Below are 57,671 nucleotides of genomic sequence, written 5' to 3' on the forward strand. Positions count from 1 at the left end.
ACAAAAGAAAAAGGCGAGTTCTGCGCCCCAACGCAAACCCGCCGACGATCATCCGTGGAAAACCACGTATGACAACAACATTACTAACCGTAACACAAAACGCAGAGCCTTCCAAGATGATATGTATTCACAGCACAACGGTTTTTCAGAGGCCTCCTGGTAAGGGCGGCCTCCATTTTAGCAAGTGACATTTTCATCGAACAGTTAAAGTGACATTTTCACAGACGATTGACACATTATCTTATAAAAATGGAGGAAGCCGCTGTGAAACAATTAGAGCAAAAGATTTTGGTGGAAGGGATAGTTTTAAACGATAATGTGCTGAAGGTAGATTCCTTCCTAAATCATCAGGTTGACCCGCAGCTGATGTTCAGCATCGGCCAAATCTTTGCCGAACTTTTTGCAGGGAAAGGGATTACGAAGGTGATTACGCTGGAATCGTCTGGTATTGCTCCGGCAGTCATGGCTGCGCTGCAAATGAATGTGCCACTGATCTTCGCGCGTAAGCGTAAGTCGCTCACCCTTAAAGATGATCTGTATACGGAAAAAATATTCTCTTTCACGAAGCAGGAGGAGAGTGAGGTTACGGTATCGCGCAAGTTTTTGGAAGCAAAGGACCGAGTGCTGATTATCGATGATTTTCTCGCCAATGGAGATGCAGCGCTTGGCTTAGCTCGAATCGTAGAGCAAGCGGGTGCTTCCGTTGCAGGTATCGGCATCGTAATCGAGAAGGCCTTCCAGCCAGGGCGAAATAAGCTGATCGAGCTAGGCTATCTTGTGCATTCCTTGGCAAGAATATCGTCTCTTTCGGGCGGAAAAGTAACCTTTGCACCAGATTTAGCAGCAGTAGACAGCACTGTTGATTGACAATGCAAGCGGCATGTAACTATAATGCTTACATGATGATCGTTTAGGATAAGTTAATTTAAGACAGGCGGTGATAGCGTTGACTAGCAATAGGTTTGCGGTAGCGGTTCATATTATGACGTTACTCGAGACGAGTAAGGCAGCAAGACTGACATCAGACATTATCGCTGGCAGCGTGAATACCAACCCTGTCGTCATCCGAAGAATTATGGGCTTACTGAATAAAGCGGGTCTTGTCGCGACAAGCGCAGGCATTGCAGGTGCCGTCATTACAAGGCCGGCAAATGAGATTACGCTTTACGATATCTACAATGCTGTCCATAATAACGGGCAAGATGAGCTGTTCGCCATTCACGAGAAGCCGAATCCGGCATGCACGGTTGGCCGCCACATTCAGTCTTCGCTTGAAACGGCCTTTAATGAAGCGCAGAAGGCGATGGAGAACAATCTGGCGAGTATCACGCTGGAGAAAATTACACAGGATGTCATGAGTAAGACAGACGAATAAGAATAAATAGATGGAGAGGCCAAACAATGGCCTCTTTTTGTATTCTCTGCAAGTTTTAGCATATTTTCCAGCCTATTCACAAACAATGATATTAAAAGATGAGAGGCGTGTGCAGCAATGGGAATGCAGCAGGACAGTTTAGTTGGAAAAACAAAGCTGGCGATACATCAATTGAAGAAGCGGTTCCCCGTGAGGACAACTGCGGCTGTTGTTCTTTTTGGCGTTATAATGGCTGCCGGAAGCCCGAGCAGCTTTGAGGTATCCGCGAGTAGTGCAATAGCACACGCACAAACTGCTGGAGAGGAAGAAGTGCGCACGGTCGCGGTTATCATTGATGATTTCGGAAACGGAATGAATGGAACGGCTGAGATGATGAAGCTTCCGATCAAAATTACGGCTGCGATCATGCCGTTTATGCCCACGACGAAGCAGGACGCGGAGGAAGCGCATAAACATGGTCATGACGTAATTGTTCATATGCCGATGGAACCGAACAAGGGTCTTAGAAAGTGGCTGGGACCAGGCGCTTTAACGACGGATCTTAGCGATGAAGATGTGCGGAGACGTGTTGAGAATGCGATTGATGATGTGCCGTACGCGATCGGCATGAATAATCATATGGGCTCAAAGGTGACGGCGGACGAGAGGATGATGCGCATTGTACTTGGCGTGTGCAAGGAACGGGGTCTCTTTTTTCTCGATAGCCGGACAACCTACAAAACCGTAGTGCCAAAAATCGCAGCGGAACTCGGTGTTCCGATTGTTTCTAATGATGTGTTTCTCGATGATGTGTATACGGTCCAGCATATCTCAAAACAAATTAGCTTACTTCGCAAGCATCTAGAATCGCATGTTAGCTGCATAACGATAGGTCATGTGGGACCGCCAGGGAAATTCACGGCAGCGGTTCTCCAGCAGTCCATACCCGTTATGCAGCAAAACGTACAATTTGTTAAGCTGACAGCGCTAATTAGCGGAGGCTCAGTGAACGATCCACTTATACTGCCTAATTCCTGACGCAATCGCTTCAGCAACCTCTTGTTGTCGCTTGGGGTCAGTCAGCATGTTACGATCATTTTCGCTGCTAATAAAGCCCATTTCGACGATGACGGCTGGATTTTGGACGCGTTTGAGCAAATAAAACGGCTTTCCTTCCCGCGGGAGGAAGGCCGTATTTTGCTGTCGGTTAAGCGCATCCTGTATGCAAAATGCAAGCAAAGAGCTTTCTCCGCTGTTCTGATGCAGAACAAGAGGGCCTTTCTCCGAACTCTTTTTCGACCAATTCACATGCAAGCTTATGAGCAGCTCGTTGTCAATTTCTTCAGTAAGCTGCCGCCGCTGCGACAAATCCTTGCGATGTCTGGAGCGAGTGACATGCCAGCGATTATCATCGCTCAATGCGTAATCACCTGTACGATTAAGTACTGCGGGTATATTTTGGCTTCGTAAAATAAAATAAAGCTTTCGGGCTACTGCTAAATTAATGTCTTTCTCTAAAATATCGGCTGCGGAGGCGCCTCCGTCAATACCTCCATGACCTGCATCAATGATGATGGCAGTAGACGGCAGCGCCCAATCCTGCTTGGTGCCTACCGGAATTAGCGGCCACGCAAAAGCGATGGTCGAGCTGCTGAGCACAGCAAGCCATATCGCGAGAAAGCTCATAGCCATTTTACGAAACATGCGAGTCATTCCTCCAGATCACTTTGACATACGGTTAGATTGTCTTTTTGATGGATAACTCATGCATGTTTACATTCGATAGCTGCAGGGCAAACTGATCTTATCATTTCATACGGAGTTGAGGGGGAGCAGCAAATGGCAAAAGGCGACGAGTACGTGAAATTTGTGACGGAGAAATTTGTAGCTTATATAGAGACACCGAGGGAAGAGCGAAGGCAATCAAGAACATCAGCCAAAGCGCGAAGAGAGCCTTGGCTGACGCGTTGGTTCGGTTGGGGACCTATGAGTATTTTGCTTTGGTGGCGGGGACGCGCAGAGCGTCAACGGTAAAAGTGGCCAAGTTCAATTAGCAGCGAGACCGGAATATAACGCCGGTCTGAACCATCCTCGCCTGCTTCAAGAGCGACATAAATCTGGCCGCTGTCCCATTTGTTATAACCGACAACGGACCAAACATACAGCATTTGACCTTCGAACAGCTCAGCGGTATAACGGAGCTGTTCTTTGTTGTTGATTTTTGTGAATAAGGATGAATAAGCAGTTGCACTGAGTGCTATCGGTAGGTTTGTTAACCACGGAAGCTTGTCATAAGCATTGAATGAGGGCAAGGATACATGCTTTAAAAGCGTTGCTTTTGCACCGATTTGCATATGTCCTAGATTAGCCGGCATTATTGATTCGGCAGCCAGCCAATCGTTTTCCTGAATAGGAAGGCCTTCGCCGCTGGCAGCATCGGTATAATAGGTTTCCTGCTCAGATGCCACCTTCCAGGCTGCGAGCAGGGGGTTAACATATAAAGCTTCAATTGTGGAGGCGGGTTGCAGCAGCTCAAGCTGCAGAACGGATTTGGAAAGCGTGCCCTCATCAAATGGAGGCCTGCTGCTTGTCCCATACTCACCGAGCTGGTAACCACCCGACTCTACTGCGTGGACAATGAGGTAACCGACCGTAAGTTTATTTTGCTTAACAAGCACTAACCAGCTGTGCGTACCTGGCCCGATCGGGGAAACGACAAGCGATGCTTGCTTCCAAGCTTGAAATGAAGGTTGGGACGCCAGTTCCGCTACCCATTGCTCGGCTTGCTGCTGTACGGGCTCATAGATGGCTGTCGGATTCGAAAGCGCTACCGCAGGCTGCGATTGTAAACCGCCGGAATAGAGGACAAGAGCGGTTAATACACATGCCGCTGTCAGCTTAATAAATTTTTTACGCATATTTTATCACCTCGTTGCTATTGTATCGGACATGCCCTAAGAAGGCTGTTATAACCTGTCACGTGATGGCGGTCTTTCGACCGCCTTTTTTTGACGTATCGCTGCGGATATCGTCTAATCCATGTCAGTCGATGCCTTCAAGATGAAAGATGCCGCAGTTAATGGCGGATGCAGTCACCCGAGGCTCGTACTGCCATTTTATTTCCGATTGCCGTTGCGCGAATTGCTCCTCGATCGCCGGCTTATTTTCTTCAAGCGCATTCTTAATAAGCGGTTCATAATAACCGCTTATTCGCTCAAGTTCCTCTTCAAGTCTTGCAGAGGCACTCTCTGCCCAGCTGTAGTCATACGCGCGAAGCTTTCGTTCAAGCGCTTGCTCCACAATGGCAAGCGCTTTGTTGAAGGAGAGACCGTTTTTGGTAATATGAATATTCGCAGGCAGACGGGGTGTAAGCTTATGGGTGAGCAATCGGTCATAAAACTGCTCTACGCATTGTCCAGTCGCAAGCGATACGCCGAAGCAATGGATTTCCTCGCGTTTGCGGTCGCATGCGAATTCAACGCGCATATTGAGGCCGAGCCATGCGGTATACGGCGTGGATGAAAAAGGATTGCTGCTCCGCTTATCGGGCTCTTGAAACAAATAAACGAAGCTGCCCTTCGCTTTCGCAGCGTCAAAGAGCATATCAAGCTTACGCGCGCCAAAAAACAAGTCCTCGCGCGGCACCCGGGCAGGAGCGGCGAGATTGCCATGAACGAAGCCAAGCGAGCGTCCAAGAGCGGCATTCGCAGCCTCATTTTGAGCGTTTTCTGCGGCATTCAGCTGGATGGCTGCTGTTTCTTCTTTTTTGGCTTCCTCGGCTGCGTCATATTTGTTTTTGTCTGTAACGAACAGGAAGGTCATCGTCTCCGGTTCAGCGTTGACCCTGTCCACGAAGCTCCAATAATACGGACGGTTTGTCAGCTCGCGATCTGCGAGAGGAGAGAGCTTGACCGTAAAGTGGCTGGGTGATTTCTCTAAAATGGAACACTCTGTCGCCTCTAAATATCGATTTACAAATTTGTGCACCTGCTTCTCGTTCAAGGCTGCACCTCCACGGTTTGTCCAAGCGTATCCAAATTAACAAGCAGATCGGGGCAGGCGGGCAGCGGGTTTTCGCCAATCAATACCTCTTCCCGGATTCGGCTGAGCGAGGAGCCCAAATGATTGATTTTCTTTTTTAAATCGGTCTCATTGCCGGATTCAAGCAGCATTTTGGCAAGGCGCTGCTCCAATGAGCCATCGCCCTTCTCGAAGCGCTCTAGAATATGGTCAAGCTCACCAATCACTAGCTCGAACAGATTGATCTTTTCATGCAATAAATTTACGATATGCTCTTCGATCGTGCCGATAGTGCACAGATTGTATATTTTCACGTCTTCTGTTTGGCCTAGGCGATGCACGCGGCCAATACGCTGCTCCACTCTCATGGGGTTCCATGGTAAATCAAAGTTAATCATATGGTGGCAAAATTGAAGATTGATGCCTTCGCCACCAGCTTCCGTAGCGATCAGGATTTGTGCGCGGCCGCGGAATAAATCCATCATCCAATCCTTTTTGCCCCGGTTCATACCGCCTCGATAAGGAACGGCAATCATGTTCTGCGCGCGGAAAAACTGCAGCAAATATTCTTGGGTAGCCCGGTACTCCGTAAAAATGATAACCTTGTCATTCATTTCTTTGACAAGCTCCATCGCTTTTTCAGCTTTCGTATTTGCTTTAATACTGCGGATTTTCTCCACAAGCTCCCAAATTTTTGGACGCATAGGGGAGTCCTCGGCTGTTTTCTTGAATAGATTAACGAGTGTTAAAAATACGGCGTCCCGGCTGCTGCACACCTCGCGCTGCAGCGTAACGAGAGAGAGCATGCTGGACAAATCGCCGCCGCTTTCTTCGTATCTCTCCTTTACAAATCCGGTTACCGCATCATAGAGAGCCTTCTCATCCTCGGATAAGGTGAGCGGGATGTTTTTGACAAAACGTTTCGTAAAATGAATGCCGCCGTCACCTCGGCGGTTGCGGATCATCACGCCGGAGAGCGCTTCCTGCAGCTGATCTTCATTTTTCGGCACGCGTTTATCGACGACAAAATTAGCGGCAAAGTCGCTTAAACCGCCAAGCTGACCGGGCTTGAGCAGCGTGATGAGATTGAACAGCTCATCCATATCGTTTTGAATCGGAGTGGCAGTCAGCAGCAGGCAATATTTTTTGCGTAAAAGATTAGCGAACTGATAGTTCGTCGTTTTCTTGTTTTTCAGTTTATGTGCCTCGTCAATAATGATGAGGTCGTAGTCCGTTCCGAGAACAAGCTCGCGGTGCGGTTCCCTCTTTGCGGTATCGATGGATGCAACCACCACATCGTAGCCCCAAGTATGCGCTTTTTTCTGGGCTACGGCAGAAATGCCGAACTTTTGATTAAGCTCTCGCACCCATTGCAGGACAAGTGAAGCTGGTACGAGAATTAAAACGCGTTTTGCTAATCCGCGAACGATATATTCTTTGAGAACGAGCCCCGCTTCTATCGTTTTGCCGAGACCAACCTCATCAGCAAGAATCGCGCGTCCGCCCATTTCGTGAACAACCTTGCGCGCCGTGCTGATTTGATGCGGCATCGGCTCGAAGGATGGCAGCGATCGCAGGCACAGCAGCTGCTCGAAGCTTTCGATTCGTTTCGCCTGCTCAGCCTCCATCGCGAGCTGATATAACGTCCAATCATCCCATGGACCGCCCCGCGTCAAACGGTTTTGCAGCTCTTCAAACCATGAGCGGTCACATTGCAGGTCGACAAGTGGATGAAGCTTACGGGTTGTGATAGCGTGTCCCGCTTCGGCCGAGGCAGCCTGCGGCGTTGTATGGAATGTCATCTGGTCCAGCTCCTTCCGCAGTAAAAGGGATAAGTTGTAATCAGTATTACCCTTTCATCCAATAATAATAAGATGATGCTTAAAAAAGAGTATGGACAAGAAAAAGAATGAGAAAGGGCATGTAAGCGGCTGGGATTGTTATTTTCAGCCATATACAAGCATGAAAATCAATATATAGTATAGTATAATCGTTATATCACACAACATATTGTGCTATATGCATATCATAGCTATACATATGCTTGCAGCGCGGTAGTTCGAAGGAGGAAGCAGCTACGATGGAGACGTCTAACGTAAAACGACTTGAGGGACTAAGTGAAAAAATATTTTTGGACCGCTACGCTTGGAAAAATGCCGATACAAGCAATACAAAGGTAGGGGATATCGTACTCGTCCTGACGAAGGACGATCCGAAGTTCCCGGTGAAGGAAGTCGGGGAAGTGATCGCGCGCGAAGGCAGCGTGGTGACAGTGAGGCTTAGAAGCGGAGAGCTAGTGAAGTCTAGCATCGAGAAGCTAACGCTGACAATCGAGAAGACGCCAGAGGAAATGTGGGATCGACTAGCCGGCGCAATGGCCTCGGTTGAGAATGAGCCGGATAAGAAGAAGGAATGGCAGGAGCGATTTAGATATATTTTGGATGATTGGAAGCTCGTTCCCGGAGGACGAATTGCTGCGGGCGCAGGCGCAAGCGAGGAGCTGACTTTATTTAATTGTTACGTCGTCCCATCACCGAAGGACAGCCGCGGCGGGATTATAACCACCCTATCGGAAATGACTGAAATCATGGCACGCGGCGGAGGGGTAGGGATGAATCTATCTTCGCTGCGACCGCGCCGCGCAATTGTGGCAGGGGTTAATGGTTCATCTAGCGGCGCGGTTTCATGGGGAGGATTATTTAGCTATACGACGGGGTTAATCGAACAGGGCGGCAGCCGCAGAGGCGCCTTGATGCTTATGTTGAATGATTGGCATCCGGATATATTGGAATTCATCACGGTCAAGCAAACGATGGGCCAAGTCACGAATGCAAATTTATCGGTTTGCGTAAGCAACGCTTTCATGCAGGCGGTGAAGGAAGATCTGGATTGGGAGCTTGTTTTCCCGGATACGAAGGAAGCAGGCTATGACGAGCTGTGGAATGGCGATCTTGAGGAATGGAAACGCCTTGGCCGAAAAATTATTCCTTACAAAACGGTGCGCGCCCGCGAGATTTGGCAAGCCATTATCGAATCAGCTTGGAAATCTGCCGAGCCAGGTGTTGTTTTCATGGAATATTATAATCAAATGTCGAACAGCTGGTATTTTAATCCGATTATTAGTACAAATCCATGTTTTCATCCGGAATCACGTATTTCTACAGAATTCGGAATGATAAGGATTGAGGATTTATATAAACGGGTAGGAAATATGTCTTTTAATATTTTTACTGACAACCGATTAGTTCGACAAGCAAATGTTGTTGGCGGGCGAAGTTATGAGGCTGTTGGTACAGATATTCAAACAGCTACTGTTTATCCTACTGAAATAAAACAAACGATAAAAATCACATTGAGTAATGGGATGAATCTGAAAGTTACACCGGAACATCGTATTTATACGACGTCAGGTTGGAAAGAAGCGCAACATTTGACACAAGAAGATACGGTTTATATCCAATCTGGAGCAGGCCAATTTGCTGATCATGACCATCTAGGAAAAGATTGGGGAATGTTTCTAGGATGGCTGACTGGTGATGGGTGGCTTTCCAAACGTGGCGATATTGGTATGGTGTTTGGTCAAGACGATGAAGAAGTTATACCTCTTATGATAGAGGCTGGGAAGAAATTCAGCGGTGCAGAAGCCAAGGTTTATAAACGAGAGAATGGCACAAGTCATCTATTTTGGTGGCGCAAAGCTTTTCGGGAACAGTTAATAGAAATTGGAATAAAAGCTGTACCTGCAGGAGAGAAAGAGGTTCCTAATTGTATTTTTACAGCTTCAAAAGAAACAATAGTTGCATATCTACAAGCTTTATTTAGTGCTGACGGGACGGTATATGATAAAGATGTGATGCACCGCTCTGTTCGCTTAACATCATCTTCTATTAAATTGTTGCAGGATGTCCAACTTTTAATGATAAACTTCGGTATACACGGACATATTTATAATCGCAATAAGAAGCAACAAAAATTGTTTACTTATACATCGAAAAATGGAGAACAGCGAACTTACCAAGGTAAGCCGTTTTTTGAATTAGTCATATCTGGAAATAATATTGTAGTTTTTAAAGAAGAGATTGGTTTTAAGTTTATTGTAAGAAAGCAACTGGCTCTCGAAGGAATATCTCGACGATCCCGAAAAAGTGAGAAGTTTATTTCTAAGGTGGTATCGATAACAAACGCGGAGTTGGTTCAGGTTTATGATATAAATGAGCCTGTTACTAACACATTAATTGCCAATGGGATGGTTGTTCATAACTGCGGAGAACAAGGCTTGCCGGGCTGGGGAGTATGCAACTTATCTGCGGTGAACTTATCTAAGTTTTTTGATGAGGAGAGGCATGACGTCGCATGGGAGGAACTCGGGAAGGTGACGAGGTGGTCGGTACGGTTTCTGGATAATGTTATCGACAAGACCCCTTATCATTTTGAAGAAAATGAACGCAACCAGAAGCTGGAACGACGCATCGGGCTCGGTACGATGGGGCTGGCAGAGCTTATGATTAAGCTGGGCATTCGCTATGGAAGCGCGGAATCCTTGGTCTTTATGGATAAGTTGTACGCTTTTATGGCTAGAGAATCGTATTTGGCATCCACAGAAATTGCGTCAGAGAAAGGATCATTCCAAGCCTTTGATGCAGACAAATATGTGAAAAGCGGTTTTATGAAGCATATGATTGAACAATTTCCGGAGATCGGAGAGGCTGTTGCCGATAAGGGAATGCGCAATGTGACCGTTATTACGCAGGCGCCTACCGGAAGCACGGGGACCATGGTCGGAACCTCGACTGGCATAGAGCCTTATTTTGCATTCGAATATTACCGTCAGAGCCGTCTTGGCTACGACAAGCAGGATGTACCTATTGCGGCGGCATGGAAGGAATCGCATCCAGGCGAGGAGCTGCCCGAATATTTTGTAACGTCTATGAGCTTGTCCGCCGAGGATCATATCCGAGTGCAGGCGACGATTCAGCGCTGGGTAGACAGCTCAATCTCAAAGACGGCGAATTGTCCTGCGGACTTTACAGTAGAAGAAACAGGGCGGCTGTATGAGCTGGCATTTGAGCTGGGATGCAAAGGGGTGACCATTTACCGGGATGGCAGTCGAGATGTTCAGGTGCTTTCAACGACGAAGGATAAAGGACCTGAGCATAAAGCGGGAGTAACGACGAATGAACAACAATCCGCAGCTTTATCGTCGCCGAATGTGGATAGCGAGGATTATTTTGACGCTGATTTGGTAGAAGCGGCAGTCCCGGCGATTCAATCGGAGCGGGTACTCGATAAACAATATAAACGAAGACCGCAGGTGCTGAGAGGTGCAACCTATAAGGTGAACACGCCATTTGGCATGGCTTATATTACGATTAACGATCTGATTGGCACGCCTGGCGAAATCTTTTTGAACGTAGGCAAAGCGGGCTCTGATGTATTTGCGATGGCTGAAGCATTGGGCCGCGTCTGTTCTTTGTTTCTGCGTTACGGTGATCACGGAAATAAAGTTAAACTGCTAATTAAACACTTGAAAGGAATCGGCGGCTCGGGAGCGATCGGGTTTGGCGCTAATCGGGTAGAGTCCATTGCCGATGCCGTAGCCAAATCGCTGGAGCTCCATATGGAGAGCGGGGAGGAACATTCTGCTGCTGCTGAGCTCATTCCCGTGAAGACTGAGAGTAAGAACTATCAGGCAGTCGAAGGCTCTTCCAGAGATTTATGCCCTTCCTGCGGTTCTGCATCGCTGATCAATATTGAGGGCTGCAAGCAGTGCGCGAATTGCGGATTTAGTAAGTGTTAGGCAATCTAATTTTAATAAACATTCTGTATTGTTGTGACTGACTGTGTGTGTGAAATTCCATAATTAAGTGATATTCATTATTTCCGTAAAAATATACATTGGGCTAGGTAATTATGAATAATTGTCTAGCCCAATTACTTTAACTAGTAAGAGATAATTTAGCAGGCGACCGGGAAACTTTCCGATCGCCTGTTGTATTTACTGATCCATATTTAGCTTATAAATTTCGGTGAATGCCTTAGAGGAACATTATGGCCTGCTGACGTGATTTGCGATAAGCGCCGGGGGCATCACCGATATGCTTGCGAAAAATTTTTGAGAAATGATGCAGGTCGGCAAATCCGCAATATTCGGCGATGGTGTGAAGCGGATATTTCGTTTGCTGCAGCAGCTCGCAAGCATGGCGAAGCCTAAGCTGCAGTAAATATTGATGCGGCGGTTGACCGAATTGCTGCTTGAATACCGTTCTGAATCTTGATGGTGAAAGATTGGCTCGGCTCGCCATCTCTTCAATGGTAATAGATTCGGCTAAATGCATATGAAGGTATGAAGTCATCCACTTTAATGAAGTGTCAGACGTTGCCGTATTCAAGCTTCGTTCAGCATGATCCTGAAGCAGCATGATGATGAGTTCGGTTGCGTAGCCTTGCGCTTCTAAACGGTTTAAGAGGTCGTGCCTGTTCCAGCATTCAACCATTCTAAGCATGGTATCCTTGAAGCGAAACGGGTCGTGAGGCTTGAATCGGCTAGGAATATGCAATCCTGCCATGTCGTTTATGCGAGGCTGAAGCAAATGGAGATAAGCCGTTAAATCCGTTTGCCCTGCCTTGGTTGGAAAGCTTTCCTTGCGCTGCGAATGATAGAAAATATCCAAATGGGCAAATGGTGTGATCGTGTGCGTCAGCCCTTCGAGCGTATGCAGCGTACCAGGTTGCAGCAGGCAGAAATCACCTGCTTGGTAATCCGTTGCGACGCCTTCTTCCGTCACTCTAAGCGTACCTTCCTGAATATAGATCAGCAAGTAGTCAAGCAGTCTTCTTTCATGCGTAAACCAAGGCAACCGCACGGCGAAATCGCATTCCCTTATATACGGAAGAACAGGCGAGCTATCCAGCAATTCGGTTAATGTTAGCATGATATCCCTTTCATTTGAAAGACGTCCAACCTCTGTACTGCTCTACAGCCATTCTAAAGTAAACAGTCATTTTTGACAATAAATCGGTCAGTTCCCACAAAGAATTTAATGACGGTATGACTCTACAATAGAACGTGCAAGGAACGTGAAATTGTAGACAGGAGATGTTACACATGGAAACCGTTGACGATGAAAAGCTGCCTCGAATTGATCAAAATTTTGAACTGACGAATAGTCAAATAACCGATTATGGAAAGAACGGACATATCCTGCTGCGGAACGTAGCAACGGAAGATGAAATCGCGGCTTATAGACCTATTATGAGTGAACTGGTGAGGAAGCTGAACTACCAAGATAAACCAATGGAGGAAAGGGATACGTACGGCAAAGCATTTATTCAGATTGGTAACGTATGGAAAAGGAACGAAAAGCTAGCTCGATTTGTTTTAGCTGAACGCTTTGCCAAAATTGCCGCAGATCTCATGGGAGTGGACGGCGTTCGGATCTACCATGATCAAGCCTTATATAAAGAACCGGGCGGAGGACACACGCCTTGGCATCAGGATCAAATCTATTGGCCGCTCGATACGGACAAAACAATTACGTTATGGATGCCGCTCGTTCCTATCTCAGAGGAGGTAGGGTCTATGACTTTTGTTTCTGAATCTCATCTGAATGGGTTCTTAAGCAGGGAGCTCATTTCGGATGAATCGCATCGGACACTGAAGACCTATATCGAAGGAAAAGGATTGACACAAGTGAATTACGGGGCAATGGCTGCAGGCGACGCAACCTTCCACGCAGGCTGGACTCTGCACTCGGCTCCGGGGAATCCCACGGACGTGATGCGTGAAGTAATAACCATTATCTATTATGCTGACGGAACTAAGGTTGCGGAACCGGACAGCAATTCTCGCAAAAGCGATTTGCAAAACTGGCTGCCTGGCTGCCAAGTCGGAGATTTAGCGGCAAGTCTGCTCAATCCGATTGTCTATAGCAATTACAATCAAAATGGAAGCGAGTTAAGGTGAGGGGCCAAATCCCATCCCTTCATCCCTTCCATATAAAATGTTATAAAACCCGATCGCATTAGATCGGGTTTTTGTGAAATCATAATAGATGATCGTTGTTAAGCGGGTATTGAGAGGAGGACGTGTTTTGAAGGTTGGGAAATTAGCGAAGCTTTCTCTGAAAAAACGTATGCTTATTATCATTCTAACAAGCTCGCTTATTCCACTCTCCTTAATCGGGACTCTTTCGTATTACAAAATGTATGCGATGTTGAACAATAAAATCGAAGCGAGCGTTCAGAATAATTTGCAGCAGGTTGCGCTTTCGCTTGAGAATACGATATCTAACCTGAATTATGTGACGCAGCAGATGGCTTTTGAAGGGAATGTAGGTCGTGGTTTACAGAACTATTTGAATACGGAAAACGTGTACGAGAAGTCGCGGTTGGATAAGGAGCTTATTACGAAACTAAATATTATAAACTTTTCCAATCCTTCCATTGGATTGATGTCTTATTATTTTAAAAACGAGAAGAGCTTTCTATTTCAAAATTTCCCCACAAAAAAGGACTTTCATCTGGAAGACTTACCAGTCTTACAGCGGTTTGATAATATCACGTATTATGGTCCGCATAAATCGGGGAACCGCTTCGACGATAGCAACGTCATCTCCGTGTTCCGGCATGTCAATGTCCTAGACCAGGAGGATGTTTACGTCTATGTGGAGACGAGTTATAAATTCACCCAGAAAATATTGCAGAGCAACCAGAAGGGCATGCATGTAGACCATCTCATCGTCAATGATAAGGGCGTGGTCAGCTATAGTGAGAATGCGTTGGATTTTCCCGTTGGTTCGGTGTACCCAGGTGACAATACGTCAGGTAAATCCGCTGGCTATAAGGACTATTATTTATTTCGTAATGTAAGCAATCAAGGGTGGAGCGTTGTTTCGGTCATCCCCCAGCTCGAATATAACAAGGAAATATCGGAATGGTTTAAGCAATTTTTCGGTTTCTCTTTTCTGTCCATCGCCGTTAGCTTGCTGCTTGGATGGATCCTTTGGCGGATGGTGTACGTTCCGCTTACGAAGTTTAATAAAGAAATCATGCAGCTTACGAACCAAAACTTTCATTCGGAATTAAAGACGACGCATATACCCGAATTTGACCGCTTGCTTAAACAGTTTTGGAATATGCGCTTACGGATTTGGGAGCTCCTAGCTGAAGTGAAGCAAACGGAGAAAAAAAAGGCAGACCTTGAAGTGGAGAAGCTGATGTATCAGATCAATCCACACTTTCTCTATAACACGCTCGATACGGTCTGTTGGATCGCGCGCTTGAACGGTCAAGATGAGATCGATGGACTTGCCACCTCGCTCAACAAGCTGCTCCATTATAATTTGGACAAGCAGGGCCAAGATACGACAATCAAACAAGAAATTGACGCACTGAAAGAATATTTGAATTTGCAGCAAATTCGGTACGACTTTCGCTTTGACGTTCAAATCGAAGCGGATGCTTCCATCGGGGATCTGGAAATCCCAAGGTTTATCTTGCAGCCTATCGTTGAGAATGCGCTGTACCATGGCCTAGGGGATGACGGGGTTATCCATGTACAGGTTCGATTAGAGGAAGCATCCCATGTCGTTCTTTCCGTCGCCGATAATGGAATCAGTTTGTCCGAGGAAAAAATTGAAAAGCTGCTTCATAATGAACGCGGCGAAAACAAAAAAATGGGATTTGGCATCGGCATGAATTACATTAAGCGGGTGCTTTCATCTCGCTACGGTTCGGAAGCCGAATTGCAAATTAAGAGTAATGAGGCTGGAGGAACCACTGTTTTGATGCGAATTCCTTTGAAGAAGGACGGTGAATAGGTTGAACGTGCTGATTGTGGACGATGATAAATTGGTCCGTAAAGGGCTGATTGTTCTGATGCCTTGGCAGAAATTCGGGCTGAAGGTTATCGGTGAAGCGGCAAACGGTGAGGCTGCGCTTCAATTTTTGGAGAACAACGACGTTGATATACTTATAACGGATTTGGCCATGCCTGTCATGTCGGGCATTGAATTAATGCGTACCGTCCGGATCCGTTACCCTAACATCTGGCTGGTGGTCTTAACTTTTCATCAGGATTTCGAATATATACAAGAGTCGCTCCGTCTTGGAGCGATCGATTATATCGTTAAGCTGCAGTTGGAAAAGGAAAAAATGGATGATGTTCTCACACGCATTATGGGGCGGATAACGGAGGAAACAGGGAAACGAAATTCCACTCAACGAAACTTGCCGGAGAAGAACGAACCCTTACATTTTCAAAGCGGCAGCGGCGTAGCTTTAATATCCTTGAATACCGATGCCGAACAAGACGATCAATGGCCTGAGCGTTTGCCGTTAAATCCGGGCGATTACTTGACGGAAGCGGAACAGGGAGTATGGCTGTGGGTTCGGGAAAGCGGGGAAGCCGACTGGCTTACGGAGAAGAATTTACATGAGTGTCTACAGATCGAGCCTGACATCGTGATCATTAGATTGTCCGATCTTGAAGGTTTTGAGAAGTCGGCAGCCGTCAAATGGCTTCGGGAATTCCGCCACCGGGGATTGTTGTATGAATTGGAAGATGGTAAGCGTTATTATAACGTTTCCCTTGTTTCGGAGCAGCAAAACAGACCGATTGTATTCGATGAAGATATTCTCGATATGCATAAACGGTGGTCATCACTAGCGTGGGTGAACAATGACCTCATATTCGACCGGTTTCAAGCGGAGCTGAAGCAGATGATGCTGTCGAAGGAGAAGCTGGAAAGTATTTTTTATTCGGCTTTTCGCGAGTGGGAACGAACGTTGTCCACCGGGCAGTTATCGGTTTGCAACCCGATCGGCAGTTTAATGTACTGGTATGAATGGGTTGAATGGCTAGGGGAGATTAGAAGGAGCATGATCGAATTAACGAATAAAGCGATGTATTCGAGGCCGATCGTCGAAAGCATCTTGAAGGCGGCAGATTTAATTGCTCAAGATATTACGCAGCAAATCGGCCTCATTGAGATGGCGAACTCGGTCAATATGAGCCGAAGTTACTTCAGCCAGTGCTTTAAGGATATTTTAGGAAAGCCGTTTAACGAGTATATCCGCGATAGGCGTATAGCCAAAGCAGAGGAGCTGCTCGCGCAAACGGGCATCCCTATCATCCGGATTGCAGAAAAGACCGGATACCCGAACGAAAAGTATTTTAGCCGGCTCTTTCGCGAACAGACAGGTATGACGCCAAGCGATTACCGCCAACAGCAGAAACAGGGTGCACAATTATCCGATGAATAGAATAGTATCATCCGTTACGGCGTGAAGAATCGTATTTAAAAGTACGATTCTACACGATACTAAGGACGCTGGATACTCCCTTCGGGAGTTTTTTCTGTTTTATAATGAAAACGCAAACAATAATAACTTAGGAAAGGGTGGGGGAATTGAAGGCTACGAAAATGCTCGGCCTATTATTAGCTGCCTCTCTCGTATTTACTGGTTGCAGCGCCAACAACATCTCCGATACATCGAAGCCTGATGAGCAGCAAGTATCCGACGATCAGCCGGTGGATCCGTTTCGTCTGCCTGAGCCGGTAGAGGTGAAGGTCATTAAATCCGTTCTTCCGGACCTCAATATGGAAGCTGGCGAGACGATTGAAGACAATGCATATACCAAGTATGTTTTCGAAAGAACGAATATTAAAACAAAGGTGATGTGGTACGCTTCGTCAACGGACTATGATCAAAAAATGCAGCTGGCGATTGCAAGCAATGACATTCCAGACATGATGGTCGTGGACGAGAAGACGTTCAGGGCCATGGCAGCATCAAATCAGCTTGAAGATTTGACAAAGGTATATGAGAAATACGTAACGCCGGAAATTAAAAAGTTCTATCAAGCAACGGATAATAAGGTCATCGATTCCGCGACGTACGGTGGAAAATTGCTCGCCATACCGAGCGTAGGCATTCAAGCAGATGCTCCTTCCATGCTTTGGGTTCGTCAGGACTGGCTGGATAAGCTTGGTCTTCAGCCTCCCAAAAACATCGGGGAATTGAGAGGCATGCTGAAAGCGTTCGTAGAGCAGGACCCGGATGGAAACGGCAGTGCTGATACGATCGGCTTAACCGGCAACAACGTGAACCTCTCTGCTCAGGGAGGCGGCCTGCACGATTTCAAAGGGATTTTTATCGCATTCAAGTCGTATCCGTTAACTTGGGTGAAAGACGAAGCGGGCAATACCGTATATGGTTCTACGATGCCGGAAACGAAAGAAGCGTTAGCCGTTATCCGCGACATGTACAAGGAAGGCCTTATCGATAAAGAGTTCGCACTGAGGAAGAGTCCGGAAGAGCTCGTAGCAAGCGGCAAAGCGGGTGCGTTCTTCGGTCCTTGGTGGACGCCGTGGGCATTGACCGGTTCGGTCAAGAACGATCCGAAAGCGGATTGGAAAGCTTATATGGTTGCGGACAAACAAGGCGAATACAACATTGCCTTGCTGCCGGCGGCCCAGTCTTATCTGGTCGTGAAGAAAGGCTTCAAGCATCCGGAAGCGGCAATCGTCTATGCCAATATGTACGATCAAGTGTCCCATACGCCAAATGAAAAGGAAAAAGAATTGATTGTAGGCCATTCTTTGTGGCCGTTAACGATTATCACGGATTATCCGAACGCCGCAACGATCAAGCACGAGCTTCTCGTGGATGCGTTAGCAGGCAAGGTCGATCCGGATACCTTGGATGGCGAAATGCAATTGGTTTACAAGCAGGCGCTCAAAGACAAGGAAAACCCTAGAGCGAATGCCGATGATTGGGCCGCTCCGCATGCATATCTGGAGGGGGCCGGCGTTCTGAAGCTAGAGATGAACGCGACCGATCCCGTATTCAATACGTCGACGAAGACGATGGAACGCAGATGGGCTAATTTGCAGAAGCTGGAAAATGAAACGTTTTACAAGATCGTGCTTGGAAGTTTGGAATTGAATGCGTTCGATAAGTTTGTGGAGGATTGGAAGGCCGAGGGCGGAACGACGATTATAAAAGAAATCGATGAAGAAATATTGAAATAGTTCATGAACGATACGAAGTGCTGCGGATTGTCGCAGCGCTTGCCAGTATCGGCGGTTTCTTAAGGAAATGAGGCATAGAGATGAAACATCACCTTTTTCAAAAACAATATCACTTGATGTTGTTGCCAGGAATGCTCCTGCTCATCATTTTCAGCGTAATCCCTATGGTTGGCATTGTACTGGCCTTTCAGGATTTCAAAATGGGGCTAGGTTTAACGAAGTCGCCATGGATTGGATTTGAAAACTTTAAATATTTGTTTGATATGAGGGATAGCAAAACGATTTTTTTTAACACGATCAATATCGCGTTTTGGAAGATTATAGCCAATAGCGTTATTCCTTTGATTTTTGCCATTCTATTAAATGAAGTAAGTAAAGTAGCTTTTAAACGCTGGGTTCAGACGATTGTCTATTTGCCCCACTTTTTGTCATGGGTTATTTTATCCGGTATCATTATCGACCTTCTCTCGCTTGACGGTGTCGTGAACAATGCACTTCAGGCTTTGGGAATGGAGCCGATTATGTTTCTTGGCAACAATACGTTGTTTCCGTGGATTATCATTTCAAGCGACGTATGGAAGGAATTCGGCTTTAACGCGATTATTTTCCTTGCGGCATTGACCGGAATCAGCTTAACCCTATACGAAGCGGCGGAAATCGACGGTGCTTCATGGCTGCAAAAATTAAGGCATGTCACATTGCCAGGCATCGCGCCAACGATCGTCCTACTCGGGACGTTAAGCATTGGAAACATATTAAATGCCGGGTTCGATCAAATTTTCAACTTATACAATCCGCTAGTTTATGAGTCAGGCGACATTATTGATACTTACGTTTACCGTGTCGGTATCGTACAAGCCCAATTCGGCTTAGCTACGGCGGTCGGATTAATGAAATCGGTTATTGCCTTAATATTAATCGTTATCTCGTACCGGCTTGCTGGAAGATTCGCCAATTATCGCATTTTTTAATAGGAAAGGGTGATTACTCGTGGTTCGGAACCAATCGTGGAAAGCGCGTCTATTTAAAGGCAGCTTGTACACGCTAATGACGGTCATTGCGTTTCTTTCATTGGCTCCGATTTTGTATACGGTTGCCGTTTCCTTTAGCGATAAAGCAGCGGCAGCAGCGGGAGAAGTGACCATATGGCCTGTGGGCTTCAATACCTATGCCTATGACACGATTTTGAAGGATAAAAATTTTCTTGGCTCCTTTTTTGTATCCATAAATCGGGTACTGCTGGGCGGACTCATCAACTTTTTAATTACCGTATTGATGGCTTATCCGCTGTCACGGCAGGTAACGGAATTCAGCTCCCGCGATGTGTACATGTGGTTCATTATCGTGACGATGCTGTTCAGCGGAGGAATCATTCCTCTTTATATTTTGATGAAGTATTTGGGTATGTTTGACACGATCTGGGCGCTGGTTCTCCCAACCGCGGTTCCCGTATTTAACGTAATCCTGCTGATCAACTTTTTCCGGAGCATTCCTAAGGAGCTATCCGAAGCGGGGCATATCGATGGGGCAGGCCCATGGTATATGTTGATGAAGATATTTATTCCGCTATCCGCTCCTGCCCTAGCCACGGTCACGCTATTTAGCATCGTCAACCATTGGAATTCTTTTTTCGACGGCTTGATCTTTATGCGAAGCATGGAAAATTATCCGCTGCAGACATATATTCAGCAGTTTGTCGTCCAGACGAACATGCAAAATATATCCTCGGTGGAGAAGATCGAATTGCTTAAAAAGCTTTCGAATCAAACTTTGAATGCGGCGAAAATCGTAATCGGGATGCTGCCCATTTTGTTAATCTATCCTTTCCTGCAGCGGTTTTTCATCCACGGCATTATGCTTGGATCCGTTAAGGAGTAAGGGGATTGAAGATAGGCGATCAGAGTCATAGAAGGAGGTAGGGGAAGATCGGACAGTTTAAGCTAACAAATGAAGATCTCCTGTTTTATCAAGAACAGGGATACTGGATTAGTGATCGTATTTTTGATGATGAACAAGTAGAGCGATTGAGAAAAGCGCATGATCGGATTTGGGCCCGTGATTATGACGGACACGGCTTCCCGCTGTCGGAATGGGAGTCTACCGGCAATCCGTACCAACTGAGGAAGATGGATAATGCATGGTGGGTGAACGATGAGGTAAGAGAAGCGGTCACCAATCCGCTAATCGGGCAGATTGCAGCGCAGTTGATGGACACGGACGAAGTGAGGCTGTGGTATGACCAGGCCATCTATAAACCGGGAACAGGCGAGCAGGCTTCTGAAAAATCGGGGAATGTGGGCTGGCACCAGGATTATCCATATTGGCAGTGTACCGATAAGACCAATCTGGTGACGGCTTGGGTCGCTCTGCAGGATACGGCTGTAGCAAACGGCTCCATGTTAGTGATTCCTGGTTCCCACAAGTGGGGGCTGGTTCCAACCAGCGATTCCTTTTTTAATCAGGATTTAGATGCTTTGAAGGAACGGTTCGCCAAGGAGGGCCGGACGTGGAATGAAGTGCCAATGATCCTGAAAGCGGGTCACGTTAGCTTTCATCATGCCTATACCTTCCATGCTTCCGGGCCTAATCGATCCAATGACCCGCGTTTGTCCGTCGTAGCCCATCTTATGCCGGGCGATACGGCTTATCAAAACAAGGGGCACAATGTCGATAATATCAGGCTTCTTGGTCCGCGGCCGAAAGAAGGACAGCGGTTCGACAATTCCTACTTCCCAAAGCTGTAATTTGAAAGTCAAAACTAAAATAATGGAGGAATTCAATATGAAAATTCAGTTAACAGAACAAGAACGGGCTACCAAGCAGTTGAATCCGGAAACGTTGGCAATCGCGGTTGAGCAAGTGAAAGCTAACGGATATGTGTTATTTGACAAGGTGCTCAGCGAAGAGAAAATCGCCGAAATCAAGCAATCGTTTGATCCCTTATTTGACGAATTCATCGAGCGTAAAGGCTATAATACGGGGACAAACCGCGCGCAAATGTTTTTGCCTTTCATGCAGCCTTACATCGATGAAGACGTCATCTGCAACCCGATCGCAACGGCAGTACTGGACAAAATTCTTGGTACGGATAACCGCTGCACGTATTTGGCTTCGGATACCCCGATGCCGGGCTCTGATTATCAGAATGTACACTGCGACATCATGCCGCTCTTTCCGGAATTGTCAATCCCTCTTCCTATTTTCAGCTTGGTCGTAAATATTCCTTTGGTGGACGTAACGGAGGAGAACGGACCGCTCGAGGTTTGGCCTGGAGGTACGCATCAAAATCCCGACCGGGCGAATCACGATACGCTGGACGGCAGCGTTAATCCTTATCTTGATATTGTACGGGCGGCTGAATACATGCATTCCGAGAAGGTGTTCATGTCTGCCGGTTCGATTGTTATTCGCGATATCCGTATGTGGCATCGCGGCACGCCTAACCGTTCCAATGACCGCCGCACAAACCTCGCGATGATCTTTGGAAAGAGTTGGTACGGCGGAGGATCCTACATCCAAATTCCTCAAGATGCTTACGATCAGCTGCCTCCAAAAGCAAAGGAAGCATTCCGCATGGAAAAAATAGGATTCCCTGCTAAGATGCCATGGGAGTAATACGGATATGATCAGAATTTATATTATTGGCGCTGGAGTAATCGGCAGATATCATGCGGAAGCAGTGCGGAAGCTATCGGTTGAAGAGCCAGTATTGCTAAAGGTCGCGGATCCGAATCAGCAAACGCTTTCCGTTTTCCAAGAAGCATTTCCGGAGGCAGAGGCTTATGCCGATGCAGGCGTGATGCTATCGGAGGCTGCAAAGGAGGACGATATCGTTATTATCGGTACGCCTCCGTTTACACACTTTGAATTGTCGCGGATGGCGCTTAAGTCCGGCCGGCATGTGCTCTGCGAGAAACCACTCGTGATGAACGGAAAGGAAGCCGAGGAGTTGCTTGAGCTTGCGAAGCGGCAAAACCGTATGCTTGGATGCTGCAGCGACCGGTTTCTTGGCCTCTCCAAAACGGAAGAAGTGAAACAATTGCTGCTTTCGCAAACATTGGGAAATTTGTATAAAGTGACTTTCGTTTACCGCAACCAGCGTTCCCGGGCTGGTGTGGAATACCAGCCGGAAAGCAAATGGTTTCTGGATCGCGTAAAAAGCGGGGGCGGAATATTGATGGATTGGGGTCCTTATGACTTTACGGTCTTGAATGATCTCTTGAATCCCGAGGCGATTGAAGTCGTTGCAGCCTGGACCAGTCAGCCGGTTACGGAGATCGATCCAGCGGATATCACATACGATGTCGAAGGGCATGTCGGGGCCATGCTGCAGTACTGTCTGCCGGAAGGCAAGAAGGTATGGGTTCAGTATGAGCGGGCCTCATGCACCCACGGAGAGCCATACCACCATGTTGAGCTGGAAGGCACGATGGGTGCGGTGAAATGGTCTCCTTATTTTGAAACGGACGAGGTTGTTTTTAAACAGGATAAGGAAGGGCAAGTGAATACGCAGGAGAGCCTTATCGCCCATAATAGTCCATACACGGTGATGGACCACCCAATCTATTACTTTTACCGGAAGGTTAGAGGGCTGGATTCCCGGGCAACCATTAATGAGCAGGCTGTGTTCAATCTCCAATGCTTGCAAGCCATTTATGATTGCGCGGAAACAGGGCTTTCCCAAACGGTGTCGATGCTTTCGCGAAATGAGCTGGTTTCGTTTCCATGCAAGTAAATAGGAAAGCTGCAGAGATGAAGATCATGGTGCTTGGCGGCACAGGTCATATAAGCGGGAGCATTGTAGCCCGGTTATTGGAGAAAGGCCACGAGGTTACGTGCTTCAACCGCGGCAAAAGCGGAGACGTGCCTGATGGCGTAAATGTCATCGTAGGTGACCGTCGGGACAAGAGTACCTTTATCAGCAAGATGAGGAAGGAACGGTTTGACGCGGTTATCGATATGATCAGCTTTACGGAAGAGGATGCGTTAACGAGCATAGAAGCTTTTCGCGATGTCGGACAATTCGTTCAATGCTCGACCGTATGCACCTACGGCATTGATTATGATTGCCTACCCGTGCCCGAGGAGCATCCTCTTCGGCCGATATCGGGTTATGGAAGAGGAAAGGCGCTTGCCGATCAAGCGCTTCTCCAAGCTCACAGGCAGGATGGATTTCCGGTCACGATTATTAAACCATCGACGACTTATGGGCCGCGTTCAGGGATGCTTCGCCAAGTGGCTTGGGATTTTTCCTGGATCGACCGGATTCGCAAGGGTAAGCCCATTCTCCTATGCGGAGAAGGCAAGGCCATTCATCAGTTTTTGCATGTTTCTGATGCGGCCAAGGGATTTGCAGGCGTACTTGGAAAACCCCACTGCATTGGGCAGGTGTATCATCTCGTAAATCCGGCTCTCGTAACGTGGGAGGAGTATCATCGTACAGCTATGAAGGTGCTGAACCGGGAAGTGGAGACTGTCGGAGTGGAATTGGATACGCTGCTGGCAATCGATCCGGATAGATTCGATATTTGCAGGGAAATTTTTGCGCACGACACGTATTACAGCGCTCAAAAATTGTTAAGGGACGTGCCAGAATTTGTCCCTACGCAATCGTTGGAGGAAGGCATGCGGCAAGTGTTCGATGCCATGGAACGTGAAGGAAGAATTCCCGACTCCGATTCGGAGTCTTGGGAGGATCTTATCATTGACGGCTGCCATTCGGAAAGAATAAGGAGATTCTAACCATGATCATAAAAGGATTTTCGACCGCCATGTACGGCTGGCACGAAAGATACAGACTTGACCGGAGAGAATTTACATGGGAAGAGGTTTTTCTGTCGTGCGCTGAAGCCGGCATGGATGCCGTCGAAATGGACCCGGAGCCGGAATTGATAAGTCTAGCTAAGAGATATGGTTTATCATTATCTGGCTCGTACATGGGGCTTAATCTGCATGAACCGGACATTCCTATTGAAGAGACGGTGAAGCCGTTTGCCCAGCGCTTGGCGGAAGCTGGAGGTACGGATTTTATCGTGAATGCCGATCCAAAAGGAGGCTGGGGCATTTCACTCCCAAAAACGGAGGACGAATTCAAGCGCCAAGGAGAGTATTTGTCCCGTATCGCTGCAGTCGCGGAACATTGGGGTCTTAAAGCAAGTCTGCACAATCATGCGGATGAGAAGCATAATGCGGAAGGAGACCTTCGCAGCGTCATGGAGTACGCCAGTCCGAATGTAGGGCTTTGCATAGACACTGGATGGGCGCATGTCGCCGGGTACGATCCGATCGACTGGATTCGGAAGTATCCGGGAAGAATCGATGCGTTTCATTTTAGAAATCATCATGGCCGGATTCCGGCCGAAGATCTCCTTGAAGGGGATATTCCGATGCAGAAGCTGCTTCACGAACTCGCGGATACCGGGTATTGCGGATGGCTGACTTTTGAGCTGCTGCATAACGAGGAGAATCGGCCGATCCGTACGATGGAAGAAGATGTAAGGCGGTCAGTGGACTATTTGAAGACGCTTGCTTCTAAATAACAGAATGGGAGGACTTTTGCCGATCCGGCAAAAGTCCTTCTTCATAAGTAAGCAGGGAGGAAGGACGGAAATGAATATAAAAAATAAAGTGAAAGCATTATTGGCTCGAATGACGCTGCCTGAAAAAGTTGGGCAGATGACGCAGCTTGGGACGTTTAATCCAACCGATGATCTATCGTTAATAAGAGAAGGAAGGGTAGGTTCTTTACTTGGCGTGAAAGGGGCGGAGACGGTTAATGAGCTGCAGCGTATCGCGGTGGAGCAATCCCGGCTAGGCATACCGCTCCTTATTGCAGCTGACGTTATCCATGGTTACCGGTCGATATTTCCCATACCGCTTGCAGAGGCTTGCAGCTGGAACCCTGCGCTAGTAGAGGAAACCGCGGCAATCGCGGCACGGGAAGCTTCGGCGGAAGGCATTCAGTGGGTTCTTTCCCCAATGGTGGATATTACGCGAGATCCAAGGTGGGGAAGAATAGCCGAAGGAGCGGGAGAGGATCCATACTTGGGCTCGGAAATGGCCCGGGCCCGGGTAAAGGGCATTCAACGCAATGATTGGAACAACAGACCCTATATGATGGCATGCCCAAAGCATTTTGCCGGTTATGGGTTTATTGAAGCGGGTCGGGACTACAATACGGTTGACATGTCCATAAGGCGGTTAAGGGAAATCTGCTTCCCGCCGTTTCAAGCGGCAATCGAAGCTGGTGCCGGTACGATCATGGTGGCTTTTAATGAGTTGAACGGAGTTCCATGCGCGGGTAACGGTTGGCTCTTAAAAGAGGTTTTACAGCAGCAATGGGGATTCGAAGGCGTCGTGGTTAGTGACTGGGATTCAATCGGTGAATTAGTCGAGCATGGCTACGCCCGGTCACGGGAAGAAGCGGCTCGCCTCGCTATTGAATCCGGCGTTCATATGGACATGCAGTCTCTCGTTTACCATGAGCATTTACTTGATTTGGTCAGACAGGGCATAGTATCAGAATTGGTCATTGACGATGCCGTGTCACGGATTCTGAGCATGAAGTTTCAATTAGGGTTATTTGACCGGCCATATACGGACCCAGCGCTTGCTTCGACGATTCTGCTCGCCCCTGATCATGTGCAAACAGCCCGTCATATGGCATGCGAGTCCATCGTGCTTTTGAAGAACGAGGGAAATGTGCTTCCGCTTAAGCAAACGATTCGCAAGTTGGCCGTGATTGGTCCGCTTGCTAATGATGGCGATGCGCTGCTCGGATGCTGGAGCGGGCAAGGCAGAAGCAGCGATGTTGTTACGATCGTGGATGGGATTCACACCGCGGTAAACGCCGGCATGGAGATTTTGTACGCCAAAGGCTGCGGGACTGCTGAGGGGACGGAAAACGAAAAAACCGAAGCGGCGGCTATTGCAAGTCTGTGCGAGGTTGCGATCGTCGTACTCGGTGAAACGGCGAACATGAGCGGGGAAAATAACAACCGCACATCTTTGGATCTTCCTAGCTGCCAGATGTCGCTATTGAAGGCAATCCATGATACGGGAACGCCGGTCGTTCTGGTGCTGGTAAACGGCAGACCGTTATCCGTTGAGTGGGCGCAGCTGCATGTTCCGGCTATTGTAGAAACTTGGCAGCTCGGAATACAGGCCGGAATGGCGACGGCTGATGTTCTCTTCGGCCATTACAATCCAAGCGGAAAGCTCCCTGTCACGTTCCCGAGAAACGCAGGGCAAATTCCGATCTATTATAGCGCTAAAAAAACAGGCAGACCCCAAATGAAGCATTACGTCGATGCAAATGTGGAGCCGCTTTATCCATTTGGATATGGATTGAGCTACACGACTTTCGAGTATAGCAATTTGGTTCTCAGTAAGCCTAGCATTTCTCCCCAAGGGAGCTTGAAGGTACAGGCGTGCATCTTCAACGCGGGCAGCATGGACGGCGAAGAAATCGTGCAGCTCTATATTTGCGACGAATTCGCTTCCATTACTAGGCCCGTGAAGGAATTGAAAGGCTTTTGGAAAATAATGCTCAGAGCTGGTGAGACTCAAACCGTCGAGTTTGAGCTGACTGCGGAGCACTTGGGCTTTGTAAATAACGAGCAGCAGTTTGTTGTAGAGCCTGGATCGTTTCGAGTATGGGTGGGGCCAAACAGCACCGATGGACTGGAAGGTAAGTTCGAGGTTGATTCGTAAGTTAGCTGGATGTGTCCGTTACAGCTTATTTTAAACTGATTTATATAAATAGGCTGCCGAAATATCCGGCAGCCTATTTTTCACTTCGATTCCTAGCTATACTATCCAGCACCAAAAGCGCATACAGCATATTGACTGGGAAGCCAGTGCCATCGCGGTAATCTCATTTTTTTGATAATGATAAACATTCATCTTGAAAGAGCAGTGCGGATACTGCTTTTCGCCAGCCATCCAGACAAGCGGCCCTTTCGGACTCTTTCATTTGAGGGACGTACGTTCGTGAGCTCTGAACTCTCTTTTTTAGATCCTCGGTAGAACGCCAAATCCCGGCAGCTAACCCGCCCAAAAATACAGAGCCCATAGCGGAAAGCTCGGCAACTCCGGTCCTAACGATTTTTTTTCTTAAAATATCCGTTTGAAATTGCATCAGCAACGTATTTTCCGCTGCACCTCCATCGGCGCGAAGCTCCTCGAGCGTAATGCCTGAAGCCGATTGAAGCAGCTCTACTGCGTCGAAAACCTGGTAGGCGATGCTCTCGAGTGCAGCCCGAATGATATGCGCTTTTCCTGTTCCCCGGTTCATGCCAGATATAGCTGCCCTTACATTCGGCTGCCAGTACGGAGCTCCGAGTCCGACAAAGGCGGGAACAAGATAAACACCTTCGTTGCTCGGCACCTGCTCCAGTAAACGGTCCATTTCTTCAAAGGAATCAAATAACTCTAAGTTTTCCCGAAGCCACTTCAAGCTGTCGCCAGATGTACGGATGACCGCTTCGAGCGCGTAAGTCACGCTATTCTCCCTGCCCCAAGCAATAGTCTGAACCAATCCGCTGCCGAATGATGCAGGCTGCGAGCCAATATTCATCAGCACGGAAGTTCCCGTACCGTAGGTCGCCTTCGCCATACCTTCTTCCAAACACAGGTTGCCGAACAACGCTGCTTGGGAATCTCCAATTACTCCGGAGATCGGGATGGCTGCACCGAGCCAGCTGTCTTTCTCCGTAAATCCGAACTTCTCGTCCGAATATTTTACTTCAGGAAGCAGGGAGGAGGGGACCCCGAATATCCGGCACATTTCCTCGTCCCACTCCAGCGTATGGATGTTAAACAATGAGGTCCGGCTGGCGTTCGTGTAATCCGTTGCATGAACTTTGCCTCCCGTCAGTTTCCAGATCAACCAGCTGTCCATGTTGCCGGCTAGAAGTCTTCCTTCCGCAAGCTTTGCGCTTGCGCCCTCTGCGTGATCCAGAATCCACCGCCACTTGGAGGCAGAAAAATAAGGATCCAGCATCAGTCCCGTTTTGGCCAGTACGGCAGGCTCATGCCCTTCGGAACGGTAGGCCGCACATGCTTCTGATGTCCGCTGGCATTGCCAAACTATGGCATTATAAACGGGCTGACCCGTAATCCGGTCCCAAAGGATGGCTGTTTCTCGTTGATTGGTGATGGTAAGCACGGCGAGCTCGCTCACGGCTGTACCTGTTTGTTTAAGAACGTCGAGTACGGATTCCTTCACGTTCTCATAGATTGCGATCGGGTCATGCTCGACCCAGCCAGGCTCCGGATAGTATTGTTTATGCTCCACAGAGCTTTTGCCAAGAATTACTCCGTCGCCATCTACAAGCAGTGCTTTCGTGCCGGAGGTGCTTTGATCAATCGCTAAAATATATTTTCCCATGGCCGCCATCCTTATCTGCCCAGCAGCTCCAAAGCAATCTGCTTGATATTATTCGCGCTGATACCGTAATGTTCGAACACCTCGGCGGTTTTTCCGGCGATGGCCGGCTCATCAGGAATGCCTAGGATACGGACGGGAACGGGATGATGCTGTACGACGACTTCAGCTACCGCTGCACCAAGCCCGCCGTGAATGCTGTGCTCTTCAACCGTAATGATGCGTCCCGTCTCGCGCGCGGCGCTAATAATCGCGGCTTCGTCAAGCGGCTTAATGGTATGCATGTTAATGATTCTCGCGGAAACGCCAGCTTCCAGCAATTCGGCATAAGCGTCCAGCGCGATTCTGACCGTCTCGCCAGCGGCAATGATCGTAATATCCGTTCCCTCGCGCATCGTTCTTGCTTGACCGATTACGAAGTCATAATCATCGGATTCATATACGTCTTCGACCGGATTACGGCCAATTCGCATATAGGCGCCGCCTTTGTAGGAAACGAGCGCCTCCGTCATTTTTTTCGTTTCATGCCGGTCCGCGGGCAGAACAACAGCCAGACCCGGGATCGCCCTCATGACGGCAAGATCCTGCACCGAATGATGAGACATGCCGAGCGCGCCGTAGCTGACGCCGCCGCTAATGCCGACCAGTTTAACGTTCGTGGCGGAGTATGCGACATCGACTTTGATTTGCTCGATGCTCCGCATGCTTAGGAAGCAAGCAGGGGATGTTACATAAGGTTTTTTGCCGCTGTGCGCTAGACCGGCCGCGATGCCAACGATATTTTGCTCCGCGATGCCAACCTCTACGAATTGCTCTGGATACGTATCGGCGAACGGCGCCATCGCAGCCGAGCCTCGGGAATCGCTCGCAAGAACCATAATATCAGGGTCATTCTCTGCCAATCTCAGAAGTGTGTCGCAAATGACTTGCCGATTCGGAATTTTATTTGCCATGACGCTTATACCTTCCTTTCTAACTGATAGGTTTCAAGTAAAGCCGTCAGCTCGTTAATTGCAAGCTCCAGCTGCTCGTCGCTAGGGACATGATGATGCCACTTCGCCGAATTTTCTGCAAAGGAAACGCCTTTACCTTTCACGGTGTTCGCCATGATAAGAGTTGGCTTGTTTCCTGCAGCGGGGGCAGCCTCTAGCGCATGAACAAGCTCATCCATGTCATTTCCGTTGATTGATACCACATGCCAGCCAAAAGCTTCCCATTTGTCTTCAAGCGGATCAAGCCCCATCACATCCTCGGTAGATCCGCTGATTTGCAAACGGTTGCGGTCGATGATACCAATTAAATTATCGAGCTTAAAATGTGCGCCTGCCATGGCAGCTTCCCATACGGACCCTTCCGCTTGTTCACCGTCGCCCATGAGACAGAAAACGCGGTAGCCGCTTTTATCGCGCTTAGAGGCAAGTGCCATGCCAACGGATATCGCAAGCCCGTGGCCAAGCGCACCCGTGTTCATCTCAATGCCGTTCACCTTATTGTTCGGATGGCCGATTAGCCGTGACCCAAACTGGCTGAAGGTCTGCAGCTCTTCCTTTGGAAAAAAACCAAGATCAGCAAGGATGCACCACAAAGATTCAACGGAATGCCCTTTGCTTGCTATGAAACGGTCTCGCTTATCCCATTTCGGATTTTGAGGATCAAGCTTCATAATTCGATAATATAAGGCCGTCAAAATGTCCGTATTGCTTAAAGAGCCGCCGGTATGTCCGGTTTTAGCGTTGTGAATCATTCGAAGAAGGTCCATCCGGATGTTTGCTGCCTTTGCCTTTAATGCGATTGTCTCCATGCTAATATTCCTCCTCGTTTATAAGCCGCTCCCGCGAAGCCAAGCTTGAATTTGCTGTTCGGTAGGGTCAACGGGATCTGGCGTAAGTCCCGGAATGTAGCTGCATGCCTCATATAAAGCTGGAATGGCATTCGCATGAATACCTACGGAATGATGCACATAAGGGCCTTTTACGAGTTTTTCTTCCCAAAGCGGCCAATCATTTACTTCGACCCAAACATAGGAGCCGCGTGTATACGGCCCTTGAATGCCTCGGGCTTTGCCTAGGAATAGCTGATAGTCGCCATGATCGCCATCGAACCGGGCCAATGTCATTTCACCGCCCTTGATTTCGCCCTCATGCGTACCGGGAGCATGATCGTCAAACAGGAAATGCTTGCGCAGCTTCGGCTTATTCTCAACCGACAACGATACCGGGAAATTTCCGCAATGGAAAAGAAGCTCGCCGTTTGCGTTTTCTGGATGCCGCACGGTCAGATCTGCAAAGAAGGTAGGATGCTGGTTCATCGTTGCCGCCTGCACCATAACCGAAGTGATAGCTCCGTGAATATCCGTTTCGCAGGTCACCGGAATTTGTTCGTCGGTTAAGATCGCATTTGCTAAACAAGGCATGATGCCCATGGCATCCTGAAGGGAGGACCAGCACTGGATCGCGATGGCAGAGCTGCCCGTTTTGACCGCATACGACTTCATCGCTACTTTAAGAGCGGCAATTCGCTTAACGTCTGCTTCCGTAACTTCGGACCAGTCCAGCTTTTCTTTAATATAATCAATCGCGGCAGTCAGCTCCGAGCTGTTTCCACTCTCGATCCGTTTTGTTTCTCTTTGAATGTCGACTAATGTGATCGGATGGATCTCGATTCCAAAACGTTCGAGAAGCTCGCCTTCATTGCACATCATCGTCCAAAACGATGGGGGGCGCGGTCCGATCTGCAGTATCCGCAGGCTGCGGAAATGCTTTACGACATTGGCTGCCGCCGCGAAGTTCGTGAAGCCTCTTTCGAACACAGGATCATCAACTCGGCTGTTCGTGACATAAGTGAAGGGCACGTTAAAGCGGCGAAGCACCTTTCCTGTCGCGAACAAGCCGCACTGCGTATCGCGAAGCCTCATGCCGTCCTCAAGCGGCGCTTCGTCCCTCGGTCCCCATAGAAGCACGGGCTTGCCAAGCGCTTTGCCCACTCTTGCGACCGTATCCTCCGTACCGAAATTGCAATGGGGGAAAAAAACCGCATCAACGTTTTCCTGCTTAAAACGGTCGATAATAAGATCAGCGTTAATATTATCGTCGTAAAGCAGACCCTCTTGGTTAATTCCCTCCAGATCGACGATATCCATATCAAGACCGAAGCTGTTGATTTTCTCCTTAATTAATACCTTGTACTTAAAAGCATCCTCCGCACTGAAAGTAAACCTTCTAGTTGGGGCATATCCCAATTTAAGTTTCTTCATTCTGCCTGTGCACTCCCTTTGTTTTATACTTAACGAACATTAACAATGATAAATGTTTAACTAAACTTAAATTCTTAGACTTCACAGTGTGCTTAAAATAAGTGCTTCTTTTGACTAAATTTATCACTTAATTTTAATGTGGTCAATAAGTTTATTTAAAGTTTAGTATAATATCTGATAAAAATACTGAAAGTTTAGTAGTAAGCGAAAGGGGGGTGTTAAGATTATTTTATGGAAAAAGTTAAAAAAGTACGATTTCATCAATAAAAAAAACTATTGTTCAAGCTGTTTTTCTTGTATGTTTGGTCATAAAAGATGAAATTAGGCTCAACATTATTCCAAATGGAAATGAAAAATGATAGTTGTTATGTTTAGTTTTTTTTTAGTTCATTTCTAGCAGTTATTTGTAATTGGGAATGAAATAACGGCAAACAGTATAGGACAAGACCGAAACGAATTTCTTTTATGGCATAAAGCTCTGATTGCTCCATATGGCCGAAAAAGCCCCGTATGTGTCTAATGGACAATACGTGGCTTTTGGTGTGCAGTTATTCCGAATCTACCTTCAGCTGAATCTATAATTCTATAAAACAATCAGATGACTAGTTACGAAAGCTAGTTTTTCATCATATGTTGTATGAAGCTTCTAATGGGAGGAATTGCATCTATGGCAAAAGATAAGAAAAAAGAAAAAAACAGCTCCGGCGGTAACACATCAGGCGGCAAACGTGCAGGCGGAAGCAAATCTGGCGGTAACGCATCTGGAGGCAAACGTTCAGGAGGAAACAAATCCGGCGGTAACACATCTGGCGGCAAACGTTCAGGAGGAAACAAATCCGGCGGCAATGGATCTGGGGGCAAACGTAAAGGAGGAAATAAATCCGGCGGCAACGCATCTGGTGGCAAACGTGCAGGCGGAAGCCAATCCGGCGGCAACGCATCGGGCGGCAAACGTGCAGGAAGAAACCAATCCGGCGGCAACGCATCTGGGGGCAAACGTGCAGGAGGAAACAAATCCGGCGGTAACACATCTGGTGGCAAACGTTCAGGAGGAAACAAATCCGGCGGTAACACATCTGGAGGCAATGCATCTACTGGACCGCGCCATCAAGCGAAAGGCGAGAACAATAAGTAACGCATGTTACTAAAACAGCTCATATCTCTCGGGAGAAATGAGCTGTTTTTTCAATTGAGCGTTTTATTTGCGTCTTCGCGTCAGCGCAGCCAAAGCATCCCATTGCTCATCAGTTACTTCCGACAAGCCGTTGAACTGGCCTGCGCCTTGCAGCCATTCTCCGCCGTCAATCGTTACGACTTCCCCGTTCATATAGGCCGCATAGTCGGATATAAGGAAAGCAGCCAGATTTGCCAACTCTTCCTTGTTGCCGACCCGCTTCAGCGGAACGCGGCCAATCATTTTTTCTTCCAGTTCTGGCGTAGGGGAGAGACGTGACCAAGCGCCCTCCGTCGGAAAAGGACCAGGTGCAATGGCGACCTGACGAATGCCGTATTTCGCCCATTCGACGGCAAGCGACCTTGTAAGGGCTAATACGCCCGCTTTTGCAGCAGCGGAAGGAACTACATAGCCTGATCCGGTTGATGCATAGGTCGTGACGATGTTCAGCATCGTACCGCATCTGCCCTCAGCAATCCATCTCTTCCCAACCTCCAGCGACGTATAGAAGGTACCGTGCAAAACAATGTTTAAGACGGTGTCGACGGCATTTGTTGAGAGCCTTTCCGTTGGGCTTATAAAATTGCCGGCTGCATTATTGATAAGGATATCGATATGGCCAAAATGGCTTTCAACGGCATCAATCATGTCTTTTACCTGATCGGGATTACGCACATCACAGCATTTGTGGAAAACTTGGCTTGATTCCAGGCTCATGGCTTCAGCTGCTTGTTTCAGCACTTCTTCCCGGCGGCTTGCAATCGCGATGCGAGCGCCGAGCGCAATGAATTTCTCTCCCATGGCGCGGCCAAGACCGGTCGCACCGCCTGTTATGAGGATGACCTTTCCTTTCAGCAGCTCAGGGGAAAAAGGTTCCATTCCATCAGCCTCCTATTCATACAAAAGATTGTAATTGATTAATCATATCGATGCCGGCATCGGGTTATGTATTTAATCGATCCTTCGTATTCGAATCGGCGGAATCCAGAGGAGCTTTAACTGAGAATAAAAACCAGCTGTGAAGCGAACAGTACAAAAGAAATGGAGGCGACAGGGATGCGGACATCTCAGGATAAATTGTCCTGGTGGCAATTTGCTTTGTTTGGTGTAGGCTGCACGATAGGAACAGGATTTTTTCTAGGCTCGGGAATCGCGATAAAAAAAAGCGGTTTTTTCGTGCTCTTAATTTTTTTGCTGGCGGCGATCGCTACTCTATTTGTATACGAGGCTTTGGCGCAGATGACAGCTGAGCATCCCGAGAAGGGCTCATTTAGAACCTATGCCAAATTAGCGTTCGGCAGGTGGGCTGGTTTTAGTTTAGGCTGGGTGTATTGGTCCTCGGAGATGCTTATATTAGGAAGCTCATTAACGGCGATAGGATTATTTTCGCAATATTGGTTTCCGGGCATACCGCTTTGGATTTTTGCCGCAGGCTACTCGGTTCTTGCATTGTTCGTTGTTATTTTGGGCTCCAATGGGATTAACAAAGCAGAAAATATATTTGCTCTCGTTAAAATGGCAGCAATCGTTATGTTTATTATTGTTGCGGGATACGCAATGGTTAAAGGGATAGGCAATGTTCATTCTATGAAAGAAAGCTTGTCTGAATGGGGTGACACGGGATGGCTGGGTGCCTGGAAAGGATTGCTCTATGCGTTTTATGCTTTCAGCGGCATTGAAGTCATGGGGTTTATGGCAATGAATTTGCGTCATCCGAAGGAAGCTCCTAAAGCGGGATGGATTATGCTGTCCATCGTAACGGTGTTATATATTTGCTCCATCGGCATCGCGCTTCTTTTTATGACAAAGGAACAGTGGCTGCCAGATGAAAGTCCGCTCATTATTCCTTTGGCCGCGATGAATCTGCCGGTGCTGGTGCATATATTGAATGGCGTTCTAATCATTGCCGGATTTTCGATTCTCGTTGCCTCTTTATACGGAGTCTCCGCCATGCTGATGACCTTATCCGATGATGGAGATGCCCCAAAATGGCTGGCAAAGAAAATTGGAAAACGAGAGCTTCCGCTGTATGCGCTAGGCGTCAATACGGCGGGGCTGTGCGTCTCCATTGTGCTCGCATTACTGATGCCGAAAAAAATATTCGAGCATATTACGACTGCCGGAGGTTTGGTGCTTCTATATACTTGGTTGTTTGTGCTGGTTACCTATCTAAAGCTGATGAAACCCAAAGCCGGCGGGCAGTTGAAAACATGGATTGCCATCGGATTGATTGCTGCCGCGGTTTCCGGTGTCCTTGCGGAGCGGACAGGGAGAGCCGGTTTTTGGAGCAGCTTGCTGATTGTTGTGATCGTACTTCTTATTACTATGGTTATGAATCGGATCTGGGCAAAAAAAGCGCAAGCCTAGCTTCTTCTTTGCCGTTATTTATGAAAGCGCAGGCTCAAGCCTTTAAATTTGTTTTTCATATAAGTATAAGGACATTTGGATGGAGAGCTCTCATCATCCCGCAAAAAATATTGCTTCCACTCCTGATTATCCTCCTGGCCGTACCATTTGAGAGAGGGGTGGGCGGGTACGCCGTCGTATTCCACTAGTTTTTGACGGATAAGTTTTTTCATGTTGCGTCCAAACGGGGTGGAATCATTGATTTCCTCGAAAACGAAACGCGGCTGAAAGGCGATGAGAAAATAAGGCGATAAACGGCTCTTGCGAACGGTGTGGGCAGGGGTGCTGCAAAAGGCGAAATAAGGATGGCCATCATAGCAGAATTCCCAAGAGTGATGGGAAGGGTCTGTTGATATGGCATCCGGCCAAGGTGTCTCATCCTTTGCGCTGACACGGCTTAATACCGACCAAAACAGCTCCTCGTAATCTTCTATCGTATAGCTGCTGCGCAGCTCTTCAGGCGTCTTAAAAAAGATAACGAGCGAAGCGTATTTCCCCGTTTCATGAGCACTTTCGCCATACTGCCGCAGCAGCTGCGACACCTCGGTAATGGCTTGCTCGTCTCGAGGATCGGAAGCAAAACCAAATCGTAAATTATTCGTTAGAAAGCCATAACGGCCGGGTATACAGGGATAACTGTTGGCAGGATCTGCAATCATGCTTGCAAATTGGCGATAAGCATCCTGCTGCCATTCCGGTATATGGATGAAGTTCTCATCAAGCCATGCTTTACTTGTTAATTCAGCCATAAAAAAATATAACCTCCTTCAGAAAGTATGACGAAGCATACTATGCGAAGAAGGTTTTATGGGTGAATGCCTGATTTAACGGGTGAGCTGCAAAAAAGCTTGATAGCCGAAGTAGAGTCCGAAGCCGATCAGAGAGAGTCCGGCTCCTGCGGAAATGATTTTCAAGGTTTTTCGATTTCCGAACTTATGGAAGGAGCTTGCGAGTATGGCCATGACAAAATCCCAAAGCAAAATGCCGGCAAAAATACCAAAGCTATGCCACAGCACTTGAGAGACACCGTGGTTCTGAACGCTTTCTGCCAGAATGGAGCCATAAATACCGAGCCAAAATAAAATGTTGAGCGGGTTCGTGAGCGCCATCAGAAATCCGGAACGAAAGGAGCTTGATCGGGTGGCTGTTTCGATAACGCCTGCTTCAGGCATTTTTTTTATATTCTTCAAGGTTTCTATCCCGGTATAAAGAAGGACAAAGCAGCCAAACAGCCACAGAAAGGTTTTCATAAACGGGGTGCTCAAAAAATGCGCCAGCCCAAAGTAGATGCACAGCATGTACAACAAATCGGCGCACATTGCTCCAAAACCGACCAGCCATGCATGAGCAAAGCCGAATCTTGCGCCCTTATCCAACTGAGCGGCATTGATCGGTCCGATTGGCGCGGATAAAGATAAACCTAGAATCATATAAGCGAAAAAAGCACTCATAAGCATCGCTCCTTGAATAGAAATGGATATGTACAAGTCATTCTATTCAAGGTTCTTTCATGGTAGAAGAAGCTAAAGGATTTCAGCCTCAATTGCTGTGCAATTGTAGCCGTTGCACGCGCTCTCGACGCAGGGACAAGCAGAAATGGCGACGATCAAATCCATTTCCGCACGGAGCTCAATATAGTCTCCAGGCTTAGAAAGCGGTCGTTCAACGCTGATTTGTCCTGAAGGTTTTATAACCGTATTCATGAATAGGTTGAAGGGGTAATGCTGGTCAGGCGAGGGAATGCCGAAAGCGTCAAGCGCATGATTTAGATTATGGTAGCAGCTAGCATGTTCCTTCTTATCGTATAGCAGCTCGTACATTTCGGAACGGCATGCTGGATTAATAAAATCATGCTGTCCTACGGTATCGGATAGGAGCGTGAGAATCGGTCTGTATTTATTGGAGTACAGTTTGTTTCCGGGCTTTACTTTCATCGCGTGCAAGGCATCCATGGTTACACCGGGATCTAGCCTCTCGCTAAAATCATCGGAACGATATGCGACAAGGTCAGCAACCTGCTCACCCTCGATGTCGGTCACCCGAAGGACCTGCCCGGTTTCCATTCGGAAGCTCAAACCTTTTGTTGCGGGAATCTGCCAATGTCGTTTTGTCATGAAAATCCTCCTGCTCAGCTATGCCTGTTCATCCTATCAGTATGGCTAATGCAGGGATTTGTCATGCAATGCGTTAGCTGTATGCGAGGTAACTAAAGCCGTAGGCACCTATGGCAAGAAAGGTTTGGCGCAGAAGCTGGAATGATAATCATTCCGCCATTTACAATATTTCCAGGTTAAGGTGACATTGGCTTAACAGTTCCTTATTATGCTTGTCTAAGAGTAGATCACATACATGAGGAGTGGAAAAGTTGAACAAATCGATGGATCGCAAAACCTTTCTTTCGTATTTGGGTACAGGTGCAGCTGCACTTGCAACAGCATCGGCAGGTTTAGGGGTTTTAAACGGCAAAGCCTCTGCCATGTCTGCAACAGCTGATCATTTGTTTGGATTTAACACGAACCGGGTTAGCGGCTATTTTGAGCCGATTTCTCCTTCTAAGGAAGATCAGCTCCTTTTGCCAAAAAACTTTAAATATGATGTGATAGCTGCCTTTGATGATGTAATAAACGAAGCGGGAGAAAAATTCGGATCTGGCTGCGATTATAATGCTTTCTTTCCAATTAAGGGATCAAATGTAAGAGGGCTTCTCGTTAATAACCATGAATACAGCACGATTTTCTCGATTGGTCCCGTGAAGGACGGCAAGATGACAGCGGATCAATTGCATAAAAATCTTTATTACCAAGGCATGTCTGTCATCGAAGTGTACCGTGATGAGAAAGGGACATGGAAGATGGATAAAACATCGACGCATGCCCGCCGAATCAATGGATATACGAAGTTTCAGCTTACGGGTCCTGCAAAAGGCAGCACTGCCGTTGGCGGCGCAACCTCTGCTGTCGGTACGTTTGCGAATTGCTCCGGCGGCGTTACCCTCTGGAATACCGTGCTTTCCTGTGAAGAAAATTTCGCGGAAACCGCAGCAGCGTCAAAGCTTCCAGAAACGCATTACGGCTGGGTAATTGAAGTAGATCCCTTCGATAAGTCGTACCTGAAGAAGCATACTGCGCTAGGCCGCTTCAACCATGAGAATACGGCAATGGGGCTTGCGCCTGACGGACGTGTTGTGGTGTACATGGGCGATGACAAAAAAGACGCATGCGTCTACAAATTTGTAAGCAAAGGGAAGTTCGATAAGCTAAAAGGCCGTGCGAATTCTGCTCTGCTGGAGGATGGCACGCTCTATGTTGCCAATTTGAAGAGCGGGAAGTGGATGCCGGTCACTTTGGATGAGGTTACCAAAGCGGCCAAGGACAAGCCTGAGGCGCTGAAAAAATTCAAGACACAAGGAGATGTCGTTACCTTCTGTCAGGAGGCTGCTCTGCTTGTGGGAGGCACACCAACCGATCGACCGGAGGATATTGAAATTTCGCCGTTTGACAATACGATCTTTATCTGCCACACAAACAATGATAATCACGGAAATATTCATGGTCATATTACACGAATATTCGAAGCGAACAATGATTTGGCCGCTTTGGAATTCGACTTTGAGATTTTTGCCGCGGGCGGCCGCCAATCCGGATTCAGCTCGCCTGATAACCTGGCGTTTGATTCCAATGGCCATCTTTGGGTCGTGACGGATATTTCGAGCAGCAGCCAAAATAAAGGCGTTCATAAGTCGTTCATGAACAATGGATTATTCGTCATTCCGACGAGCGGGCCGGATCAGGCAATCGCACTGCAGTTTGCGTCGGCGCCAATCGAAAGCGAGCTTACGGGTCCGTTCTTTACGCCTGATGAGCAAACCTTATTCCTTTCGGTGCAGCATCCAGGCGAGAATACAACAGATTTAAGCAAGCCTACAAGCACATGGCCGCACCGTGCAGGCGATACCAAGGCAAGATGCTCAGTTGTTGCGATCAGCGGATTTAAGCTTGGCTAATGGATGAAGATGCTTTGCGAATAGCCGCGGACTTGTTGTCTGCGGCTGCATTTTAACTTAAAAGGGGCTGAGGATATGCCATTTGGCAATATTGGAATCGGAGGATTAGTATTAATCCTTATTATCGCGCTTATCATATTTGGTCCTTCGAAGCTGCCGGAGCTCGGACGCGCTTTTGGCAGAACGTTAAGCGAATTTAAAGGAGCAACCCGCGGACTTGTAAACGGCGATGACGACGATAAGCGCAAGCCTGAGGAGACGCCGGAGGCAGCAGCGTCGACTGCGAAATAACATGAGCAATCCGAATGATCAAAGCTTAATCGGACATTTGGAGGAAATGCGTTCAAGGCTGATTCGAACGCTTGTCGCGTTCTTAGTCGCCATGGCGGCGGCCTTCATCTATGTGAAGGATATTTATCAGTGGCTGGTAAGAAATATGGATCAAAAGCTGGTGCTGCTAGGTCCTTCGGATGTCATATGGGTATATATGATGATTGCCGGTGTAGTCGCCATTGCGATTACATTGCCTATCGCTGCTTATCAAATCTGGAAGTTTGTCACACCTGCGGTGCCAAAGGAAGCACAGCGCGCCGCTCTTGTGTTCATTCCAAGCATTAGTATATTGTTTATCGTCGGCATTTGTTTCGGTTATTTCATCTTATTCCCGATGGTGCTCCATTTCATGAATGAAATGGCAGCAAATGAGTTTGTAACGATGTATACGGCCCAGAAATATTTTACTTTCATGATTCATATGACCGTGCCTTTTGGTCTTCTGTTCGAGATGCCGGCAATCGTCATGTTTCTGACCAAGCTGGGCATTTTGAATCCGAATAGGCTCGCTAAGGCAAGAAAGCTTGCTTATTTCATTCTGGCGCTCATTGCGATCACGATAACTCCTCCTGATATTCTGTCTGATATTATCGTCATTGTCCCGTTGTTTTTACTTTATGAAATCAGTATATCCATCTCCAAAATGGTCTACCGCAAGCAGCTGAAGCTGGCAGGTGACGAAGGGATGGCAGCATGACTGCAGATGAATAGGGAGAGAAGGCTGAGAATAGCCTTCTCTCTTTTTTGTTTTAAATATAAGGAAGTATGAGATGAAATGTTTTTCTATCCATAAAAATAATAATAACTTGCCCGGGAGAAAGAAGCGGAGATGTTCTTTGCCAAAAAATAGTATATACTAGGCTCATACTACTTTTATTCGGATTATATAAGGGGCAATCGGGACATGGAAATCGTAGAGGCAACCATTTCGTCCATTCAAGCAGCAATGGCATCAGGCGAGATTACGTCTCGCGAACTGGTACTGCGTTATTTTGACCGGATCGCATCTCATGATAAAGAAGGACTAACGATCAATTCCGTGCTTGAGCTTAATCCCGATGCTTTGTTTATTGCCTCTGCGCTGGACAGTGAACGTGCTGCGAAAGGACCGAGAGGCCCGCTGCACGGTATTCCGATTTTGCTGAAGGATAATATAAATACGGGCGATAATATGCATACGAGTGCGGGATCCCTAGCACTTGCGGGCTCCTTCGCGGGAGAAGATGCTTTTATCGTGAAGAGGCTTCGGGAAGCAGGCGCTGTCATTTTGGGTAAAGCGAATATGACGGAGTTTGCTAATTTTATGACGGAAGGCATGCCTTCCGGCTATAGTTCGCGCGGCGGACAAGTTCTTAACCCCTACAACATATCGACGCCGACAGGCGGATCGAGTGCAGGCTCGGGAGTGGCTGTAGCCTGTAATTTCTGTATGGCTTCCATCGGAACAGAGACCTCGGGATCAATACTCAACCCGGGGAATTTAAGCTCCACGGTGGGCATTAAGCCGACCGTGGGACTTGTAAGCCGTTCGGGCATTTTGCCGCTTTCGAACACGCAGGATACAGCAGGACCAATGGCCAGAACGGTAACGGATGCCGTGCTTGTATTGAATGCGATCACCGCGCATGATGAAGGCGATGCTGCTATGGGAGCGGGCTATTGGCGAAAGCAGGAGGATTACAGTGTTTTTCTTGATCCCAAAGGGCTTGAAGGCGCACGAATCGGGATCCCGAGAGATTATTTCTTCGAGGAATTAACGGAAGAGCAGCTTGGTATATTTAACGACGCAGTAGAGCTGATGAGAAAACAGGGAGCTGTGATCGTTGACCCGGCAGATGTGAGAACTGCCCGTCAAATTGTGTATTCCTCCGTTGTGTTGAATGAATTTAAATCATCGTTGAATGCGTACTTGTCCAAGCTGCCGCCCGGCTTCAAAGTACGTACGCTCAAGGACATTATCGCTTTTAATAATGAGCATCCGGTCGAGACGTTGAAATACGGGCAAGTAACATTGCTGCGCGCTGAAACGACAACCTCAGGAACGCAGACCGAGGTTCCATATCTTCGGGACCGTGCGGCAGATCTAAGGTTCTGCAAGGAAGAGGGGCTGGATGCGACAATGAAGGATCATCAATTGGATGCGTTGTTGTTTCCGGCGGATTTTGGCGCAAGAATTACTTCGCGCGCTGGTTATCCCTCTATTGTTGTTCCGGCAGGCTATACGGCAAAGGGAGTGCCGTTTGGCGTTACGTTCGCTGCCAGAGCCTACGAAGAGCCGATGCTCATTAAGCTAGCTTATTCCTATGAGCAGGCGAGTCTGGTACGGCGGCCGCCTTCTCTAAAGAGCTTTATCTAACCGATTCAAATTGCCTTAGCATCGAGCATCGGACAAAGTTTGCGATAACCGGTGCTTTCACCCCTAAATTAACAAAATCCTCCCGATTGCTGCCCGTCGGGAGGATTTTGTTTCGCAAAGCGAATTATTTTTTTGCTTTAAAGTGGACGACCGCGCTATAAAGCATTTTTTCGACTTTGGGATTGAATACGGCATGATGGCTGACATGGAATACCTCTAACAGCAAGCCTTTGTTATTCTCAATTTGCTGATCGATCTTCAGCTCCAATGTTTTCAAATCATAAGCCTCGAAAAATTCGATTTTGTTTTCAATGAGATCTAATCGGAAGTCCATTTGTATATCTCCTAAGAATAGATTTAAGTGATACATCTATTATACAGAGATATTACTTCGCCCACAAAGATTCAATTTCCTCGAGTGTTTTACCTTTCGTTTCCGGTACAATTCGCCAAGTGAATAAGAATGCAATCAGTGCCATGCTGCCGTAAATCCAGAACGTGGCTGCAGGTCCGGCGGAGCCGAGCAAAGGCGGGAATGTTTGCGAAACGAGATAATCCGCCGCCCATAGCACCATTGCAGCGATCGCCGTCGCTTTTCCGCGGATGCGATTCGGGAAAATTTCGGACATAATTACCCATACGACAGGACCCAATGAAATCGCGAAGGAAGCTACGTACAGCAAAATGAAAATTAGCACGAGCGGACCGGCAGAATGACCCGTTTGAAATGCGATGCCAATGACTAACAGACAAATAGCCATCGAAGCCGAACCGACTAGCAAAAGCGCCTTTCGTCCAACCTTATCTATGAGCCACAAAGCGACAATGGTGAACAAGAAGTTGATGAAACCAACCAAAATCGTTTGAACCAGTGAAGCATTCGTCCCTGCACCTGTTGCTTTGAATATCTCGGGAGCATAGTACATAACGGCATTAATGCCGGTAACCTGCTGAAGAAAAGCCAATCCTACGCCAACAATCAAAGCGATTCGAAGTCCCGGACTGAACAGCTGCTTGATTGATCCGCTTTCCTGCTCAAAGGAATGTTTGATATCGATGACTTCTTTCCTTGCCAGCTCTTCCCCGTGGATACGCAAAAGAATTGGCAATGCGGCCACTGCCCGTCCTTGCTTGATTAACCATCTCGGGCTTTCAGGCACGAAGAACAGTAAAATTAAAAACAATAAGCCGGGAACGGCTCCAACCCCAAACATCCAGCGCCAAGCAGAGGTTACGCTCCAGGCTGCATCGCCAGCGTTAGAAATCCATAAATTCACGAAATAAGTAAGGAAGATGCCGGTAACGATGGCGAGCTGATTAAGAGCGACGAGTCTGCCGCGGAATTTCGCGGGAGCAATCTCGGCATTATAAAGCGGGCATAAGGTAGACGTTATGCCGATTCCGATTCCGCCAATAATCCGAGCGATAATAAATCCAGAGAAGCTTTCGGGAATGGCTGAACCGATCGAGCTGATAATAAACAAAAATGCTGCTGCAATAAGTACTCTTTTCCGTCCAAAGCGATCACCTAAAATGCCTGACATAGCCGCACCAACAATACAGCCGATGATTAAGCTTGAAACGGCCCATCCAACCTGCAGTTTTGTAAGGTCAAAATGGTCCTCCATAAAACCGATAGCTCCTGATACGACCGCTGTATCGAAACCAAATAATAATCCGCCAAGCGCGGATACCATTGAAACAAGCGTCACAAATTTCATGCTTACTTGTTCGGTTGTGTTAGTTATTTCTGTTCGCACCTTCATATTCTCCTCTCTGACAATCCCATCCTGCTTTAAAACGAATTTTATTATATCACGCAAAACGAAGGGGCCAGTGAGCAAACATCTTCATTATTCAGTGATGTTCCCGCATTTATTTTGGGCAAACGGCGCATGCCGTTACGTTTTGGAAGGACTAGCATTATGTTGTTCACATAAACACAAAAAAATCCATGTCAAGCGACATGGACTTTACAAATCTTGCTTATTTCGATTGACCGCGGTAATCGGAGGGAGTAACGCCTGTCACTTTTTTAAATACGCGGCTAAAGTAGTTAGGGTCGTTGTAACCGACCTCGAAGCAAACTTCCTTGAGACTTAGCTGGCCTGTTGCCATTAATGCTTTCGCCTTATCGATACGAAGCGCTGTCACAAAATCGATAAAGGTGGTCCCAACCTGTTGTTTGAAAATTTTACTGAAATAGTGGGGATTAAGGTGGACGGAATCAGCCACCTCTTCAAGTGAAAGATCATCTGTAAATCTCTCTTGAATGTATTTTTTTGCTCGATCCAGGACGGTCTGCGTTTGCTGCTCCCGCTGCTCTCGAATGCGCTGCATTGCCGATAGCACATAGGCTTCGGGAACGGTTTCCGTTTGTGAAAGCTGGATATCCCTGCTTCTTATTGAGTGACCGGTTCCTTGTTTTAATTCATCGAAATGGCATATATTCCCACGTTCATTTAAATAATTAGATGCAAACACCGCTTCGAAATAGGATTTGCGAAGTCCTTCCGCACCTGAGCGTGTCTGACCGATTCCGATCATAATATCAACCTCCAGCTGACGTGCAGCTATCGCACTCAGCTCTTCACCCATGGTATGCACAGCTTCTTTCCAATCCGCATCGGTGTGGAAGGACGCTTTGTTAAGAAAGATTGCCATATGGCGATCGATCAAGGAACTGACGATACTGCTCTTTACACAGGTTTTGACAAAGCTTCGAATGGTATCGTAGGTTTTTTGCTTATTTTCTGTTTTCACCTGCTCGGGAAAGGCGATTACGATGGCGCAGCCATGCTCGAGTGAAAAGCTCAACCATTCTGATATTTGCATAATATCGGTATAAGTCACCGTATCGACCATAAACATCATCGCGAGCTCATTTTCTGCCAAAGGCATCAGCTGGGACAGTTTATGTCGGAGCTCGAGTTCATCGGAACGCTTCCGCTTTTCTTGCTCCAGCTCCTGAATAAGCTGTTGAAGTGTAAGGACGATTTGCTCGCGCTTGGCTGGTTTGACAAGATATTCTTTTACGCCAAGTGAAAGCGCCTCTTTGGCATAAGCAAAATAATCATAGGCGGTGACCAGGACGAATTTGGTATCCGGCAAGTTTAATTTTATTTCTCTTATGGCGTCTAAGCCCTGAATCCCTGGCATATTTACATCCATCAAGATAATATGAGGGCGATGCTCCTCGGCCCGTTCAATTGCGATGCGTCCGTTCTCAGCATGTATGATTTGAAACGTATTTGGCAGCATCCGCGCAATGATCCATTCTAATCCTTCGCGCTCAAGCGCCTCGTCATCCGCGATTAACAGTCGGTACATGGTTATGTTCACCGTCCTTACCGGAAGGAATCCGAATGATGATCTTCGTTCCTTCGCCAAGTTTGCTTTCAATACTTACGAGCCCGCTCACGCCATAAAATAATTGGAGACGTTTAAATACGTTTTTTGTGCCAAGTCCGGCAGATTGTTTGTTTTCAGTCTCAGCCTCGAGCCGGAGCAAGGCTTGACGAACCTCATCGCTCATGCCGTTGCCATTGTCTGAAACCGAGATGTATACGCCGTCCGCGTCTTGTGTAATCTCAAGCCGAATGACAGCATCCTTCTCCATGCGTTCAATACCATGCAAAAAAGCATTTTCTACGATAGGCTGAAGCGTTAACGCAGGGATCGGCTGCTGCAGCGCGGATGGATCGATGTCCATTTCGAGCTTGATCCGTTCGCGAAAACGTGCTTGCTGAATAATGAAGTATTCCTTGACATGCTCAACCTCGTCCTCCAATGTGACCGCATGGGCGAGATTACGCAAATTGTACCGCAGCAGATTAGACATCGAGATGATGAGATCGCTCGTTTTTTCTGCGCCTTCTATGAGCGACAGCTTCGACAATACATTTAGCGTATTGAAGAGGAAGTGAGGATTAATCTGGCTTTGCAGCGCTTGAAGCTCCAATGCTTTGACAAGGCGGTCTTTCTCCAGGCTTTCTTTAACCTTCTCGATCATTTCGAGCAGGTCACCCGACATTTGTTCGAATGCGCCGGCAAGCAGACCCAGCTCGTCTTTAGCAGGATAGGTAAGTGCATTATGTTGTAAATCGCCCTTGGAAATTTGTTTCACGCGCGAGACAAGCCTGCTGACAGGAACGGTTATGCTTCTAGAAATCCAGACGGCAAGCAGAATGCTGAGCAACGTGTTGATGATGAAGACAGCGGCTCCAAGCAGGTACATGGTTTTATTTTCTGCTTGAATTTTCTTGTATATTGGTTGATAAATACTTAACTCCAGATCGACGAGCTGCTGCTCATCCTCTCTAATGAAACCGGCTGTTTTCTCCGCTTTCTCATAATGGTCTAATGATGTTAATAAGGTCTCGGCAGTTACTGCCTTAAAGGCTGCTTCCTCCTGCTCAATAAACGTATCTAACATATGATTATAGCTCGTTAATTTTGCAGAGTGGAGGGAGGCATCTGAATGGTCTTGCAGCATAACGCGAAGTTCCGTCAGCTTGTTCAAACTGTTCAAAAACAGCTCGTAATTACTGTCATCCGGGTTAAGTAAATAGGTATGAAGCGCGCCAAGGTTACGCTCTACCGTTTGTATAGATTCATTGTACAAGAGAAGGCGGTCCATCATTTGATTATAGCTTTGCTGGACCAGTTTTCCGCTTTGAAATAAAAAGAAAGTAACGGAGTTGACAAGAAGAACGAGTAAAGGGATAAAGAGGAGCAGCTTGGTGCGTATGGTCATGAGCCCGTTTCTCCCGTCTCGTTTTTTAAAGTTGGCTGATCCATCACCTTGATCTTCGTAAAATGCTGCTCGGGGAGCTTCTTCCCTTGGAAAAAATCATTCAGCAGCGTGATGGCATCGTAACCCATATCATAGGGCTGCTGGACGATGGTCGAATGAATTTTGCCGCTCGCGATTTGCATTAGCGTCTCTTGCAGTGCGTCAAATGCGAAAATTTGCGGGCCGTTTGGCCGCAGCCGCTCGACCGCATCTGCTATGCCGATGCCATCTAGTGCGCTAAGTCCCACCATATACTCTAAGTTCGGATATTGAATCAGCAGCTTCTCTGTTTCCCCGGTTGCCTGCAGGCGGGAGATATCGGATGAACGGACGTCAACGAGCGAGAGCTCTGGAAACCGGCTGATCACCGAACGGAAGCCTTCCAGCCGGAGCTGTTGATTAGGGGCCAGCTCGTTCCCGATCATGACAGCGACGCTGCCCCGGTTTTCTGCCGCTTTGGCAACCAGCTCACCCATTGTTTTTCCTGCATCCGCATTATTCGTACCTACGTAAGACAGACGTTTGCTAGTTGGTTCATCCGTATCGACGGTTATGACGGGAATCCCTTGGCTTACCGCTTGATTAATGATAGCCACCGATTGCGGATCATTCATTCCTTGCACCAATACTGCATCCGCTTTGGCAGAGATTGCTTTTTCGAGGAGCTTTATTTGCTCTTGCGGGTCAATGCGAATCGGGCCCTCATATTCAAGCTGCATGCCATATTTAGCGGAAGCGTCTATTGCGCCTTGTTCAATCGAGCGCCAATAAGGATTGTCCAGCTCCTGCGATATCAGTATGACATGATGCATCGCTGCTTGGCTGGAATCATCGGAGAGGATTGGTTGAATGAGCTGCCGAATGCGCATCGTGGATAAGTAAAAGCAGGCAAGCAAGCTGATAAAAATAAGAAGAAGGATCGCGATGGTGATATTCCATTTTCGATGGGACATGTTACAGCTCCTTATAACGTTCAGATCTATTGGATTATTATACAAGAACCTTTTTACAATCCAAAATTCGCACCTAACAATCATAGTTATAAGCGGTATAGTGTGCCTTAAAAACCTTAGAAGCTTCCTTTTTCATTTCATTAGGACGCTATTTAAATTAATTTTTAAGTTAATCAATATATTTTAAAACATGCGATAAGAAAGTAATAGTTGACAAAATAGTGGGTGGAGGCGTATTCTTGTTACGAAATAGTTGTTTTATAGTTTATTATTAACTTTTAAATTAACTTAAGTGAATGTGAAACAAACAAATGACAAATGAGAGGTTGCGTGATGTAAATGGTTACCAATACAGTACATGCTTCACAGGTTAGCATTCCCCGGGCTGAATATCCTCGTCCCGATTGGCAGCGGGCGGATTGGCTGAATTTAAACGGAGTTTGGTCCTTTGCGTTTGATCACGAAGATCAAGGATTGGCTGCTGATTGGCATAAATCCAAAGGACAGTCCCTTTCATCCGAAATTACGGTTCCTTTCTCATGGTCAAGCTCATTGTCCGGCATCGGCAGCAATGACAAAGGAATTGCCTGGTATAACAAAGAGGTGGAATGGGCGCCTGTGTCTGCGGATTCCAGATTATTTATCCGTTTCGGCGCGGTTGACTATAAATCAGACATTTGGGTGAATGGTACAGCAATCGGCTCGCATTCAGGAGGCTACGGTACTTTTGAATTTGATGTAACCGATGTCTGGTCCTTCGACGACATCAACTCGATTACAGTTCGAGTCGAAGACTTCGACCATAGCTATCAAGGTCGAGGCAAGCAGGGCTATGGTGAAATCCGCGGCATATGGCAGCCGGTGTGGTTGGAAGCCCGTCCGCAAAACTATGTGCGCGATTCGAAGTTTACAACGAGTATCGACGGCATGATTCAAGTTACTACGACGGTTGTTGCGCAGAAAGCAGGAAAGGCGGAGCTTTCGTTTATTTTCGCAGAAGGAGCCGTTACACATAAAACGGAAGCAGAGCTGACAGAAGGAAGCAATGTCATTCAAGCTGCCTTCGTTATTGCCGAGCCTAAGCTTTGGAGCCCGGAATCGCCTTATTTGTATGAAGGCGAGGTTCTATTGACCAGCAATGGGCAATATGATTCCATCAGCACCTATTTTGGCGTTCGCGAGATCTCGACAGCAATCGTTGGAGATCGCAGCTACCGCTGGATTACGCTAAATGGCAAGCCTGTTTACTTAAACGGAACACTGGATCAATCGTTCCACCCGACCGGATTTTTTACTTATCCGTCCGATCAAGAGATGCAGGATGAAATCTACCTTATGAAGCGCCTGGGCTTGAACTTTGTGCGTATCCATATTAAGCCTGAAGAACCACGCAAGCTTTACTGGGCGGATAAGCTGGGTATTTTGGTCATGGAAGACATGCCTTGTTTCTGGGGAGATCCGGATGAGCAGGCAAGACAATCCTATGAAAGCGAAGCGCGGGAAGTTATTGACCGGGATTATAATCACCCGTCGATATTCTCTTGGGTCATGTTCAATGAGACCTGGGGCCTCAAGACGGACAGCGCGGCGTCTTCGCTCACGACAGACGTCACGCATCCGAATAATTACTTGCCGCAAACGCAGGAATGGGTTCGCTCCATGTATCATTGGGCAAAGCAGGTTGACCCTACCCGCATAGTGGAAGACAATTCGCCTTGCAACTATGATCATGTCGAATCCGATCTCAACACCTGGCATTTCTACATCAATGGCTACAATGAACTTCGCAGCCATGTAACCGAAGTAGTGGAAAAGACGCATGTCGGCTCAACCTTCAACTATATCGGCGGCAACGAGCAATCGGATGCACCGTTAATGAACAGCGAATGCGGCAACGTATGGGGGATTGAAGGCGGGGCAGGCGAAAGCGACTTGGCTTGGCATTACCGCTATATGATGAACGAATTCCGTCGTCATGATAAAATGTGCGGTTTCGTATTCACCGAGTTCCGCGATGTTGTTAATGAATATAACGGATATTACCGTTTGGATGGAACGGATAAACATTTTGGCTATGAATGGTTTGTGCCAGGCATGACGGTGGCTGATTTGCATTCGCCGGATTTTGTCGTCATAGACGCTCCTCCTTGCCAGACATTGAAAGCAGGCGCCAATGTGACGTTGGAGCTTCTTCGTTCCAGCTTCTCTGATCGTTACCATGGTCAATCGCTTCAGCTTGCTTGGGAGCTTTGGTATGATAATTTAGGCTCGCGTGTCGTGCATGATTTCGGTAATCAAACGGTGGAGTGGAACGGCTATGGCGTAGACTCATTAACGTCGCTTAACTTGCTGATGCCTCAGCAGGATGCGGTAGCGGTGCTCGCGGTTCGTCTTTTGACGCCTCAAGGCGTAACGGTTACTCGCAACTTCATCACGTTTGACGTGCGCGCCGGCAAAGTTAACGGCACATATGCAACAGATGGCAATGTCGTCAGCGTACCAGTGGCCAGCTTCTCTGACAGCGAATGGGCATACAGCTGGAACGCGCTGCAGGAGCAAAAGGCGAATGGCGGAGAGACGGGTCATTTCACCTACGACATACAGCTCCCGGCTGTCACGGAGCAAGCAGCAATCTATGACATCGAGCTCATCTTTGAAGCTAGCTCCAAAAGGCTGCTGAAGCGTAATTTGGAAGGCGGCATTCAGAAAAAGCTGGATATCTCCTTTATGCATGGTGCATTAGATGAGCCGGAGTATAACATGAACACCTACTATATGACGGATTCAAAGCGCCATGAAGGAAAACTCAATGTCATCATTGACGGTGAGCAGGTAGAAACAATCATACTCAGCGATAATCCAGCCGATAGCCGAGGCGTGTTATCCTGGCATTATCAAGCAGTTAGCAATAAGCTGGAGGAAGCGGGCTCTTACGGCTACCTCTGCAAGGTTCTTCTGCCTAGCACACTCACAGCGAAGCTGAATGCAAGCCGAAGCTTTAAGCTTCAATTGGCTGCCGAGGATGGCGGATTGGCGCTTTATGGACGCAATGCGGGCCGTTACCCAATCGATATTATCGTTCACAGCAAATAATCCTTAAAGAAAGAGGCAGCTGCGACTAGCTGTCTCTTTTCTTATAGGTTCACCGGTATAAAAAGTTACGATTTTGTTAACGGATAGAGTGAAAATGAACGAATAGGATCGTGTAAAATAAAAGGAGAAAATAAAGGGGGTACATAGAGATGAACGTTCCTGCTGGCGTTTGGATTTTTTCAGGTATTATCGTTGTATTGCTCACGTGGCTGACCTTATGGGTTACAAAAAAAGCTTATTCCAAAAAGTGGGATGAATCCGATCAGTAATTTATAATTGCGAGATTTCAAATAAATAAATGGGACAACAGACTTTTTGGCTAAACGGCTAAAAAGTTTTTTTGCAAATATAAGAAAGTATAAATTTTAAAGTTATACTATGCTTATATTTCACCGCGAAACGAGCTTTTGCCGCCAAGGACGGCGTCAGCCGTTTGCGCTTGTTTCATTTTATTGGTCATATAATAACGTTGGAAATTCGTGTATAATGTGGGTATTATTTTTGAAGGAGCTGCCTATTGTTGAACGCAAATGTTTATGAACCATCGCTTGTACATAAGAAAGAAGGGCGCTATTATGCGCTGTCGCTTATTTTTAGCATTTTCGTATATTTAGGATTGTTCTTTTCTATTATTTTTATGTTCCTGATTCCCGTACTGATTTTATTGCCGTTATTTGCGCAAGCGATTATGATGGCGAACATTCGGATCAACGGTGTACGAATAACGCCTCGACAGTTTCCGGAGGTATTCGCAATCGCGCAAGAGCAATGTGCCAAGATGGGTTTTCCGGTTGTTCCAGATTTATACGTGATGGAATCGAGCGGGGTATTGAATGCATTCGCTTCGCGGTTTTTTGGACGTAATATGGTAGTGCTTTATTCCGACTTGTTTGAGCTGATCCAATCGGGCGGCGAGAAGGAGCTGGCTTTCGTGATCACGCATGAGCTGGCACACATCAAACGCAATCATATGACTAAACAGCTGTTTATTATTCCGGCAATGTGGCTGCCTTTTCTTGGGGAGGCCTATTCTAGGGCATGCGAGTATACATGCGATCGCATGGCGGCTTATTTTATTCAAGACGCAGAAGCCGCGATGAACGGGCTTACGGTATTAGCGATAGGAAAAACGCTCTACAAGCGGGTCGATCGCGAAGAGTATTTAGTGCAAAGCAGCTATGAGAAAGGCTTGTTTGTTTGGTTAGCGGAGAAGCTTTCGACCCATCCGCCTTTGCCGAGGCGTATCCATGCGGTTCAGTCTTTTACAGGTCAAGCTTCCAGCATTGTTTTTCCATCATCGCGAATTGGAATGATCATCGCGCTGGTAGCGGGAGTTGTTCTAATCGGATCGATCTCTATCGGGGTTATATTCTCCAAATCGATAGCTACCTTTATTAGCACGATTGCCGAGACATCATCAGACGAAGAGCTTCTTGCCGCAGCCTCAGAGGCTGATCTGGAACGCGTAGAATCGTTGCTGACTTCAGGCATAAGTCCGAATGCTGCGGACGAGGAAGGATGGACGGCTTTAATGTGGGCGGCTCAGTTGAATGATACTGCCATGGGTACAACGTTAATAAAAGCAGGAGCCAGTCTTGATTTAGTGGAGCAAAACTATGAAGAAACGGCTTTAACGATTGCCTTATATAACGGAAGCGCGGATATGGTCATTCTGCTGCTTGACGAAGGCGCTAACCCGGATTTACAGGACAGCTCGGGCTGGACACCGTTAATGACTGCTGCCAGCAAAGGCGAAATAGATTTCGTTAAGCTGCTGCTTGAAGCAGGGGCAGATCCTTTAATATCGGATGATACGGGTTATACAGCTGCGGACTACGCATTGGAATATGGTTTCGAGGAGCTTGCATTGCTGCTTGAAGAAATAGGGGAGCAGATATGAAAAAAAAGAAGCTTGATTGCTCAAGCTTCTTTCTTTTATGTATGTATTTGCTATTATTTAATAGGGTGGTCGGGACGACACGATTTGAACATGCGACCCCCTGGTCCCAAACCAGGTGCTCTACCAAGCTGAGCTACGTCCCGTAAAAAAAGTGGTGCCGTCGAGAGGACTTGAACCCCCAACCTACTGATTACAAGTCAGTTGCTCTACCAATTGAGCTACAACGGCACGTCTTATTCGTTAAACACAAGATGTATTATTGCACAGAACCCAATATAATTGCAAGAGTTTTTTTAAAAATAATTTCAAAAGGGTGAGTGGGATGAAAATCATATTGGCTCCTGGTTCCTTTATGGGCTCAGGGAACGCCTTTCAAATGATACAAGCCATGGAAGCAGGCATCCGTGCGGTACATCCGAATGCGGAGTTGGTTCAGCTTCCAATGGCTGACGGCGGTGAAGGGACGATGGAAATTTTGGTTCGCGCAAGCGGAGGCTTTTTTATAGCGGTGACAGTCCGTGATCCGTTAATTCGATGGATCGAAGCGAGATACGGCGTACTGGGAGACGGATCGTGCCGGGTCCATGTACGATAGAAGAAGCAATGAGTCATTCCGAGGAATGGATGCAAGAGCGGATCTCGCATATTTTTAGTCTTTTATAGTTTTTGTTTTGGGAAGCAAAAAGAAGCAGCTCCGCGATGCAGGAGCTGCTTCTTCATTTTCTGTTATTTAAGCGGTTTCGCCTTCCATGCTCTCTTCAAACTGCTGAATGAGCATTTCAACCTTACGGATCCGATTTTTGCTTGTTTCACGGATAATGAACTTATAATTTTCGTAAAAGTGCTCTTTGCCCGGTTTTGGATCGGGAACTTGACTGTACAACCAGCCGCCAACCGTATCCACATCTTCTTCCTCGAAGTTCATGCCGGTCAGATCGCTCAGCTCGCTAAGGGATACCTTACCGTCGAGCAGGTAGCAGTTGTCTGCCAGCTGTTCGATTTCCTTGCGTTCGTCAGCATCGAATTCATCTCGAATCTCACCGACGATTTCTTCCAAAATGTCTTCGATCGTAATCAGGCCGGAAGTGCCGCCGTATTCATCAACGAGGATCGCGATATGGACGCGTTCGAGCTGCATACGTTTAAGCAGCATTTTGACCGGTGTAACCTCGGACACGCTAAGTACGGGATGTACAAGCTTTTTGAAATCTAAATCACGGTCTGTTTCATATTCTAGGAAAAGCTGTTTCGTGTTTATCATGCCCACGATGTTATCCTTGCTCTCAAGCGCGACCGGGAAACGCGTATATTGTTCTTTCCGTATGATTTCCATGTTTTCGGATAACGATTTGTTTGTGAATAAACAGATCATATCGGTGCGGGGCACCATAATTTCTTTGGCTAACAATTCATCAAATGCGAAAATGCGGCTCACGTAGCCATACTCTGTATTGTTAATCTTTCCGCTTTGGTAGCTTTCGTTAAGAATAATTTGAATTTCTTCCTCCGAATGCGCTTCTTCATGCTCTGTGGCAGGCTTTAAACCGAACAGGCGAACCAGTGCGTTAGCCGAGCCGTTAAGCAACCAAATGAAAGGGTATAAAATTTTGTGGAACAAAATGATCGGTTTTGCGGTTAAGAAGCTGATAAACTCCGCTTTTTGGATTGCCCAGGTTTTTGGCGCGAGCTCTCCGACAACGACGTGCAGGAATGTTACCGAAATAAATGCGATGAAAAAGGATAGAATATGACTAATGTCATCATTTATTGCCAAACGCTCAAACAAGGGTAAAAGCATTTTTTCAACTGTCGGTTCTCCCAGCCAGCCAAGCCCTAGTGCTGTTATGGTAATACCTAATTGGCAGGCTGACAAGTAGGCATCCAGATTACTCGTAACCCGTTGAACGGCAAGCGCGTTCTTCCGGCCCTCAAGCACTAACTGATCGATCCGACTGGAGCGAAGTCTAATGATGGCGAACTCCGTTGCGACGAAAAAAGCAGTTAATAAAATAAGAAGAGCAATCATGAATAAATTGAATCCTATACCCATTTTCGTTTCTCACTACCCTTTTATATTTATATTTTTGTATTCTTATGATCTACTATAACGAATGATTACAGCTTATGACAAACGCCGTATCCAACGGTAACAGCCTTTTATGCGCTTTTAGAGCGATTTTACGAGATGGAAAAGCTTATTCTCATTGATTTTCGAGCCTTTACAAGTATCATTCTCCGGCATATGATGAGTTCATATGAACTTATAATATAAGAATGTATGAAGAAAGCGCGAGGAGGAACGGAAATGGAGTCCTTTACGCTTACTCGAAAAGAGATGGCATGCTTGCTGCACTCCTTGGATGGAAAGCATAATCAGAAGCCGCTGCAGGTGCTGCAAGCCGCATGGACCAAAACGCATCAATACGATTTGGAGAAGGGCGCGGGATTGCCTGCATTTCTGTCTACGCTGCTGCCTCCAATTATTGAGAAGCTTATAAAAGGCAATGAGTTGAAAGGCTTCTCGCTTCATGAGATTGCTGCGCTCGGCCAGTTAATCGAATATTCCAATCTGTCGATTACATCCATGCAAAATTGGGTAAAGCGAGATTTTAAACCTTATTTCGATTGTCCGAAAGCCGGAAAAAAATATTCTCTAAATCAAGCCGCATTATTATTCATTATTGATGATTTAAAGTCAAATCTTGATTTTGAATCTATTCGCAAGCTATTTGAGATCGTATTTAAGAAGCCAGAGGACGAAATGGATGATTTAGTCGGTCCTTTAGAATTATATGCATCTTACACCAGTATGTTTGAAGAGCTGGATGCGAATAACGATCAGCTTCTCGATATATCCGGTCATTTGAAGGAGAATCCGCATCAGGATTTATTGACGGAGCAGGCCATTCGTTTGTCTGCGAATCAATTTGCGAACAGGCTGCCGAATCTAACAGAGAATCAATGGGAGGCCGTGCGCAATATTTTGCTGATCTCGGTCATTTCGATACAAACGTCCTATTTTCATTCCTTGTCGAGACGTTATTGTAATGCGACTTTGTTTCTAAGTCCCGAATAAATTAGTTCTATATAAAGCTAAATAAGCTATCCGCCTCCTGTGGCTGGGTAGCTTTTTTGCTTTTTTAGAGAGACCGAGGAGAGAATGACGGATGGATTCAAAGGCATGGTTGGGGAGAACGGGAATTTGATCAGCGTATATACGGTCATTCTGAACTACTCGAACGACACCATGAACGAGCGCTTAACCCATGACGCGAGTATCACTCAGAACAATTTGAATAAGGATGTATCCAGCGCAAACATTATTGTGCTCGTCAATGTTATTTTGCTCGCTGTGCTGCCGGCCATCATGATTTCAGGCTCCTCGCAGGATTTGAAGGAGAAGGCGTCTGTATTTAAGTTATAAACAAAATAACCATATAAAGGACGATTAGCCGTGAGCTGATCGTCCTTTGTTGCTATTTCTGCCTGCTGCTTCGTAAAGAAAAAAGGATAAATCTGCAATATGACGAAATAAAACGAATGGTATTACCGATATCTATATCAATGACATAACGTCCATAGGAGAAAAAATGAGCGAATTGAATTTTCAAGTTAATTTACAAGGCATGATTGAGCTTCTATCGAAGCATTTATATGCAAATCCCGGCGTTTTCGTAAGGGAGCTTCTTCAAAATGGCGTAGATGCCGTAACCGCACGCAAACGGCTCGGTCATCGCTTTGATTCCCGCGTAAGCGTGGAGTTATACGCTTCGCGGACGATTGCCGTTCATGACAACGGAATCGGTTTATCGGAGCAGGAGATCCATCGTTTTCTGGCCCAAATCGGCAGCACCTCAAAGCGAGAGGATCTCGATTCGGCAGATGATTTCATTGGACAATTTGGCGTAGGCTTGCTGTCTTGCTTCGTTGTTAGCGGAGAGATTGTAGTCATTACACGATCCGCGCTGGAAGGCGATACTCTCGAATGGAGAGGCCGTTCTGACGGGACCTATACGATACGTAAGCTTGAAAAAGATGCGCCAATTGGCACTACCGTATTTTTGACCTGCAAGGAAGGCTATGAGGAATACTACGAATGGGATAGCATGTCGGATTTAATGACACATTACGGCCAATTTCTGCCTGTCCCTATTCAGTTATCCGAAGGGAAAAACGAGATTATTGTCAATGAGGACACGCCTCCATGGGCGATGAGCATGAAAGAAGCGTTGGTTTACGGGGAGTATCATATGTATCAGAACTTCCTAGACGCGATCCCATTAAAATCAGGCATGGGCGAGCTGGAAGGCGTAGCCTATATTTTGCCTTATGCAGTCAGCTTGCAAGCGGAGAAGAAACATAAGGTTTATGTGAAGCGAATGCTGCTCTCGGATCAAATTCATAATATGCTGCCGGAATGGGCATTTTTCGTAACTTGCATCATGAATACGAATGGTCTCAAGCCGACGGCGTCCCGTGAAGCGTTTATGGAAAATGAGCTGTTCCACAGCGTAAAAGATGAGCTTGGCGAATGTATTAAGCGGCATATGATTATGCTTTCAGAAACGGATCCCAACTTGTTCGAGAAAATAATTAGAATTCATTATTCA

General features: G+C 47.1%; 47 protein-coding genes, 2 tRNA genes and 2 pseudogenes (1 of these 51 running past the window's edge). 30 read left to right on the forward strand and 21 right to left on the reverse strand.

The window, feature by feature from the left end; all coding sequences use genetic code 11:
• The 4 genes and pseudogenes from RCO25_RS35125 to RCO25_RS20100 all read left to right on the forward strand — a co-directional run.
• A pseudogene (locus RCO25_RS35125) lies at positions 1 to 163 on the forward strand (ISNCY family transposase); the annotation flags it as partial.
• A 101-nt stretch (positions 164 to 264) separates the two neighbouring features.
• Entirely contained in the window at positions 265 to 867 is a 603-nt protein-coding gene (locus RCO25_RS20090; protein WP_308997911.1) for a xanthine phosphoribosyltransferase, read from the forward strand.
• A gap of 79 nt (positions 868 to 946) precedes the next feature.
• The gene (locus RCO25_RS20095) at positions 947 to 1,375 is read left to right on the forward strand and encodes an Rrf2 family transcriptional regulator (protein WP_308997912.1); all 429 of its coding nucleotides are present in this window, start codon (positions 947 to 949) and stop codon (positions 1,373 to 1,375) included.
• Between the two features lie 117 nt (positions 1,376 to 1,492).
• A complete protein-coding gene (locus RCO25_RS20100; RefSeq protein ID WP_308997913.1) occupies positions 1,493 to 2,392 on the forward strand; it encodes a divergent polysaccharide deacetylase family protein in 900 nt (299 codons plus the stop codon).
• On the opposite strand, the gene RCO25_RS20105 is transcribed toward RCO25_RS20100, so the two are convergent.
• Positions 2,357 to 3,058, reverse strand: coding sequence for an N-acetylmuramoyl-L-alanine amidase family protein (locus RCO25_RS20105; RefSeq protein ID WP_308997914.1), 702 nt, complete (start codon positions 3,056 to 3,058; stop codon positions 2,357 to 2,359). The two genes, RCO25_RS20100 and RCO25_RS20105, sit on opposite strands and share 36 nt — an antisense overlap.
• 135 nt (positions 3,059 to 3,193) lie before the next feature.
• Here RCO25_RS20105 and RCO25_RS20110 point away from each other — a divergent pair, with 135 nt between their 5' ends.
• Complete coding sequence (locus tag RCO25_RS20110) at positions 3,194 to 3,388, forward strand: YqzE family protein (protein ID WP_308997915.1); 195 nt, start codon at positions 3,194 to 3,196, stop codon at positions 3,386 to 3,388.
• Here the strand turns inward: RCO25_RS20110 and RCO25_RS20115 are convergent.
• The 3 genes from RCO25_RS20115 to RCO25_RS20125 form a co-directional block, all read right to left on the reverse strand.
• Positions 3,379 to 4,272 (reverse strand): hypothetical protein, encoded by an 894-nt coding sequence (locus RCO25_RS20115; RefSeq protein WP_308997916.1) that lies wholly within the window; start codon positions 4,270 to 4,272, stop codon positions 3,379 to 3,381. The two genes, RCO25_RS20110 and RCO25_RS20115, sit on opposite strands and share 10 nt — an antisense overlap.
• 124 nt (positions 4,273 to 4,396) lie before the next feature.
• Positions 4,397 to 5,356, reverse strand: a complete 960-nt coding sequence (locus RCO25_RS20120) for a YqhG family protein (protein ID WP_308997917.1) — start codon at positions 5,354 to 5,356, stop codon at positions 4,397 to 4,399.
• The gene (locus RCO25_RS20125) at positions 5,353 to 7,176 is read right to left on the reverse strand and encodes a DEAD/DEAH box helicase (RefSeq protein WP_308997918.1); all 1,824 of its coding nucleotides are present in this window, start codon (positions 7,174 to 7,176) and stop codon (positions 5,353 to 5,355) included. Before RCO25_RS20125 ends, RCO25_RS20120 begins: the two co-directional genes overlap by 4 nt.
• 278 nt (positions 7,177 to 7,454) lie before the next feature.
• Between RCO25_RS20125 and RCO25_RS20130 the strand changes: the two genes are divergently transcribed.
• Positions 7,455 to 11,171, forward strand: coding sequence for an LAGLIDADG family homing endonuclease (locus RCO25_RS20130; protein WP_308997919.1), 3,717 nt, complete (start codon positions 7,455 to 7,457; stop codon positions 11,169 to 11,171).
• 238 nt (positions 11,172 to 11,409) lie between these two features.
• Here RCO25_RS20130 and RCO25_RS20135 read toward each other — a convergent pair whose 3' ends face one another.
• Positions 11,410 to 12,306 (reverse strand): AraC family transcriptional regulator, encoded by an 897-nt coding sequence (locus RCO25_RS20135; RefSeq protein ID WP_308997920.1) that lies wholly within the window; start codon positions 12,304 to 12,306, stop codon positions 11,410 to 11,412.
• Between the two features lie 173 nt (positions 12,307 to 12,479).
• On the opposite strand from RCO25_RS20135, the gene RCO25_RS20140 reads away from it, so the two are divergent.
• The 12 genes from RCO25_RS20140 (at position 12,480) to RCO25_RS20195 (ending at position 27,120) form a co-directional block, all read left to right on the forward strand.
• The gene (locus RCO25_RS20140; protein WP_308997921.1) at positions 12,480 to 13,337 is read left to right on the forward strand and encodes a phytanoyl-CoA dioxygenase family protein; all 858 of its coding nucleotides are present in this window, start codon (positions 12,480 to 12,482) and stop codon (positions 13,335 to 13,337) included.
• Between the two features lie 127 nt (positions 13,338 to 13,464).
• On the forward strand, positions 13,465 to 15,192 hold the full coding sequence (locus RCO25_RS20145) for a sensor histidine kinase (protein ID WP_308997922.1): 1,728 nt from the start codon (positions 13,465 to 13,467) through the stop codon (positions 15,190 to 15,192).
• A 7-nt stretch (positions 15,193 to 15,199) separates the two neighbouring features.
• Positions 15,200 to 16,636 (forward strand): response regulator transcription factor, encoded by a 1,437-nt coding sequence (locus tag RCO25_RS20150; protein ID WP_308997998.1) that lies wholly within the window; start codon positions 15,200 to 15,202, stop codon positions 16,634 to 16,636.
• A 146-nt stretch (positions 16,637 to 16,782) separates the two neighbouring features.
• Positions 16,783 to 18,408: a type 2 periplasmic-binding domain-containing protein gene (locus RCO25_RS20155; protein WP_308997923.1), complete on the forward strand. Its 1,626-nt coding sequence runs from the start codon at positions 16,783 to 16,785 to the stop codon at positions 18,406 to 18,408.
• Between the two features lie 80 nt (positions 18,409 to 18,488).
• A complete protein-coding gene (locus RCO25_RS20160) occupies positions 18,489 to 19,379 on the forward strand; it encodes an ABC transporter permease (protein WP_308997924.1) in 891 nt (296 codons plus the stop codon).
• Between the two features lie 19 nt (positions 19,380 to 19,398).
• Positions 19,399 to 20,286 carry a carbohydrate ABC transporter permease gene (locus RCO25_RS20165; RefSeq protein ID WP_308997925.1) on the forward strand — a complete coding sequence of 296 codons (888 nt, stop codon included), beginning with the start codon at positions 19,399 to 19,401 and terminating at the stop codon, positions 20,284 to 20,286.
• A gap of 80 nt (positions 20,287 to 20,366) precedes the next feature.
• Complete coding sequence (locus RCO25_RS20170; RefSeq protein ID WP_308997999.1) at positions 20,367 to 21,152, forward strand: phytanoyl-CoA dioxygenase family protein; 786 nt, start codon at positions 20,367 to 20,369, stop codon at positions 21,150 to 21,152.
• 37 nt (positions 21,153 to 21,189) lie between these two features.
• The gene (locus RCO25_RS20175; protein WP_308997926.1) at positions 21,190 to 22,023 is read left to right on the forward strand and encodes a phytanoyl-CoA dioxygenase family protein; all 834 of its coding nucleotides are present in this window, start codon (positions 21,190 to 21,192) and stop codon (positions 22,021 to 22,023) included.
• A gap of 7 nt (positions 22,024 to 22,030) precedes the next feature.
• Positions 22,031 to 23,143 carry a Gfo/Idh/MocA family protein gene (locus RCO25_RS20180; protein ID WP_308997927.1) on the forward strand — a complete coding sequence of 371 codons (1,113 nt, stop codon included), beginning with the start codon at positions 22,031 to 22,033 and terminating at the stop codon, positions 23,141 to 23,143.
• A gap of 17 nt (positions 23,144 to 23,160) precedes the next feature.
• Positions 23,161 to 24,150, forward strand: coding sequence for an NAD-dependent epimerase/dehydratase family protein (locus RCO25_RS20185; protein WP_308997928.1), 990 nt, complete (start codon positions 23,161 to 23,163; stop codon positions 24,148 to 24,150).
• Positions 24,151 to 24,152: 2 nt separating this feature from the next.
• Complete coding sequence (locus tag RCO25_RS20190; protein WP_308997929.1) at positions 24,153 to 24,947, forward strand: sugar phosphate isomerase/epimerase family protein; 795 nt, start codon at positions 24,153 to 24,155, stop codon at positions 24,945 to 24,947.
• A gap of 70 nt (positions 24,948 to 25,017) precedes the next feature.
• A complete protein-coding gene (locus RCO25_RS20195) occupies positions 25,018 to 27,120 on the forward strand; it encodes a glycoside hydrolase family 3 N-terminal domain-containing protein (protein WP_308997930.1) in 2,103 nt (700 codons plus the stop codon).
• A gap of 163 nt (positions 27,121 to 27,283) precedes the next feature.
• Here the strand turns inward: RCO25_RS20195 and glpK are convergent, their stop codons facing one another.
• Genes glpK through RCO25_RS20215 form a run of 4 tightly spaced genes read right to left on the reverse strand, consistent with a single transcriptional unit; the run spans position 27,284 to position 32,048 of the window.
• Positions 27,284 to 28,807 (reverse strand): glycerol kinase GlpK, encoded by a 1,524-nt coding sequence (glpK, locus tag RCO25_RS20200; protein ID WP_374992138.1) that lies wholly within the window; start codon positions 28,805 to 28,807, stop codon positions 27,284 to 27,286.
• A gap of 2 nt (positions 28,808 to 28,809) precedes the next feature.
• On the reverse strand, positions 28,810 to 29,748 hold the full coding sequence (locus RCO25_RS20205) for a transketolase family protein (protein ID WP_308997932.1): 939 nt from the start codon (positions 29,746 to 29,748) through the stop codon (positions 28,810 to 28,812).
• A gap of 5 nt (positions 29,749 to 29,753) precedes the next feature.
• Complete coding sequence (locus RCO25_RS20210) at positions 29,754 to 30,596, reverse strand: transketolase (RefSeq protein WP_308997933.1); 843 nt, start codon at positions 30,594 to 30,596, stop codon at positions 29,754 to 29,756.
• An 18-nt stretch (positions 30,597 to 30,614) separates the two neighbouring features.
• The gene (locus RCO25_RS20215; RefSeq protein WP_308997934.1) at positions 30,615 to 32,048 is read right to left on the reverse strand and encodes an L-fucose/L-arabinose isomerase family protein; all 1,434 of its coding nucleotides are present in this window, start codon (positions 32,046 to 32,048) and stop codon (positions 30,615 to 30,617) included.
• Positions 32,049 to 32,742: 694 nt separating this feature from the next.
• Here RCO25_RS20215 and RCO25_RS20220 point away from each other — a divergent pair.
• Positions 32,743 to 33,147 (forward strand): annotated as a pseudogene (locus RCO25_RS20220) (cell wall anchor protein); the annotation flags it as partial.
• 99 nt (positions 33,148 to 33,246) lie between these two features.
• Here the strand turns inward: RCO25_RS20220 and RCO25_RS20225 are convergent.
• Positions 33,247 to 34,101 (reverse strand): SDR family oxidoreductase, encoded by an 855-nt coding sequence (locus RCO25_RS20225; protein ID WP_308997936.1) that lies wholly within the window; start codon positions 34,099 to 34,101, stop codon positions 33,247 to 33,249.
• 177 nt (positions 34,102 to 34,278) lie between these two features.
• On the opposite strand from RCO25_RS20225, the gene RCO25_RS20230 reads away from it, so the two are divergent.
• Positions 34,279 to 35,589, forward strand: coding sequence for an amino acid permease (locus tag RCO25_RS20230; protein ID WP_308997937.1), 1,311 nt, complete (start codon positions 34,279 to 34,281; stop codon positions 35,587 to 35,589).
• Positions 35,590 to 35,603: 14 nt separating this feature from the next.
• Here RCO25_RS20230 and RCO25_RS20235 read toward each other — a convergent pair whose 3' ends face one another.
• The 3 genes from RCO25_RS20235 to RCO25_RS20245 all read right to left on the reverse strand — a co-directional run bounded on the left by RCO25_RS20235 (position 35,604) and on the right by RCO25_RS20245 (position 37,742).
• Positions 35,604 to 36,377 carry a YqcI/YcgG family protein gene (locus RCO25_RS20235; RefSeq protein ID WP_308997938.1) on the reverse strand — a complete coding sequence of 258 codons (774 nt, stop codon included), beginning with the start codon at positions 36,375 to 36,377 and terminating at the stop codon, positions 35,604 to 35,606.
• A gap of 75 nt (positions 36,378 to 36,452) precedes the next feature.
• Entirely contained in the window at positions 36,453 to 37,079 is a 627-nt protein-coding gene (locus RCO25_RS20240) for a LysE family translocator (RefSeq protein WP_308997939.1), read from the reverse strand.
• Between the two features lie 72 nt (positions 37,080 to 37,151).
• Complete coding sequence (locus tag RCO25_RS20245) at positions 37,152 to 37,742, reverse strand: DUF1989 domain-containing protein (RefSeq protein ID WP_308997940.1); 591 nt, start codon at positions 37,740 to 37,742, stop codon at positions 37,152 to 37,154.
• A gap of 263 nt (positions 37,743 to 38,005) precedes the next feature.
• Between RCO25_RS20245 and RCO25_RS20250 the strand changes: the two genes are divergently transcribed.
• The 4 genes from RCO25_RS20250 (at position 38,006) to RCO25_RS20265 (ending at position 42,320) form a co-directional block, all read left to right on the forward strand.
• On the forward strand, positions 38,006 to 39,631 hold the full coding sequence (locus RCO25_RS20250) for a PhoX family protein (protein WP_308998000.1): 1,626 nt from the start codon (positions 38,006 to 38,008) through the stop codon (positions 39,629 to 39,631).
• Positions 39,632 to 39,706: 75 nt separating this feature from the next.
• Entirely contained in the window at positions 39,707 to 39,922 is a 216-nt protein-coding gene (locus RCO25_RS20255; protein WP_308997941.1) for a twin-arginine translocase TatA/TatE family subunit, read from the forward strand.
• Between the two features lies 1 nt (position 39,923).
• The gene (tatC, locus tag RCO25_RS20260; RefSeq protein WP_308997942.1) at positions 39,924 to 40,661 is read left to right on the forward strand and encodes a twin-arginine translocase subunit TatC; all 738 of its coding nucleotides are present in this window, start codon (positions 39,924 to 39,926) and stop codon (positions 40,659 to 40,661) included.
• Between the two features lie 207 nt (positions 40,662 to 40,868).
• Positions 40,869 to 42,320: an amidase family protein gene (locus tag RCO25_RS20265; RefSeq protein ID WP_308997943.1), complete on the forward strand. Its 1,452-nt coding sequence runs from the start codon at positions 40,869 to 40,871 to the stop codon at positions 42,318 to 42,320.
• A 124-nt stretch (positions 42,321 to 42,444) separates the two neighbouring features.
• Here the strand turns inward: RCO25_RS20265 and RCO25_RS20270 are convergent, their stop codons facing one another.
• The 5 genes from RCO25_RS20270 to RCO25_RS20290 form a co-directional block, all read right to left on the reverse strand.
• On the reverse strand, positions 42,445 to 42,654 hold the full coding sequence (locus RCO25_RS20270) for a YrzA family protein (protein WP_308997944.1): 210 nt from the start codon (positions 42,652 to 42,654) through the stop codon (positions 42,445 to 42,447).
• A 52-nt stretch (positions 42,655 to 42,706) separates the two neighbouring features.
• Positions 42,707 to 44,080, reverse strand: coding sequence for a sugar porter family MFS transporter (locus tag RCO25_RS20275; RefSeq protein WP_308997945.1), 1,374 nt, complete (start codon positions 44,078 to 44,080; stop codon positions 42,707 to 42,709).
• Between the two features lie 226 nt (positions 44,081 to 44,306).
• A complete protein-coding gene (locus RCO25_RS20280) occupies positions 44,307 to 45,650 on the reverse strand; it encodes a response regulator transcription factor (protein ID WP_308997946.1) in 1,344 nt (447 codons plus the stop codon).
• Entirely contained in the window at positions 45,625 to 47,076 is a 1,452-nt protein-coding gene (locus RCO25_RS20285) for a sensor histidine kinase (RefSeq protein ID WP_308997947.1), read from the reverse strand. Before RCO25_RS20285 ends, RCO25_RS20280 begins: the two co-directional genes overlap by 26 nt.
• Entirely contained in the window at positions 47,073 to 48,068 is a 996-nt protein-coding gene (locus tag RCO25_RS20290) for a substrate-binding domain-containing protein (RefSeq protein WP_308997948.1), read from the reverse strand. The genes RCO25_RS20285 and RCO25_RS20290 overlap by 4 nt, the downstream gene beginning before the upstream one ends.
• Before the next feature lie 339 nt (positions 48,069 to 48,407).
• Here RCO25_RS20290 and RCO25_RS20295 point away from each other — a divergent pair, with 339 nt between their 5' ends.
• Both RCO25_RS20295 and RCO25_RS20300 read left to right on the forward strand, forming a co-directional pair.
• On the forward strand, positions 48,408 to 51,161 hold the full coding sequence (locus RCO25_RS20295) for a glycoside hydrolase family 2 protein (protein ID WP_308997949.1): 2,754 nt from the start codon (positions 48,408 to 48,410) through the stop codon (positions 51,159 to 51,161).
• 520 nt (positions 51,162 to 51,681) lie between these two features.
• Positions 51,682 to 53,061, forward strand: coding sequence for a M48 family metallopeptidase (locus RCO25_RS20300; RefSeq protein ID WP_308997950.1), 1,380 nt, complete (start codon positions 51,682 to 51,684; stop codon positions 53,059 to 53,061).
• Positions 53,062 to 53,127: 66 nt separating this feature from the next.
• Here RCO25_RS20300 and RCO25_RS20305 read toward each other — a convergent pair.
• Positions 53,128 to 53,204 (reverse strand) — tRNA-Pro (locus RCO25_RS20305).
• Between the two features lie 9 nt (positions 53,205 to 53,213).
• Positions 53,214 to 53,289: transfer RNA gene (locus RCO25_RS20310), tRNA-Thr, on the reverse strand.
• A 94-nt stretch (positions 53,290 to 53,383) separates the two neighbouring features.
• Here RCO25_RS20310 and RCO25_RS20315 point away from each other — a divergent pair.
• Complete coding sequence (locus RCO25_RS20315) at positions 53,384 to 53,656, forward strand: glycerate kinase (RefSeq protein WP_308997951.1); 273 nt, start codon at positions 53,384 to 53,386, stop codon at positions 53,654 to 53,656.
• Positions 53,657 to 53,791: 135 nt separating this feature from the next.
• Here RCO25_RS20315 and RCO25_RS20320 read toward each other — a convergent pair whose 3' ends face one another.
• Entirely contained in the window at positions 53,792 to 55,111 is a 1,320-nt protein-coding gene (locus tag RCO25_RS20320; RefSeq protein ID WP_308997952.1) for a hemolysin family protein, read from the reverse strand.
• Between the two features lie 255 nt (positions 55,112 to 55,366).
• Here RCO25_RS20320 and RCO25_RS20325 point away from each other — a divergent pair, with 255 nt between their 5' ends.
• The 3 genes from RCO25_RS20325 to RCO25_RS20335 all read left to right on the forward strand — a co-directional run.
• Positions 55,367 to 56,137: a DUF1836 domain-containing protein gene (locus tag RCO25_RS20325; protein ID WP_308997953.1), complete on the forward strand. Its 771-nt coding sequence runs from the start codon at positions 55,367 to 55,369 to the stop codon at positions 56,135 to 56,137.
• A gap of 84 nt (positions 56,138 to 56,221) precedes the next feature.
• Positions 56,222 to 56,485: a hypothetical protein gene (locus tag RCO25_RS20330; RefSeq protein ID WP_308997954.1), complete on the forward strand. Its 264-nt coding sequence runs from the start codon at positions 56,222 to 56,224 to the stop codon at positions 56,483 to 56,485.
• Positions 56,486 to 56,651: 166 nt separating this feature from the next.
• A protein-coding gene (locus RCO25_RS20335; RefSeq protein ID WP_308997955.1) for an HSP90 family protein crosses the window boundary here: on the forward strand, positions 56,652 to 57,671 show its 5' portion. Its footprint extends 756 nt past the window's final position; the window shows 1,020 of its 1,776 coding nt (coding positions 1-1,020); the start codon lies at positions 56,652 to 56,654; its stop codon lies off the right edge, out of view.

Origin of the sequence: Paenibacillus sp. LHD-38 (assembly GCF_031157315.1) — a bacterium.
Lineage (GTDB): Bacteria > Bacillota > Bacilli > Paenibacillales > Paenibacillaceae > Pristimantibacillus.

Excerpts from the sequence above, each read along its gene's own strand:
- RCO25_RS20250 (WP_308998000.1), top strand. The coding sequence starts at position 38,006 with ATGGATCGCAAAACCTTTCTTTCGTATTTGGGTACAGGTGCAGCTGCA.
- RCO25_RS20325 (WP_308997953.1), top strand. The coding sequence starts at position 55,367 with ATGGAGTCCTTTACGCTTACTCGAAAAGAGATGGCATGCTTGCTGCAC.
- RCO25_RS20125 (WP_308997918.1), bottom strand. The coding sequence starts at position 7,176 with ATGACATTCCATACAACGCCGCAGGCTGCCTCGGCCGAAGCGGGACAC.
- RCO25_RS20175 (WP_308997926.1), top strand. The coding sequence starts at position 21,190 with ATGAAAATTCAGTTAACAGAACAAGAACGGGCTACCAAGCAGTTGAAT.
- RCO25_RS20195 (WP_308997930.1), top strand. The coding sequence starts at position 25,018 with ATGAATATAAAAAATAAAGTGAAAGCATTATTGGCTCGAATGACGCTG.
- RCO25_RS20230 (WP_308997937.1), top strand. The coding sequence starts at position 34,279 with ATGCGGACATCTCAGGATAAATTGTCCTGGTGGCAATTTGCTTTGTTT.
- RCO25_RS20210 (WP_308997933.1), bottom strand. The coding sequence starts at position 30,596 with ATGGAGACAATCGCATTAAAGGCAAAGGCAGCAAACATCCGGATGGAC.
- RCO25_RS20265 (WP_308997943.1), top strand. The coding sequence starts at position 40,869 with ATGGAAATCGTAGAGGCAACCATTTCGTCCATTCAAGCAGCAATGGCA.
- RCO25_RS20290 (WP_308997948.1), bottom strand. The coding sequence starts at position 48,068 with ATGTCCCATCGAAAATGGAATATCACCATCGCGATCCTTCTTCTTATT.
- glpK (WP_374992138.1), bottom strand. The coding sequence starts at position 28,807 with ATGGCGGCCATGGGAAAATATATTTTAGCGATTGATCAAAGCACCTCC.
- RCO25_RS20215 (WP_308997934.1), bottom strand. The coding sequence starts at position 32,048 with ATGAAGAAACTTAAATTGGGATATGCCCCAACTAGAAGGTTTACTTTC.
- RCO25_RS20185 (WP_308997928.1), top strand. The coding sequence starts at position 23,161 with ATGAAGATCATGGTGCTTGGCGGCACAGGTCATATAAGCGGGAGCATT.
- RCO25_RS20105 (WP_308997914.1), bottom strand. The coding sequence starts at position 3,058 with ATGTTTCGTAAAATGGCTATGAGCTTTCTCGCGATATGGCTTGCTGTG.
- RCO25_RS20110 (WP_308997915.1), top strand. The coding sequence starts at position 3,194 with ATGGCAAAAGGCGACGAGTACGTGAAATTTGTGACGGAGAAATTTGTA.
- RCO25_RS20295 (WP_308997949.1), top strand. The coding sequence starts at position 48,408 with ATGGTTACCAATACAGTACATGCTTCACAGGTTAGCATTCCCCGGGCT.
- RCO25_RS20330 (WP_308997954.1), top strand. The coding sequence starts at position 56,222 with ATGACGGATGGATTCAAAGGCATGGTTGGGGAGAACGGGAATTTGATC.
- RCO25_RS20205 (WP_308997932.1), bottom strand. The coding sequence starts at position 29,748 with ATGGCAAATAAAATTCCGAATCGGCAAGTCATTTGCGACACACTTCTG.
- RCO25_RS20140 (WP_308997921.1), top strand. The coding sequence starts at position 12,480 with ATGGAAACCGTTGACGATGAAAAGCTGCCTCGAATTGATCAAAATTTT.
- RCO25_RS20315 (WP_308997951.1), top strand. The coding sequence starts at position 53,384 with ATGAAAATCATATTGGCTCCTGGTTCCTTTATGGGCTCAGGGAACGCC.
- RCO25_RS20280 (WP_308997946.1), bottom strand. The coding sequence starts at position 45,650 with ATGTACCGACTGTTAATCGCGGATGACGAGGCGCTTGAGCGCGAAGGA.
- RCO25_RS20255 (WP_308997941.1), top strand. The coding sequence starts at position 39,707 with ATGCCATTTGGCAATATTGGAATCGGAGGATTAGTATTAATCCTTATT.
- tatC (WP_308997942.1), top strand. The coding sequence starts at position 39,924 with ATGAGCAATCCGAATGATCAAAGCTTAATCGGACATTTGGAGGAAATG.
- RCO25_RS20235 (WP_308997938.1), bottom strand. The coding sequence starts at position 36,377 with ATGGCTGAATTAACAAGTAAAGCATGGCTTGATGAGAACTTCATCCAT.
- RCO25_RS20130 (WP_308997919.1), top strand. The coding sequence starts at position 7,455 with ATGGAGACGTCTAACGTAAAACGACTTGAGGGACTAAGTGAAAAAATA.
- RCO25_RS20245 (WP_308997940.1), bottom strand. The coding sequence starts at position 37,742 with ATGACAAAACGACATTGGCAGATTCCCGCAACAAAAGGTTTGAGCTTC.
- RCO25_RS20135 (WP_308997920.1), bottom strand. The coding sequence starts at position 12,306 with ATGCTAACATTAACCGAATTGCTGGATAGCTCGCCTGTTCTTCCGTAT.
- RCO25_RS20225 (WP_308997936.1), bottom strand. The coding sequence starts at position 34,101 with ATGGAACCTTTTTCCCCTGAGCTGCTGAAAGGAAAGGTCATCCTCATA.
- RCO25_RS20285 (WP_308997947.1), bottom strand. The coding sequence starts at position 47,076 with ATGACCATACGCACCAAGCTGCTCCTCTTTATCCCTTTACTCGTTCTT.
- RCO25_RS20100 (WP_308997913.1), top strand. The coding sequence starts at position 1,493 with ATGGGAATGCAGCAGGACAGTTTAGTTGGAAAAACAAAGCTGGCGATA.
- RCO25_RS20240 (WP_308997939.1), bottom strand. The coding sequence starts at position 37,079 with ATGAGTGCTTTTTTCGCTTATATGATTCTAGGTTTATCTTTATCCGCG.
- RCO25_RS20190 (WP_308997929.1), top strand. The coding sequence starts at position 24,153 with ATGATCATAAAAGGATTTTCGACCGCCATGTACGGCTGGCACGAAAGA.
- RCO25_RS20270 (WP_308997944.1), bottom strand. The coding sequence starts at position 42,654 with ATGGACTTCCGATTAGATCTCATTGAAAACAAAATCGAATTTTTCGAG.
- RCO25_RS20320 (WP_308997952.1), bottom strand. The coding sequence starts at position 55,111 with ATGGGTATAGGATTCAATTTATTCATGATTGCTCTTCTTATTTTATTA.
- RCO25_RS20115 (WP_308997916.1), bottom strand. The coding sequence starts at position 4,272 with ATGCGTAAAAAATTTATTAAGCTGACAGCGGCATGTGTATTAACCGCT.
- RCO25_RS20180 (WP_308997927.1), top strand. The coding sequence starts at position 22,031 with ATGATCAGAATTTATATTATTGGCGCTGGAGTAATCGGCAGATATCAT.
- RCO25_RS20160 (WP_308997924.1), top strand. The coding sequence starts at position 18,489 with ATGAAACATCACCTTTTTCAAAAACAATATCACTTGATGTTGTTGCCA.